At 64.7% G+C, this 47,538-nt stretch carries 42 protein-coding genes and 1 tRNA gene (1 of these 43 running past the window's edge); 20 read left to right on the top strand and 23 right to left on the bottom strand.

What is annotated here, in order from left to right:
* The 3 genes from ABFX23_RS04405 to ABFX23_RS04415 form a co-directional block, all read left to right on the top strand.
* Nucleotides 1-256 carry the end of a BCCT family transporter gene (locus ABFX23_RS04405; protein WP_346031905.1) on the top strand. It extends 1,445 nt beyond the left edge of the window, so 256 of the gene's 1,701 nt are visible here — the last part of the coding sequence; its start codon lies off the left edge, out of view; the stop codon is at nt 254-256.
* Nucleotides 257-629: 373 nt separating this feature from the next.
* Nucleotides 630-3,281 carry a TonB-dependent receptor gene (locus tag ABFX23_RS04410; protein WP_346031906.1) on the top strand — a complete coding sequence of 884 codons (2,652 nt, stop codon included), beginning with the start codon at nt 630-632 and terminating at the stop codon, nt 3,279-3,281.
* Nucleotides 3,282-3,364: 83 nt separating this feature from the next.
* Complete coding sequence (locus ABFX23_RS04415) at nt 3,365-5,317, top strand: sulfotransferase (RefSeq protein WP_346031907.1); 1,953 nt, start codon at nt 3,365-3,367, stop codon at nt 5,315-5,317.
* Here ABFX23_RS04415 and ABFX23_RS04420 read toward each other — a convergent pair.
* Entirely contained in the window at nt 5,314-5,658 is a 345-nt protein-coding gene (locus tag ABFX23_RS04420; RefSeq protein ID WP_120076988.1) for a tRNA-binding protein, read from the bottom strand. The two genes, ABFX23_RS04415 and ABFX23_RS04420, sit on opposite strands and share 4 nt — an antisense overlap.
* A gap of 99 nt (nt 5,659-5,757) precedes the next feature.
* Here ABFX23_RS04420 and ABFX23_RS04425 point away from each other — a divergent pair, with 99 nt between their 5' ends.
* Entirely contained in the window at nt 5,758-6,984 is a 1,227-nt protein-coding gene (locus ABFX23_RS04425) for an MFS transporter (RefSeq protein ID WP_346031908.1), read from the top strand.
* Between the two features lie 3 nt (nt 6,985-6,987).
* Here the strand turns inward: ABFX23_RS04425 and ABFX23_RS04430 are convergent, their stop codons facing one another.
* The gene (locus ABFX23_RS04430; protein ID WP_346031909.1) at nt 6,988-7,683 is read right to left on the bottom strand and encodes a DUF4230 domain-containing protein; all 696 of its coding nucleotides are present in this window, start codon (nt 7,681-7,683) and stop codon (nt 6,988-6,990) included.
* The gene (locus ABFX23_RS04435) at nt 7,668-8,549 is read right to left on the bottom strand and encodes an MBL fold metallo-hydrolase (protein WP_346031910.1); all 882 of its coding nucleotides are present in this window, start codon (nt 8,547-8,549) and stop codon (nt 7,668-7,670) included. The genes ABFX23_RS04430 and ABFX23_RS04435 overlap by 16 nt, the downstream gene beginning before the upstream one ends.
* Nucleotides 8,550-8,574: 25 nt before the next feature.
* On the opposite strand from ABFX23_RS04435, the gene glpK reads away from it, so the two are divergent.
* On the top strand, nt 8,575-10,050 hold the full coding sequence (glpK, locus tag ABFX23_RS04440; protein ID WP_346031911.1) for a glycerol kinase GlpK: 1,476 nt from the start codon (nt 8,575-8,577) through the stop codon (nt 10,048-10,050).
* Here the strand turns inward: glpK and ABFX23_RS04445 are convergent.
* Both ABFX23_RS04445 and ABFX23_RS04450 read right to left on the bottom strand, forming a co-directional pair.
* Complete coding sequence (locus ABFX23_RS04445) at nt 10,047-10,511, bottom strand: DUF1465 family protein (protein ID WP_346031912.1); 465 nt, start codon at nt 10,509-10,511, stop codon at nt 10,047-10,049. The genes glpK and ABFX23_RS04445 overlap by 4 nt on opposite strands.
* Before the next feature lie 109 nt (nt 10,512-10,620).
* Entirely contained in the window at nt 10,621-10,818 is a 198-nt protein-coding gene (locus tag ABFX23_RS04450) for a YdcH family protein (RefSeq protein ID WP_120077057.1), read from the bottom strand.
* Here ABFX23_RS04450 and ABFX23_RS04455 point away from each other — a divergent pair.
* The 5 genes from ABFX23_RS04455 (at nt 10,817) to tilS (ending at nt 16,829) form a co-directional block, all read left to right on the top strand.
* A complete protein-coding gene (locus tag ABFX23_RS04455; RefSeq protein WP_346031913.1) occupies nt 10,817-11,197 on the top strand; it encodes a YdcH family protein in 381 nt (126 codons plus the stop codon). The two genes, ABFX23_RS04450 and ABFX23_RS04455, sit on opposite strands and share 2 nt — an antisense overlap.
* A gap of 110 nt (nt 11,198-11,307) precedes the next feature.
* Nucleotides 11,308-13,578, top strand: a complete 2,271-nt coding sequence (ptsP, locus tag ABFX23_RS04460; RefSeq protein ID WP_346031914.1) for a phosphoenolpyruvate--protein phosphotransferase — start codon at nt 11,308-11,310, stop codon at nt 13,576-13,578.
* Between the two features lie 101 nt (nt 13,579-13,679).
* A complete protein-coding gene (locus tag ABFX23_RS04465; protein ID WP_346031915.1) occupies nt 13,680-14,795 on the top strand; it encodes a helix-turn-helix domain-containing protein in 1,116 nt (371 codons plus the stop codon).
* A 137-nt stretch (nt 14,796-14,932) separates the two neighbouring features.
* Complete coding sequence (locus ABFX23_RS04470) at nt 14,933-15,892, top strand: tetratricopeptide repeat protein (RefSeq protein ID WP_346031916.1); 960 nt, start codon at nt 14,933-14,935, stop codon at nt 15,890-15,892.
* Nucleotides 15,870-16,829, top strand: coding sequence for a tRNA lysidine(34) synthetase TilS (tilS, locus tag ABFX23_RS04475; RefSeq protein ID WP_346031917.1), 960 nt, complete (start codon nt 15,870-15,872; stop codon nt 16,827-16,829). Before ABFX23_RS04470 ends, tilS begins: the two co-directional genes overlap by 23 nt.
* Here tilS and ABFX23_RS04480 read toward each other — a convergent pair.
* The 8 genes from ABFX23_RS04480 to ABFX23_RS04515 form a co-directional block, all read right to left on the bottom strand.
* A complete protein-coding gene (locus ABFX23_RS04480) occupies nt 16,826-17,494 on the bottom strand; it encodes a L,D-transpeptidase family protein (protein ID WP_346031918.1) in 669 nt (222 codons plus the stop codon). The genes tilS and ABFX23_RS04480 overlap by 4 nt on opposite strands.
* Nucleotides 17,495-17,575: 81 nt before the next feature.
* Nucleotides 17,576-20,350: a phosphoenolpyruvate carboxylase gene (locus tag ABFX23_RS04485; RefSeq protein WP_346031919.1), complete on the bottom strand. Its 2,775-nt coding sequence runs from the start codon at nt 20,348-20,350 to the stop codon at nt 17,576-17,578.
* Nucleotides 20,347-20,967, bottom strand: a complete 621-nt coding sequence (gene eda, locus ABFX23_RS04490) for a bifunctional 4-hydroxy-2-oxoglutarate aldolase/2-dehydro-3-deoxy-phosphogluconate aldolase (protein ID WP_346031920.1) — start codon at nt 20,965-20,967, stop codon at nt 20,347-20,349. Before eda ends, ABFX23_RS04485 begins: the two co-directional genes overlap by 4 nt.
* Before the next feature lie 6 nt (nt 20,968-20,973).
* Nucleotides 20,974-21,948 carry a glucokinase gene (gene glk, locus ABFX23_RS04495; protein ID WP_346031921.1) on the bottom strand — a complete coding sequence of 325 codons (975 nt, stop codon included), beginning with the start codon at nt 21,946-21,948 and terminating at the stop codon, nt 20,974-20,976.
* Nucleotides 21,948-23,762, bottom strand: coding sequence for a phosphogluconate dehydratase (edd, locus tag ABFX23_RS04500; RefSeq protein ID WP_346031922.1), 1,815 nt, complete (start codon nt 23,760-23,762; stop codon nt 21,948-21,950). Before edd ends, glk begins: the two co-directional genes overlap by 1 nt.
* Nucleotides 23,755-25,185 (bottom strand): glucose-6-phosphate dehydrogenase, encoded by a 1,431-nt coding sequence (gene zwf / locus ABFX23_RS04505; RefSeq protein WP_346031923.1) that lies wholly within the window; start codon nt 25,183-25,185, stop codon nt 23,755-23,757. Before zwf ends, edd begins: the two co-directional genes overlap by 8 nt.
* Nucleotides 25,186-25,327: 142 nt before the next feature.
* On the bottom strand, nt 25,328-26,128 hold the full coding sequence (locus ABFX23_RS04510) for a transglutaminase-like domain-containing protein (protein ID WP_346031924.1): 801 nt from the start codon (nt 26,126-26,128) through the stop codon (nt 25,328-25,330).
* A gap of 36 nt (nt 26,129-26,164) precedes the next feature.
* Complete coding sequence (locus ABFX23_RS04515; RefSeq protein ID WP_346031925.1) at nt 26,165-26,581, bottom strand: secondary thiamine-phosphate synthase enzyme YjbQ; 417 nt, start codon at nt 26,579-26,581, stop codon at nt 26,165-26,167.
* A 20-nt stretch (nt 26,582-26,601) separates the two neighbouring features.
* Between ABFX23_RS04515 and ABFX23_RS04520 the strand changes: the two genes are divergently transcribed.
* From ABFX23_RS04520 to ABFX23_RS04540, 5 genes are all read left to right on the top strand, one after another.
* Nucleotides 26,602-27,177 (top strand): alpha-ketoglutarate-dependent dioxygenase AlkB, encoded by a 576-nt coding sequence (locus ABFX23_RS04520; protein WP_346031926.1) that lies wholly within the window; start codon nt 26,602-26,604, stop codon nt 27,175-27,177.
* Between the two features lie 64 nt (nt 27,178-27,241).
* Nucleotides 27,242-27,622 carry a DUF6152 family protein gene (locus ABFX23_RS04525; protein WP_346031927.1) on the top strand — a complete coding sequence of 127 codons (381 nt, stop codon included), beginning with the start codon at nt 27,242-27,244 and terminating at the stop codon, nt 27,620-27,622.
* Nucleotides 27,615-28,361, top strand: a complete 747-nt coding sequence (locus tag ABFX23_RS04530) for a hypothetical protein (RefSeq protein ID WP_346031928.1) — start codon at nt 27,615-27,617, stop codon at nt 28,359-28,361. Before ABFX23_RS04525 ends, ABFX23_RS04530 begins: the two co-directional genes overlap by 8 nt.
* A 56-nt stretch (nt 28,362-28,417) precedes the next feature.
* Nucleotides 28,418-29,731 carry an amidohydrolase family protein gene (locus tag ABFX23_RS04535; protein WP_346031929.1) on the top strand — a complete coding sequence of 438 codons (1,314 nt, stop codon included), beginning with the start codon at nt 28,418-28,420 and terminating at the stop codon, nt 29,729-29,731.
* Nucleotides 29,728-30,963 (top strand): amidohydrolase family protein, encoded by a 1,236-nt coding sequence (locus ABFX23_RS04540; RefSeq protein WP_346031930.1) that lies wholly within the window; start codon nt 29,728-29,730, stop codon nt 30,961-30,963. Before ABFX23_RS04535 ends, ABFX23_RS04540 begins: the two co-directional genes overlap by 4 nt.
* 19 nt (nt 30,964-30,982) lie before the next feature.
* On the opposite strand, the gene ABFX23_RS04545 is transcribed toward ABFX23_RS04540, so the two are convergent.
* The 4 genes from ABFX23_RS04545 to rimO all read right to left on the bottom strand — a co-directional run bounded on the left by ABFX23_RS04545 (nt 30,983) and on the right by rimO (nt 36,188).
* Complete coding sequence (locus tag ABFX23_RS04545) at nt 30,983-33,088, bottom strand: TonB-dependent receptor (RefSeq protein ID WP_346031931.1); 2,106 nt, start codon at nt 33,086-33,088, stop codon at nt 30,983-30,985.
* 30 nt (nt 33,089-33,118) lie between these two features.
* A complete protein-coding gene (locus tag ABFX23_RS04550) occupies nt 33,119-33,319 on the bottom strand; it encodes a hypothetical protein (RefSeq protein ID WP_346031932.1) in 201 nt (66 codons plus the stop codon).
* The gene (locus tag ABFX23_RS04555) at nt 33,316-34,473 is read right to left on the bottom strand and encodes a PepSY-associated TM helix domain-containing protein (protein WP_346031933.1); all 1,158 of its coding nucleotides are present in this window, start codon (nt 34,471-34,473) and stop codon (nt 33,316-33,318) included. The genes ABFX23_RS04550 and ABFX23_RS04555 overlap by 4 nt, the downstream gene beginning before the upstream one ends.
* 338 nt (nt 34,474-34,811) lie before the next feature.
* A complete protein-coding gene (rimO, locus tag ABFX23_RS04560) occupies nt 34,812-36,188 on the bottom strand; it encodes a 30S ribosomal protein S12 methylthiotransferase RimO (RefSeq protein ID WP_346031934.1) in 1,377 nt (458 codons plus the stop codon).
* A 73-nt stretch (nt 36,189-36,261) separates the two neighbouring features.
* Between rimO and ABFX23_RS04565 the strand changes: the two genes are divergently transcribed.
* Nucleotides 36,262-36,678 (top strand): DUF1761 domain-containing protein, encoded by a 417-nt coding sequence (locus ABFX23_RS04565; RefSeq protein ID WP_346031935.1) that lies wholly within the window; start codon nt 36,262-36,264, stop codon nt 36,676-36,678.
* An 8-nt stretch (nt 36,679-36,686) separates the two neighbouring features.
* Here the strand turns inward: ABFX23_RS04565 and ABFX23_RS04570 are convergent, their stop codons facing one another.
* From ABFX23_RS04570 to serS, 3 genes are read right to left on the bottom strand one after another with little or no spacing between them, the layout of a single operon-like run.
* A complete protein-coding gene (locus tag ABFX23_RS04570; RefSeq protein ID WP_346031936.1) occupies nt 36,687-37,772 on the bottom strand; it encodes a potassium channel family protein in 1,086 nt (361 codons plus the stop codon).
* Nucleotides 37,773-37,775: 3 nt separating this feature from the next.
* On the bottom strand, nt 37,776-38,528 hold the full coding sequence (gene surE, locus ABFX23_RS04575) for a 5'/3'-nucleotidase SurE (protein ID WP_346031937.1): 753 nt from the start codon (nt 38,526-38,528) through the stop codon (nt 37,776-37,778).
* A gap of 3 nt (nt 38,529-38,531) precedes the next feature.
* A complete protein-coding gene (gene serS / locus ABFX23_RS04580; protein WP_346031938.1) occupies nt 38,532-39,812 on the bottom strand; it encodes a serine--tRNA ligase in 1,281 nt (426 codons plus the stop codon).
* Between the two features lie 143 nt (nt 39,813-39,955).
* Between serS and ABFX23_RS04585 the strand changes: the two genes are divergently transcribed.
* Nucleotides 39,956-41,233 carry a sulfotransferase family protein gene (locus tag ABFX23_RS04585; protein ID WP_346031939.1) on the top strand — a complete coding sequence of 426 codons (1,278 nt, stop codon included), beginning with the start codon at nt 39,956-39,958 and terminating at the stop codon, nt 41,231-41,233.
* Nucleotides 41,234-41,727: 494 nt separating this feature from the next.
* On the opposite strand, the gene ABFX23_RS04590 is transcribed toward ABFX23_RS04585, so the two are convergent.
* Nucleotides 41,728-41,866, bottom strand: a tRNA-Val gene (locus ABFX23_RS04590).
* Between the two features lie 48 nt (nt 41,867-41,914).
* Between ABFX23_RS04590 and ABFX23_RS04595 the strand changes: the two genes are divergently transcribed.
* Complete coding sequence (locus ABFX23_RS04595) at nt 41,915-43,084, top strand: tyrosine-type recombinase/integrase (protein ID WP_346031940.1); 1,170 nt, start codon at nt 41,915-41,917, stop codon at nt 43,082-43,084.
* An 8-nt stretch (nt 43,085-43,092) separates the two neighbouring features.
* Here ABFX23_RS04595 and ABFX23_RS04600 read toward each other — a convergent pair whose 3' ends face one another.
* A complete protein-coding gene (locus ABFX23_RS04600; protein WP_346031941.1) occupies nt 43,093-43,290 on the bottom strand; it encodes a DUF5818 domain-containing protein in 198 nt (65 codons plus the stop codon).
* A complete protein-coding gene (locus ABFX23_RS04605; protein ID WP_346031942.1) occupies nt 43,287-43,850 on the bottom strand; it encodes a lytic transglycosylase domain-containing protein in 564 nt (187 codons plus the stop codon). Before ABFX23_RS04605 ends, ABFX23_RS04600 begins: the two co-directional genes overlap by 4 nt.
* A 134-nt stretch (nt 43,851-43,984) precedes the next feature.
* On the opposite strand from ABFX23_RS04605, the gene ABFX23_RS04610 reads away from it, so the two are divergent.
* Nucleotides 43,985-44,890, top strand: coding sequence for a DUF7146 domain-containing protein (locus ABFX23_RS04610; RefSeq protein WP_346031943.1), 906 nt, complete (start codon nt 43,985-43,987; stop codon nt 44,888-44,890).
* 76 nt (nt 44,891-44,966) lie between these two features.
* A complete protein-coding gene (locus ABFX23_RS04615; protein ID WP_346031944.1) occupies nt 44,967-47,450 on the top strand; it encodes a strawberry notch-like NTP hydrolase domain-containing protein in 2,484 nt (827 codons plus the stop codon).
* Nucleotides 47,451-47,538: the final 88 nt, after the last annotated feature.

A 47,538-nucleotide genomic window follows, 5' to 3' on the forward strand; every position in this document is an offset into this window, starting at 1 on the left:
CGATACCGAAGGACAGCGCCGCCGCCATATCCTGTTCTGGGGCGCGGCGCTGGCGTTCATGGTCGGCTCCATGCTCATCATCGGCGGGATCGACGCGATCCGTATCACCATGATCATCGGTGCCCTGCCGTTCTCCCTGGTGGTGGCCCTGATGGCCATATCCATCGTGAAAGCCGTGGTTTTCGACGTGATCCGCAAGCGTCACGGTGTACCCACTACTGCCGAGGCATGTGAGAGCTGGGAGGCATCAAAGTAGATCACTCACAATAGAGTCAATATAAATGCCGGCTCTTGGGACCTCCTTGCAATGAAAAATAAGATATATTTGCGAATCCTTTCCCGTTAAAAGGTATATCTTTAAATACAACATGGCTAGGATTCGCAGTTGAAAATAATAACCGTTCTATATTTGATTTATTAGTTTTCAGCGGTTGAATTGTTGTTATTCTGCAACAATCATTCCGCGCATCCTGAAAATCTCCCGTGCGCGGTAGAAACTTTGACTTTATCCCTCTAATTGGACCCCGCACGCGCGCACTTCTTTAATTCATGCTGCGCGGCACGCATTCTCCAATCGCGTAGCGCAATCCTGCAGCGGCGCGACCATCCGAAACAGAGGGAAATCCCATATGTCGAAATACATCAGCGGCGCGTCCATCGGCGCGCTTGCCATTGCCCTTGCGGCGCCCGCCGCGGCACAGGATGCCGAACCGGCACCGACACGCCAGGCCCGCCAGGGCGGCGTGCAGACCATCGTCGTGACTGCGACCAAGCGCAGCGAAGACCTGCAGGACGTGCCGGTTTCCGTGCAGGCCCTGGGCGAGGAAGGCCTTCAGGAACTCAACATCGACACGTTCGAGGACTATCTCGATCAGCTGCCCACCGTCACCGCAGGCGGCAGCGGCCCCGGCCAGTCGACGATCTATATCCGCGGCCTCGCCTCCACCACGCCGAACCTCACCACCGCCGGTGTTGCGGGCCTCGCGCCGAACGTCGCCATGTACCTGGACGAGCAGCCGCTGGCTCAGCCGGGCCGTAATCTCGACGTCTACGCCGCCGACCTGGAGCGTATCGAGGTACTCTCTGGCCCGCAGGGCACGCTGTTCGGTGCCAGTTCGCAGGCCGGTGTTGTCCGCCTCATCACCAACAAGCCCAGCCTTGCCGGGTTCGACGCGGGCGCCAGCGCTGGCGTCAGCTTCACCGATGGCGGCGACACCTCGTACAAGACCGAGTTCATGCTGAACGTGCCGGTGACGGACACCATCGCCGTGCGCGGCGTGGCCTATCTTGATCATCAGGGCGGCTACATCGATAACGTGCAGGGCACCCGCGATCTCAGCGAGAGCGCGCGTTTCCGCCCCGAAGGCACGGTCCGCTCCAATGGTGTTCCGGTCAACTCCCTGCGTGCAGGGTTCCAGTCCACGGCCGACCTGTCGGACGTGACCTTCCTCGAAACCAACAACTCCGGCCTCGTCGAAGAGAACTTCAACGACACGACCTATGCCGGTTTCCGCGCCACCGCGTTGTGGGAAGTGACGCCTGACTGGACGATCACCGTCGCCCACTCGCGCCAGAGCCTGGAAAGCGACGGGGTGTTCTTCGCCGATCCCGAACTCGGCGGGCTGGATGACCTGGAAATCCAGCGTTTCGAGGACGATCGCCTGGAAGACGACTTCAGCAACACCAGCTGGACCGTCGAAGGCCGCCTGGCCATGCTCGATGTCGTCTACACCGGTGCCTACACCGACCGCGAGACGCAGCAGCGCATCGACTACACCGACTATCTCTTCGTCGGCCAGTACCTGCCCTACTACATCTGCGACGGTTCGGTTTCCTATCCGGGCGACAGCGATCCCTCGGGCACTTGCCAGCCGCCCAACCTTTACGTCACGTCGGACAGCGACACGACCGTGTTCACGCAGGAACTGCGTTTCAGCACGCCGGATGACTGGCGCATCCGCGCCACCGCCGGCGGCTTCTATTCCGACCTGGAACTGAAGGAGCGCAACGACTTCAACTATCCGGGCAATGTCGCTGCCGCACCGTTCGGCGGTTTTGCGCCCAACTTCCCGCAGGCCGGTTATACCAGCGACCCGGGACCGTTTCCGCAGGACACGATTTTCCGTAACGACATTCGCCGGACCGACGAGCAGATCGGCATTTTCGGCGAAGCCAGCTTCGACATCGTGCCCGACCTGCTCACCATCACGCTAGGCGCGCGCTACTACGACATCGAGGTCGATTTCGAAGGCAGCGCCAACGGTTCGTTCTGCAACGCCGGCGCGGCCGAGGATGCCAATGCCTTCGGTACCGACCTGAACGACCTGTACGACGGCGACGGTGAGTATACCTTCATCGGCAGCTGTAACGCCGACCTGCGCCAGACGTTTACGCTGGACGACACACTGGAAGATATCCAGGCGGCCGGTCTCTCCGCCGCGCAGGCGCAGCAGGTCTTCAATGCCGTGCGCGCGCCCGACGTCGCGGCGACGGACGGGTTCATCTACAAGGGTTCGCTGCAGCTTACGCCGACGCCGGACACGCTGATCTACGCAACCTATTCGGAAGGCTTCCGTCCCGGCCTGCTCAACCGTCCGGGCGGCGCCACCAACGGCGCCGGGTTCACCGTGCCGTTCGAGCTGGAAACCGACGAGGTGCAGAACTACGAACTGGGCTGGAAACTCGACCTGATCGACGGACAGCTGCGGTTCAACGGCTCTGCCTTCTATGTCGATATCAGCCGCCTGCAGACGACGATCTTCGATCCCAGCATCGCCAACCTGTTCTTCTCGGACAACGCGGCCAATGCGGAGATCTACGGCGTCGAGGGTGATTTCACCGTCGCGCCCTATGCGCTGCCTGGCTTCACCTTCGCCGGTGCCTTCTCGATCCTCGATACCGAGATCACGGAAGTGCTGACGCCGACGGACGACGTGGTGGTCGGCGAACCGCTCGCCTTCGCCCCGGAATTCCAGGGCAACGCGCGCATCCGCTACGAATGGGACCTGTCGAACACGCTGGAAGCTTTCGTCCAGCCGCAGATCACCTATTCGGCATCGAAGTTCACCGACATCATCGAGATCAACAAGCTGAAGCTCGACAGCTACACCGTGGTTGATCTTGCTGCTGGCGTGGTGGCCGACCAGTGGCGCTTCGAGGTCTACGGCGAGAACCTGTTCGACACGCGCGCGCAGATCTCGGGCAACTATGTGAACGACCGCGCTCGGATCACCACCAACCGTCCGTTTACGGTCGGCGTACGGGTGTCCTACGACTACTGATCCGCAGTGACGGACTGAAATGAGAGCGGCGGGAGCGGACGGCGGGTTCGCTTCCGCCGCTTTGCTTTGTTAAGGGCACGCGCATGGAAAACCGCGACGAACAACTGGCGCTGGCGCAAAAGGCAATGCAGGCGGGCGACTTCGCGCAAGGTCTCGCCCTGGCCGAAGGCGTGCTGGCCGGCGAACCGGGAGATGGCGAGGCGCTGTACATGGCAGCCGTGGCGCTGCGTTATCTTGGTCGCCTTGCAGAGGCCTCCGACATGCTCGCCCGCCTGCATGCCGCCATGCCCGAATACGGCCGGGCATGGCAGGAGGCGGGGCACCTCGCCCGTGCGCAGAGCAACAGTTCCCAGGCCATTGCCGCGTTCCAGCGTGCGGTGCGCTTCAACCCGGCGCTCGATGCGAGCTGGCGCGCGCTTGGCGAATTGCAGGACGGAGCAGCGGCACGGGCCGCCCAGACCCAGGCGCAGCGTCTCGCCAGCTTGCCGCGAGAGCTGGTGGCCGTCACCCACCACCTGCACGAAGGGCGCGTGCTGCGGGCCGAGGAAATCTGCCGCCATTACCTGCGTGCCAATCCGAAAAGCGTCGAGGGGATGCGACTGCTGGCGCAGATCGGGATCAAGCTGGGCATTCTCGACGATGCGGAATTCCTGCTGGAAAGCGCCCGCGTGTTTGAGCCCGAGAACGTGCAAGTGCGGCTCGACTACATCGACGCGCTGCGCCGTCGCCAGAAGTTCGACCGGGCGCGCGAGGAGGCGCAGAGCCTCTACGAGAGCGACCCCGAAAACCCGCTGTTCCAGTCGCACCTCGCCATCGAATCCATGCAGACCGGCGATTACGACCGCGCCTTCGCCCTGTTCGACAAGGTGCTGGAAAAGGTGCCGGGCGATCCCGCCACGCTAACCAGCCGCGGTCATGCGCTGAAAACCACGGGCGAGACCGAGAAGGCCATCGAGAGCTACCGTGCCGCCTTTGCCGCCAAGCCCGACCACGGCGACGCGTGGTATGCTCTGGCCAATCTCAAGACCTATCGTTTTTCAGACGACGAAATGGCGCAAATGGAGGACCAGGCAGCACGGCCCGATCTCGCCTTTATGGACCGCGTCCACCTTTCCTTCGCGCTGGGCAAGGCGCACGAGGATCGTAAGAATTACGAGGCCAGTTTCGGCCATTACGAGCGCGGCAACGCCCTGAAGCGGGCACAGACGCGCTACGACGCCGATGCCATGAGTGCCGAACTGGCGAAGCAGCGCGAGGTCTGCACGTCGGAGCTTTTCGCGAAGCAAGCAGGGGAGGGGCACGGTGCACCCGATCCGATCTTCATTCTCGGCCTGCCGCGTGCGGGCTCTACGCTGCTGGAGCAGATCCTTGCCAGCCATCCGCAGGTCGATGGCACGATGGAACTGCCCGATATCCTCGCGCTCGCCCACCGGCTGCGCGGACGCAAGGCGGGGCAGTCCAATTATCCTGAGGTGCTCCACGACCTGACTGGCGAGCAGCTACAGAAGTTCGGCCAGCAATATATCGAGAATACGGCGATCCACCGGCAGGGCGCGCCCTTCTTCATCGACAAGATGCCGAACAATTTCAGGCACATCGGCCTCATTCACCTGATACTGCCGAACGCGAAGATCATCGATGCCCGCCGCGCGCCGATGGATTGCTGCTTTTCCGGCTTCAAGCAGCTGTTCGCAGAGGGGCAGGAGTTCACCTATGGCCTGACCGAGATCGGTCGCTACTTCGCCGACTATGTCGACCTGATGGAGCACTGGGACGCGGTCTTGCCGGGCAAGGTTCTGCGCGTGCAGCACGAGGACGTGCTCGACGATCCGGAGGGTCAGATCCGCCGGATCCTCGACTATTGCGGGCTGCCGTTCGAAGAGGCCTGCCTCAATTTCCACCAGACCAGCCGCGCCGTTCGCACGGCCAGCAGCGAACAGGTGCGACAGCCGATCAACCGCAGCGGGCAGGGGGCCTGGGTGCCCTACGATCCGTGGCTGGGAGACCTGCGCGCCGCGCTGGGATTTCCCGGCTAAGCGAGCCGCGCGCCGTCGGGAAGGTCGAAGCCCTTGTCCGGCCCTGCCAGAACGATCGCGCCGTCTGCATCGGGAAAGCCCAGCACCAGTATCTCGGACATGAAAGGCCCGATCTGGCGCGGCGGGAAGTTGACTACGGCCATCACCTTGCGCCCGATCAGCCCCTCCGGCGTGTAGTGATCGGTGATCTGGGCCGAAGACTTCTTCACCCCGATCTCTGCGCCGAAATCGACCCACAGCTTTATCGCGGGCTTGCGCGCTTCGGGAAAAGGCTGCGCATCGACAACGGTGCCGCAGCGGATGTCTACCGCCATGAATTGTTCGAAAGAGATCGTGTCCATGGCCCGTCCCTATGAGGGCGGGAGAGGCGTGTCCAGCAGCGCGCAGGCAGCGGCGAATACGGGGTGGAAACACCGCCGCAAGGGGCCTAGAGGCGGCCAATGATCGGCTCGCTCAATTCGGTGCGCACATTGTTGCTGGCGATCTTCGTCCTGATGGCGGGGAGCGGTTTTCTCAGCACGCTTATCGCCATCCGGCTCGAACAGGCGGGGCAGGGCGCGCTGCTGATCGGCCTTGTCGCCACCAGCTATTTCGGCGGACTGACGCTGGGCGCGCTGCGCGTGTCCCCGCTGATTGCGCGGGTCGGCCATATCCGCGCATTTGCCGCTTTCGTATCTTTCTACTCTGCAAGTTCGCTGACCTACGCCATCATCGATGCGCCGTTGCTGTGGGTGGTGCTGCGCTTTGCGGACGGGTTCGCCATGAGCGGGGTGTTCGTGTGCCTCGAAAGCTGGCTCAACCGTGTGGCGAAGCCTGACAATCGCAGCGCGATCCTGGCGGCCTACATGATCGCGCTCTACGCCGGGCAAGCCATCGGCCAGTTCCTGCTGAACCTCGGCGACAATTCACCCGCGCTGCCGTTCATGGCCTCTGCGGTGCTGCTGTCGCTTTCGGTGCTGCCGGTAGCGCTGACGAAGATCCAGCAACCGGTGCTGGAGGAAGTCGCGCCGTTCAGCCTGAGGCGGCTTTACGAGGCATCGCCGCTCGGCGTTGTCGGCACGCTGTCGAACGGCGTGATGCTGGGCGCGTTCTACGCCCTTGGCGCGGTGTTCGTGCAGCGCATGGGCCTGCCGCTCTCGCAGATCGCCCTGTTCACATCGTGCGTGATCACCGGCGGTGTGGTGCTGCAATATCCGCTGGGCCGCCTGTCCGACAGGTTCGACCGCCGCCGCGTCATCATCGCCTGCATGTTCGTGACCGCCGCACTGTGCGCCGCGCTTGCCTTCGTGCGCGAACCGCTGGCGATCTTCGCCGTGGGCGCGCTGTTCGGCGGCTTCTCCTTCGCGCTTTATCCGCTGTGTATCGCCCACTCGAATGACCACCTGGACGAAAGCGAGCGCGTGGGGGCGAGCAGCGGTCTGGTGCTGGTCTATTCCGTGGGCGCGGCGGGCGGGCCGATGCTGGGCTCTGTCGGCATGGCGACGTTCGGACCGCCGGGCCTGTTCAGCGTCATTGGCGTGGTGGCGCTGGGTGGCGCACTGTTCGGCCTTTGGCGCATGGCCGTCAGCCAGCCGGTGCCCGAAGCGGACCAGCAGGATTTCCAGTCCCTGCCGCGAACCACGCCCATGGCCGCCGTGCTGGAGGACGAGGGCGAAAGCCCCGCCTGACACCTATCCTTCGTCGGAAAAGCGGACGCGCACTTCAACTTCGCCGAACCCGGCGACTTGCAGCGGAATGGCGAGATTCTGCCGAACGGCCTCGCGCGCGGCGCTGCGGGCAAGGCCCATCACTTCGGGGTTGCGGGCAAAGTCGTTTGCGCGCTCGGCTGCCTGCCGCGAGTTATTACGGCTCAGGGAAACGGATGCGTCGCGGCTGACGTAGAGGCCATCGGTGAAATAGCGTGCCTCGGCCTCGTTCAAGTTGGGCTGCGAGACTTCGAGAGGCGGCAGCGTGACGGACAGGCTCTGAGCCGCTTCGTCCCAGTCGAAGTTTTCGCGATCCATTTCCGACAGATCGAGCCGGTATTCCACCGTAGCGGGCACGATCATCGCCTGCCGCGATTGCAGCGATTCCACCTCGAACGGGCCGACGCTGGGCGTGCTGACGCTTTCGGCCACCACGTCGAACCGGCTGGAGAAGACCGTGAGCGCGTTCTGCTTCTCGAACGCGATCATCGAGGTTGCAACGATATCGCCGCGCTCTTCCGGGCCCCACTTCTCCCAGGCCAGCCAGGCCAGGGCGACGACCATGAGCAAAACCACGATCCACGGCGCACCATTCGGCACCGTGCGGGCGGGCGGCGGACCAGCCGGAGGGGGCGCAGCGCCGATGCGCGTGCTTTCGTCGTGTTTCAGGTCGCCTGCCATATGTCCTCTGAACGCTGCACTTCGCCGCGGCGTTCCAGATCGAGCAGGTGGGCGAGCACGCTTTGTCCGGCGGCGGGCCAGAGCTTCTCTGAAACGCCCTTGTACATCACCGGCACCAGCGCCGCGATGGAGCGGGCTTCCTCGCCCAGCAGGCGCAGGATCTGGCGCTCGCGCTGGCGGCGATGGCCGATCATGCCGCGCACCAGTTGCTTGGGCTTCTCTATCGCGGGGCCGTGGGCGGGGTAGTAGATGCGGTCCTGCTCGCGCTCGTAGAGCAGGTGCAGGCTGGCCATGTAGTCCGCCATGTCGCCGTCGGGCGGCACGACAACGCTGGTGGACCAGCCCATCACGTGGTCGCCGGTAAACACCGCGCCGCTTTCCTCAAGCGCGAAGCACAGGTGGTTGGAAGTGTGCCCCGGCGTTGCCACGGCGGTGAGGGTCCAGCCGGGGCCGGTCATCGCTTCGCCGTGTTCCATCACGCGGTCGGGCTCGTACGACTGGTCGAACGGGGCATCGACGCGCGGCGCATCGCTGTGGATGTGCAGCGGCGCGCAGCCCACGATGGGCGCGCCGGTCGCCTCCGCCAGCGGGGCGGCGGCGGGGGAGTGATCGCGGTGGGTGTGGGTACACATGATCGCGCAGACCTTTGCCCCGCCGATGGCGCTGTGCAGGGCCTCAAGGTGTTCCGCCTCTGCCGGGCCGGGGTCGATCACCGCCAGCCCCTCGTCGCCGCCGACGAGGTAGGTCTGCGTGCCGGTGTAGGTGAAGGGCGAGGCGTTGGGAGCAAGCACGCGGCGGACCAGCGGTTCGAGCTGTTCGGCGCTGCCTGTCGGCCAGGGTTGCGGGGGCAGGGACATGCTGTGCATATGGCGACAAAGGAGAGGAATTCCAATGATCGACCAGTCCATCCTCGTTCTGGATGAAGGCACCACCAGCACGCGGGCCATGCTCTTCGCGCAGGATGGTACGCTGCGCGGTGTGGAGCAGGCGGACCTTGTGCAGCATTATCCCCGCTCCGGCTGGGTGGAGCATGACGCGGGCGAGATATGGGAAAAGACTCTGGCCTGCGCGCAGGCAATGGTGGAGCAGGCGGGCGGCGCGGCACGAATTGCCGCCATCGGCATCACCAATCAGCGCGAGACCGTGGTGGCTTGGGACAAGGCGACGGGAGAGCCGCTGAGCCGCGCAATCGTGTGGCAGGACCGGCGCACCGCCGATTTCTGCGCGAAATTGAAAGAGCAGGGCCACGAAAAGATGGTGCGCGAGCGGACTGGCCTGCTGCTCGATCCCTATTTCTCCGGCACCAAGATGCGCTGGCTGCTCGACAATGACGAAGCCGTGGCGAAGGCAGCGGAAGGCGGCAGGCTGGCGCTCGGCACCGTGGAGAGCTGGCTGGTGTGGAAGCTGACCGGCGGCAAAACGCATATCACCGATGCCAGCAACGCCAGCCGCACCCTGCTGATGGCGCTCGACGCCTCGGGCTGGGACGCGGAGTTGTGCGACCTTCTTGGCGTGCCCATGGCCGCGCTACCGCAGATCACTGATAGCGCGGGCGAACTGGCGCATACCCATGCGGATATGTTCGGCGGACGCATCCCCATCTGCGGCATGGCGGGCGACCAGCAGGCAGCGACGATCGGGCAGGGGTGCCTGTCGCCCGGCCAGACGAAGGCCACCTACGGCACCGGCGCCTTCGTGCTCGGCAACGCTGGCACGCAATTGCCCTGGTCGGATAACCGCCTGCTGGGCACGGTGCTCTACCAGATCGGGGGCGAGCGACACTACGCCGTCGAAGGCGCGGTGTTCGTGGCCGGGAGCCTCGTAAAATACCTGCGCGATACGCTGGGCCTGATCGAAAGCGCTGCCGAAACGGAGGAACTGGCGCGTTCCGTTCCCGACAATGGCGGCGTCGTGGTGGTGCCCGCTCTGTCGGGTCTCGGCGCGCCGCACTGGCGGCCCGAAGCGCGTGGCATTATTTCAGGGCTCGGCTTCGATACCGGACGCGCGCATATCGCGCGGGCAGCACTGGAGGCCATGGCGCACCAGACGTACGACCTCGCCAGCGCCTTCGCCGCCGACGGCTGCGAATGGACGGGCCTGCGTATCGACGGGGGCATGGCCGCGAACGACTGGATGGCGCAGGATATCGCCGACCTGCTCGACCTGCCTGTCACGCGGCCCGATTTCGTGGAGACCACCGCGCTGGGCGCGGCGATGCTGGCAGCGGTGGGCTGCGGGATGAAAGCTGATTTGCAGGAAGCGGCCGAAACGATGATCGGCAGCGGGCAGCTCTTCGAGCCGCAGATGGAGGATGGCACTCGTCGCCAACGGCTCGCGCGGTGGGACGAGGCTATCGCTAAGATCTAGCGGCCGAAGGCGTAGCCAAGACGTTCGCGCAGGCGGCGGACGGCCGCGGGCTGCGACTCGAAGCGCTGGCGCCAGGCCCGGTCCAGCCGCTCCACGCGTGAGTAGAACTGGATGGAGCGATCCACCAGGTCGGAGATGTAGGGCGGCAAGAGGGCCAGCTCTTCCTGCGCGGGCTGCGGCTGGGCCGGTGGCAGCCGCCCGTGCTGACGCAACTGGAACTCGCTGATTTCGCCAGCGAAAAAGGCCTTCTGATTGAGCAGCCACGCGATCGCGTGCATCATCCGCGTGGTGGTGCGCAAGGCCTCGCAGCTCATCGCCACGCGTGCGACGCTGTCCTCTTCACCGCCGCTGCCGTAGCTGTCGTCCAGGTCGAACGAGGCACGCGCCTCGTCGGCCAGCAGCAGGGCATCTTCGTAGAGGGTCTCGATGATCGAGGGGGTTATGCTGGCAGGCGTTGTCATGGAATTGCCTGCCTTAGCCAAACCGGCCTGTGCCCGCCACTCGCGGCGTGGTTAATTTTGGCAGCGAATACAGCCTGTCCCGTTGGGAAACGGTTTTCGAAGGCGCGGTTCAGGCGATGATGTCGGGTGTCAGGTGGTCCTCGATGTGGCTGATCTGGTCACGCAGGCGCAGCTTGCGCTTCTTCAGCCGCGCAACCTGCAACTGGTCCGGCCCGCCGGCGCTCACCAGCGCTTCTATCGCGATGTCGAGATCGCGGTGTTCCACCTTGAGGGCGGCAAGACGCTTGCGCATTTCGTCTTCGGTCATGCTGCCTTCTTCCTGCCTCTCTTCGTACCTGGCAAGTGCCGCCTGGCGGAACATCGGCCTTACAGGGCAATTCATCGCCGCGCCATTTGGAGAATTAGGAATGTTGTGGTTTCATGACAATTGCGCGGAGGCTGCTGTCTCGCGAGTCGAATGGCAGTCTGCCGTGCTGGGTCACCACACGGGCCGGGCTTTTACCGGCCCAGACTGTCAAGGAGACTGCCTCATGGAAACTTCGCACGTCCAAGCCCTCCAGCAAAAGCACGAAGGGCTCGACCGTCGGCTACGCGATGAAATGAACCGCCCCTCGCCCGACAGTGCGAAAATCCAGGCACTCAAGAAGCAGAAGCTCGCCATCAAGGAGGAGATCGCGCTTCATTGATGTCCTGAACCGACGGATGAATTTCCGGCCTTTGCCCCGGAAAAAGACCATTGGCGGGGCAAGGTCGGGAATTTGCGGGTTTGCATAATGTGCTATAGGCCGGTCTTCAGATGACCGCCGCCTCTTCCGCCAGACAGATTCTTACCAGCCTTCACGAGGTGATGGCATCGCGCACCCATGCGCAGGCCAAGCTGAACCAGGTGGTGGAAACGATCGGCGAGGCGCTCGATAGCGAAGTCTGCTCTATCTACCTCCTGCGCGAAGGGATGCTGGAACTGTTCGCCACGCGCGGGCTGAACCAGGCCGCCGTTCACGTCACGCGCCTTGGCGTGGGGGAGGGGTTGACCGGCACCATCGCCCAGAACATCGAGACGCTGAACCTGGCCGAAGCGGCCACCCACCCGGAATTCCAGTACCGCCCCGAAACGGGCGAGGAAAGCTTCCACTCCTTTGCCGGCGTACCCATCGTGCGGCGCGAACGCTCGATCGGCGTGCTGACCGTGCAGCATGCCGATCCGCGCAAGTACGAGGAAGTGGAGATCGAGGCGCTGCAGACCACCGCCATGGTGCTGGCAGAGCTCATCAACAATGCAGGGCTTGTCGATGCAGAAGAACTGGATCGCCTGCCCGAAGCGCATTCCGGACAGGTCATCATCGATGGCCTGAAGCTGGTGAAGGGCCTCGCCATCGGGCAGGCCGTGTTCCACCAGCCGCGCGTCACCATCGAGCAGACGGTCGCCGAAGATACCGAGGCCGAGCGCCAGCGCGTCTACCTCGCTTTCGACCGCATGCGCGAGCAGATCGACAACATGGCGAGCCAGGCCGAATTCGGCGTTGGCGGAGAGCACGAGCAGGTGCTCGAGACCTACAAGATGTTCGCCTACGACGAAGGCTGGAGCCGCCGCATCAACGAAGCGATCGATTCCGGCCTGACGGCAGAGGCCGCGATCGAGCGTGTGCAGCAGCGCACGCGCCAGCGCATGCGTGAAATCCAGGATCCGCTGTTGCAGGACAGGATGCACGACCTCGAGGATCTGGCCAATCGCCTGATCCGCATCGTTTCCGGCCAGCTAGGCACGGCGGCGCAGAAGGGCTTGGCGGCGGATTCCATCCTCGTCGCCAAGAACCTCGGCCCCGCAGAACTGCTGGAATACGACAAGCGCCGGCTGAAAGGCGTGGTGCTGGAGCAGGGATCGCTGACGGCCCACGTGGTGATCGTGGCGCGGGCCATGGGGATTCCGGTGATCGGGCGGTGCTCCAACATTCGCGGATTGGTGCGCGAAGGCGACGAAATGCTGGTGGACGGCGATGCCGGCAAGGTCACGGTGCGCCCGTCAAGCGGCGTGCTGAACGCGTTCGAGACGCGCTTTGCCCGCAGCAAGGAGAAGAAGGCGTCCTACGCCAAGCTGCGCGAGGTGGAGCCCTTCACCCGCGATGGCGAGCGTATCCAGGTGATGATGAACGCCGGGCTGCGCGACGACGTGGCCATGCTGGCCATGACCGGTGCCGACGGCATCGGCCTATATCGCACCGAATTCCAGTTCCTCGTCTCCGCCGCCCTGCCGCAGCGCGAGCGTCAGGCGCGCCTCTATCGCGACGTGCTGGACGCGGCGAAGGGCAAGCCGGTGATCTTCCGCACGGTGGATATCGGCGGCGACAAGTCACTGCCCTACATCTCCAGCGAGAACGCGAAAGAGGACGAGAACCCCGCCATGGGCTGGCGCGCCCTGCGCCTGGCGCTGGAGCGCGAGGGCCTGATGAAGGCGCAGGCACGCGCCCTGCTGGAAGGCGCTTCGGGCCGCGAACTGAACGTGATGTTCCCGATGGTATCGGAACCCTGGGAATTCGATGCGGCAAAGGACGTGTTCGAGCAGCAACTCGCCTTTCTCAGGTCCCGCAAGCACAAGCTGCCCACGGCGATCAATTACGGCGTGATGCTGGAAGTGCCCTCGCTGGCGGAAACGCTGGACCTGCTGCTGCCCAAGCTTTCCTTCATTTCCGTGGGCACCAACGACCTGACGCAGTTCCTGTTCGCGGCGGACCGGGCGAACCCGATGCTGGCGGAGCGGTACGATTGGGTCAGCCCTGCCATCTTGCGTTTCCTGCGCCGCGTCGTCCAGAACTGCGTCGGTTATCCGGTGGATCTCGGCGTCTGCGGCGAGATGGGCGGGCGGCGACTGGAAGCGCTGGCGCTGCTGGGCATCGGCATTCGCCGCCTGTCGATCACACCGGCAGGTGTCGGCCCCATCAAGGAACTGGTTCGCAAGGTGGATACCCGCGAAATCGGCCAGGCCATGAGGGAATGGCTGGCCAATCCACCCGCTGACATGCGCGCGGCCCTGCAGGCCTGGGCGCAGGAACGCGAAATCGAGGTTGAATAACCTTTTGCACCGCACAATCGCTTGACTCTGCGGGGCTGGGTCGATTGGGGTGGGTGCCAAGGGTTCGCAAACAACCCAGCATCATTCCTGCTGGAGCGGTCATGACCGATACTGAAGACGAGAGATTGCCAGATAATTCCCACGAAGCCGCGGCAACCGCCGGTGCCCGGCTGCGCGCCGCGCGTGAACGCAAGGGTCTGACGCTGGAGCAAGTCGCGTCGGAGACCCGCATTTCGCGCCGCCACCTCGAAAGCCTGGAAACCGCCGATCTGGAAGGGCTGCCCGGTCGCACCTACGTGCTCGGCTTCGCCCGCACCTATGCCAAGACCGTCGGGCTGGACCAGGAAGAAATCGTCGGCCTCATGCGCGAGGAACTGGACGAGGCCGCCATTAACGAGCGGTACGAGCAGCAAAGGCGCGGCGGTGGCTCGTTCGAGCCGGGCGACCCCTCGCGCGCACCGGGTGGCCGTTTGCTGTATTTCTCGCTGTTCGCGGTCGTGGTCCTGCTGATCGGTATCTTCTTCGCCGCCCGCGCGCTGTTCGCGCCCGCCGCCGAAATCCCCTCGCTGGTCGAGCAGGAGCAGGCCGAGGCTGCGGCAGCGCAGCAGGCGACGCAGCGACAACAGCAGCAACAGGCCGTTGCGGAGGAACCGGGTGGCCCCGTCGTGTTCACGGCAGAGGGCGAGACCTGGGTGCGCTTCTACGATGGCGAGGGGCGCGTGCTGCAGGAAGGCACCCTGCGCGAGGGTGACACCTTCACCGTTCCCGCCGATGCCGCCAATCCGCAGATCATTACCGGCAGACCGGATCGCCTCGCCATCACCATTGGCGGCAGGCCGGTGCGCAAGCTTTCGACCGAGGTCGAGACGATTCAGGACGTGCCGATTTCGGCCGATGCGCTGCTGTCTCGCGAAGGCGGCGTTGCCACCATCGGTTTCGGGCTCGGCACGCCTGCCGCTCCCGTAGCGGAGCCTGCACAATCGAGCGAACCGGCAACGCGTCCCGCGGCGACCACGGCCCCGCAACCCAGCCCCACGCCGACGCGCACTGCTGCACCGTCCCCCACCTCGACGCCGACACCGGCTCGGACCGCGCCTGCCGCGACGGCAAGTCCGACGCCGACGGCGACGCCCGAGCCTTCGCCCGCGGCCACCGCGCCGCCGCGCGCGGAGCCGGCCGATCCGGGTGAGGGCGGCGTTTCGCCCGAAATCGAGTAGGCACCGCGCTCGCATCTTCACGGGGGAAATGCGCCCGATCGCGCCTTTTACGCCCGCGTTAATCGTCTATCTTGGTGGCAACTGGCATGGCCAACCATGTCGATACGCCGAATATGGATTTGAGGAGAACCTCGGCAATGCTTTCCAGGTCGAAACCGACTTTCACCCTGACCCGAGCCGCCATCTGTGCGGGGATGGTGGCCGTCGCCGTGCCGCTGCCCGCAGCGGCGCAGAGCGATGACCGGCTGCGCCGGATCGAAAGCCAGATCAACGCGCTTCAGCGTGCGGTCTTCCCCGGCGGAGACGAGCGTTTCTTCGAGCCGGAAATCACGCCCCAGAGCAATCCGGTGCAGACCACGACGCCGCAACCCACGACGTCCGCGTTGACGGACGTGCTGGCCCGGCTCGATGCCATCGAGCAGCAGCTTGCCCGCCTCACCGCGGCGACCGAGGTGAACGAGAACGCGCTCACGGCGGTCGAAACCCGCCTCGATGCGCTGGAGACACGCGACGTCAGCGGCGGGACCAGCGCTTCTGCGGGATCGACGGGTTCCAGCTCCGGCCCCAGCGGCGTGATCCCGGTGCCCGGTGACGGCGAAGATACCGCGGAATTCGCTCCCGTCGAAGAAAGCGATACGCAGGTCGCCGAAGGTCCCACGCCGGCGCGCGTGGAAGCGGTGCAGGGCATTGCCAAGCCTGCCACCGGTGACGAAGGCGACGATGAATACGTCTACGGTTTCCGCCTGTGGGATGCGGGCTTCTACCCCGAAGCGCAGCAGCAACTGGCGATGTTCGTCGAACGCTATCCCGATCACTGGCGCACCACCTATGGCCGCAACCTGCTGGGCCGCGCTTTCCTGGACGCCGGCGAGCCGCGTGCGGCCGCGACGCACTTTTTCGACAACTACCAAGCCGATTCCAGTGCCGCTCGCGCTCCCGACAGCCTGTTGTACCTTGCCGAAAGCATGATCGCGCTGGGCGACACCCGCCGCGCCTGCATCGCGCTCGCCGAATTCGGCGATACCTATCCGGCGCTGGCGGTGGGCCGGTTGCAGACGCAGTACCAGGACCTCGGTGGCCGCGTCGACTGCAACTGATCTCGAACTGGTCGAGCGCTTCAGGCAGGCGCTCGACCTGCTGAATCCGTCAGGGGCGAAGATCGGACTGGCCGTCAGCGGCGGGCCGGACTCGATAGCCATGCTGCTGCTGGCGCACGAGGCGATTCCGGGTGGGTTCGAAGTGGCGACGGTCGATCACGGCCTGCGTCCCGAAGCGAAGGACGAATGCGCGCTCGTGCTCGCTGCCTGCGAGCAGCGCGGCGTATCATGCGAGGTGCTCGGCATAGAGGTAAGTGAGGGCAATTTGCAGGCGCAGGCGCGTGCGGCGCGGTACGATGCGCTTGGCGATTGGGCGACCCGGCGCGGGCTCGCGGCTGTCGCAACAGCCCATCATGCGGACGATCAGGCCGAGACCTTGCTGATGCGGCTCAATCGCGGCAGCGGGGTGGCCGGCCTTGCCGGCGTGCGCCGCTCGCAGCCACATGGATTTGCCGGCATTCGTATCCTGCGCCCGCTGCTGGGCTTCCGCCGGGCGGAACTGAAAAAGGTGATCGCAGGCGCGCGGCAGAAGGTCGTGCATGACCCAAGCAATGTGGACGAGCGCTTCGACCGTGTGCGCATCCGCAGCGCGCTGGCGGACTGCGACTGGCTCGATCCCGCCGCACTTGCCATTTCGGCCAGCAACGTGGCCGAAGCCTACGAGGCGCTCCAGGCTTACGCAGAGCGTCTATGGCCGGAGATGGTGACGCAAACGGCGGACGGGTTTCTCCTGAAGCCGGGCCGGTCGCGCGAAATGAACCGCCGGCTGCTGGCGCAGGTGATGGAGCGATTGGGCGGCAGGCCGCGCGGCGGCGACGTTGCAAGGTTGCTCTTGCGCCTCGAAGCGGGCGAGGGAGGGAACGTTGCGGGCGTCCTGGCGAGAATCGAGGATGGCCGCTGGGCGCTGACGCGCGAACCGCCCCGCCGGACAGGTTAGCCTGCGGTCGAAAGGCTTCCGCCCACACCCGTCATCACGCCATCGGTGATGATCACCACGTCGCCCACCTCGGCAGTATCGAACAGCCGTGAAGCGAACTCATCCGGCACGCCGATGCAGCCGTGGCTGGCGTAGCCGCGTTCCACGGTGGAGCCGCCATGCACTGCCACGCCGTCCCACGTCAGGCGCAAGGTCCAGGGCATCGGCGCGTTGCCGTATTTCTCGGAGACGTTGTGGCGCTCCTTGGTCAGTATCGGGAATGTGCCGACAGGCGTAGGATGCTCCGGCGTTCCAAGCAGAGCGGCGGCCGCGCCGATTTCGTAGCCGTTGCGAAATACGCTGATCACGCGTGCCTGAAGGTCCACCGTCATCACCAGCGGACCGTCGGGAATACCCTCGTCGTCCCAGTGCCATTCGCCGTACTTGATCGGGCCTTCGATGGGCAGCACCCGCTTGATGACGAAAGGATCGTCGGGGTCGTAAGCCGGTGTTTCCTGCACCACTTCATTGGCGACGAAAGCGATAGCGTCATCCACGGCAGCGGCGCTGCCTGCGATGATATCGCTTTCCTGTGCGTCGCTGCCGTGGGTGAAAGCCATCGCGCCACCCACCGTTGCCGTGATGGCGAGGGCAAGCGCGCCGATCCATTTGAACCTCGTTTTCATATCGCGCTCCTTGCGCCCGATTGCGCGCGGAATCCAGTTATCAGCGCCGCCGCGTCCCTGTTTGGAACGACGCGGCGCTACTTAACCGTGCGCGCCGAATACGTTGGCAACAGCCGTGGTGATACGCAGGGAGAGGCCGTAGGCGCGTTCGATCGGATCGATGAAGTCGCGGTGGATGGCCTCGTACCCCTCGTCGCTGCCGTCGGGCCAGTCGGTCGGCTCGGTCAGGTCGAAACGGTCGATACGCGGGAAATGCGTGGGGTAGGCCCGCCGCAATTGCGCCAGCGCATCATCGATGCGGAGGGTGAAGACCATTTCCAGAACGTCGTCCCGGCTCACGTCGTTGGCGCGGCTGAACACCGGCACGCTGACGGCGCGAATGAACATGGCTTGCAGCAGCGCAAGGCGCAGCGATTGCAGCACGCCGATCATGCGCCGCTTGTCCTCGCGGTTGTCGGTCGGCGCGTCATTGGGCACGTGTTCCAGCAGGCGGTGGAACTTCATCGCGTCCACGCGCAGGCGGCTGGCGAGGCGGCGGAACACGCCCACGCGGTCGTCCTTAACCAGATATTCGCTCAGCGCCTGGCAGGCGGCGGTCAGGTGGCCTTCGGTGCCGCGATAGGGTCGGCTGGCCCAGTATGCGGAGTTGAACAGTTCGCCGTGGGCAGCCACGGTCTTCACGCTGGCGAGCGCATTGGCGGCGCGCACGAGACGGACGAGTTCGCGCCCGCGCGGGCTTTCAGCGAGCAGCGCGCCGATTTCCTCGTAATTGCCGTCCGCCGCCTCGCCGATCCCGGCGATCACGTTCACCGGGTAGCCTAGCTGTTGCAGGATGGAATTGTGCGGAATGGCGCGAATCTGCCGCAGGGACATCTCGCGGTCGGCGGAAAGGTCGCTCTGACGGCGGCTTACGCGGCTGCCGGTGGAGTTGAGCAGGCCGAGGCCGAATGCGGTGATGGCGCGGGAGTAGGTACGGCTTTCCAGGTGGTCGCGCTGGTGATCCTTCACCGCACGGTAGAAATCGAGGCTCAGGTCCGTGCGCTGGTAGAAGATGTCCTTCGGCACGTCGGTATCGGCCTGCGCCGGGCGCAACACGGCGATGCGGGTGAGCATGGCGCGCGCGAGTTCGGGGGTGGAGAACCACAGGTAGCCATCACCGCCCTGGAAGCTGACTTCCGGCTCCAGCGGGATGCCTGCACGGGCGAAACGGCGCCGCGCCCACGGCGACAGCGCCCAGTCGAGCCGATCCGCCATCTTGGTGGGATGCGCGCCGCGACCCATGGATTCGCCGTGAGTGTTGAAAATGAGCGCGGCGACTTCGTTGAGACCATTATCGTCGATGGCGGCGGCAAGGCGGCCCTGAAGCCTTTCGATGGCGAGGCTGGCGGGTATCTGGCCCACGAACCGTCCGGCGTCGGAGAAGCCGGTCTGGATTGCCACGCGCCCGCGCTTCTTCGCGTATTCCTGGTAGACGGGTTCGGCCAGCAGTTCGTCGAGGAAGCGGCCGCCGTGTTCCAGCGCGGTCTCGGTTTCGAACAGGGGCGATACGTCGACCTTGTCCTCGATCCCGAACAGCTTGGCGAAATAGAGCGCGGCGAGCACCGTTGCCGGCTCCTCGCACTCGGCGATCAGCATGCGGATCGGCGCGTCCTCGTCGATATGGGCGAGGATCTGCGCCATGGCGAGGAACTGGCGGATGGCCGTGCTGGCCTCGATCGCCAGTGCACCGAAGTTGCTGCGGCGCGGCTCGATCTGCTCGATCGCGCGGTTGAGATGCACCACCGCGCCCTTGCTGGCGAGATCGAGATTGCCATCGGGGTCGATCCGGCGGCGGATGGCGTTGTGAAGCTGCTTGGCATTCACGCGGAAATGGATCCAGCCCATGCCGAGACCATCGGCGCGCATGGCGGCAGCGAGCGTCTTGAGCGCCACGGCGCGCTTCGCATCGTCGGAGGTCTTCGCCTCATCCTCCAGCGCATCGATGTAGCGCGACAGGCTCAGGAGCTTGCGCGGATCGCTGGCCGTCAGCCGGTTGGCGGCGACCGAAAGCGCGGCGGGATCGGAAAGGTCGGCCGAGAAATCCTCGGCCCGCTCTGCGGCGTAATCCGCTGCGGGGCGCAATTCGGAAAGCAGCGCGTGATCGGCGTCGATGGCTTCGAGCGAGGCGACGTAGCGCGACAGGCGCTCGGCCTTTTCCGTAAGGCGGAAGCCGATGGAATTGGACCAGGTGATGTCGGTCCGCCCGTCCATGTCGTAACCCACCCAGCTGGCGAAGCGGAAGGGCAGGGGGGCAAGCTCGTGCCACTGGTCCGGCCATTGCTTCTGTGCGTGGGAGAGAAGCTGCGCGACGATCGCGTCGCGCGCGTCCTGCGCCTGGGCGATGGCGTGCATGGCGCGGTCATGCTCGTAGGACAAGGTGACTTCGGGCCGCTCCCCGCCGATGCAATCGGACGTAATCGGGGTGCCTTGGCTGGCGGCGCTCGCCACCGCGTTCGACTGTTCGGGCGTCAGCAGGAAAGTGGGGTGGGCGGTGAAAACCGCGTGGAGCTGTGGGCGCTCCCACTGCTGGCGGAACTTGGCGAAGTCGTCCTTCTCCAGCGCTTCGGCCAGCGCTGCCTCGTTGGCATCGCTGCCGATGGGGGCGACCATGCATTCCAGCCGGTCCGCCCGCTCTTCCAGCGCCGCGACTTCCAGCTCCGCGATCAGCGCCTCGAAATCGTCGAGCGTCATCTCGCCGCCTTCGAGCTTGCGCGAAAGCTCGTGCGCCAGCTGGAAAACCGGATTGAACTGCGGGGTTTCGACGGTGCGCTGGTGGAGGTCCTGCAGGCGCTGGGTCAGGTCTGCAACGCCGCTCATTGGCCCATCCCCGCTGCTTCCTGAGCCAGCTTGCGGATTTCCTCGGTCGAAGCGCCCTTTGGCGCGACCCAGCTGCCGCCTACGCACAGCACCTGTTCCATCGCCAGCCAGTCCGGCGCGGTTTCGGGGGTGATGCCGCCGGTGGGGCAGAACTTGCACTTGCCGAAGACGGAGGCCAGCGCCTTGAGCGCCGGGATACCGCCGTTGGCCATGGCGGGAAAGAACTTGAAATGGGTGAGGCCCATGTCGAGGCCCGCCATAAGCTCGCCCGCCGTGGCAATGCCGGGCAGGAAAGGTACGCCGCTCTTGATCGCCGCGCGGCCGAGCGGCTCGGTCAGGCCGGGGGAAACGATGAACTCGGCCCCTGCGGCGAGCGCCCTGTCGAGATCGTCTCGGTTGGTGACCGTGCCTGCACCCACGATGGCGCCGGGGACGAGGTTCATGCGCTTGATCACCTCGATCGCGGCATCGGTGCGCAAGGTGACTTCCAGCACCTTGAGGCCGCCTGACACCAGCGCTTCGGCAATGGGGCGCGCTTCTGCGGGATCGTCCACCACCAGCACCGGGATGACCGGGGCCGAGAGCATGATTTCCTCGATATTGTCGGGTGCGCTCATGGGTCGTCAGTCTCCGTGGCTCTGGATGAATGCCGCTGCCGCGCCGAACAGGCCCGGTTGGGAATGGGTGATCAGCTTGACGGGAATGCCCGCCATCAGGTTCTCGAAACGGCCCTTCGCGCGGAAGCGTTCCGCGAAGCCGGAGTTGGGCAGGTGGTCGCGCAGGCGGTAGCCAAGGCCGCCCGCGATCACGACGCCGGAAAAGCCGCCTTGCGCCAGGGCGATATCGCCAGCGACCGCGCCCAGCGACAGGCAGAAGCGGTCTATGGCAGCAGCGGCGAGGCTGTCGGAGCCGTCCATGCCCGCGGTCCAGATCGCCACGTCGTCCTGTTCCTTCACCGCGCGCCCTTCCAGCGCGGCAAGGGTGGCGTAGATATCGACGATGGCGGGGCCGGAGACGACACGCTCCACCGAAACGCGGTTGTGACGCTTCCTGAGGCGGGCGAGGATTGCATCCTCGATGGGGTCGAGCGGAGCGAAGTCGATGTGCCCGCCCTCGGTGGCGGAGACGCGGTAGGTGCCGTCAGGCTCGCGGAAGAGGTGCGCCACGCCAAGCCCGGTGCCCGGTCCCATGACGGAGAGGCGTCCGGTTGGCTTCAACGGGCCTTCGGGGCCGGTCAGGTGCAGGAACTCGTCGTCGCCCGCGCGCGCCACGGCGTGGGCCACGGCTTCGAAATCGTTGACGATGGTGAAGCGCGAGACGCCCAGCTTGCTCTCCACCAGCGCAGGGCGGATGATCCACGGGTTGTTGGTGAAGCGGATCACGTCACCTCCCACCGGCCCGGCAATGGCCATGGCCACGGCATCGGGCAGGATGCCGCCCTTGCGTTCGCGGTAAGCTTCCCACGCGGTCTGGAAGCTGGCGTGATCCTCGGTATGCAGCGTGATCGGCTCGTCCATGGTCAGCGTGCCGTCCTCGCCCCTGGTGGCGATCGCGAAGCGGGCGTGGGTGCCGCCGATATCTACGGTTACGAGTTCCATTACAGACCTGCCACGGCCAGCATCGCGCTGCCGCCTTTCTCTGCTTCGTCAGCCTGCGCGCGCATCATGGCGAACAGTTCGCGGCCCGTGCCCATGTCCGGCACCGGGTCCGGCGCGGGGGTGCGGGCGGAAAGGTCTGCCGTGGTGGAGAGTTCGCCGGTCTCGGCGCAGACTTTCACCACGTCACCATCTTCCAGCAGCGAGAGCGGGCCACCGCCCAGCGCTTCGGGCGAGCAGTGGATGGCGCAGGGCACCTTGCCGCTCGCGCCGCTCATGCGGCCATCGGTGACGAGCGCCACGCGGTATCCGCGATCCTGCAACACGCCCAGCGCCGGGGTCAGCTTGTGCAGTTCGGGCATTCCGTTCGCGCGCGGCCCCTGGAAGCGGACCACCACGACCACGTCCTTGTCGAGTTCGCCCTGCTTGAAGGCTTCGTTCACCGCGCCTTGCGTCTGGAACACGCGGCACGGTGCCTCGATGGTCCAGCGTTCGCGCTCCACGGCGGAGGACTTGAAGCAGGCGCGGCCCAGGTTGCCCTGCACGAGCCGCATCCCGCCATCGGGCTGGAACGGGTCGGAAGCCGGGCGCAGCATCTCGTCGTCGCCACTGGGGCCGGTGTCGCGCCAGTCGAGCGTATCTTCATCGAGCCACGGCTCCTGCCCGTATTGTGCCATGCCGCGCTCCTCGCCAACGCCGATCACGTCGGCATGGGCAAGACGCGCGCCCAGCAGTTCGCGGATCACGAAGCCCATGCCGCCCGCGTCGTGGAAATGGTTCACGTCGCCAGAGCCGTTGGGATAGACGCGCGCCAGCAGCGGCACCGCGCTGGATAGTTCGGACAGGTCCGTCCAGTCGATCTGCACGCCTGCGGCGCGGGCAAAGGCGGGAATGTGGATGGCGTGGTTGGTGGAGCCGCCCGTTGCCAGCAGGCCCACGGCGGCGTTCACGATGGCTTTCTCGTCGACGCAGTGGCCGAGCGGGCGATAGTCGTTGCCGTTCTTCGTCATCGCGGCCACGCGGTGCACGGCGGCCCGGTCCAGCGCCTGGCGGATTTTCGTACCCGGCTGGAAGAAGGCCGCGCCGGGAATGTGCAGGCCCATCAGTTCCATCATCATCTGGTTGGAATTGGCGGTGCCATAGAAGGTGCAGGTGCCGGGCGAGTGATAGGAGCCAAGCTCGCTTTCGAGCAGTTCGGCGCGCGTCGCCTTGCCCTCTGCATAAAGCTGGCGAACGCGCTGCTTTTCCTTGTTCGATACGCCCGAGGGCATCGGGCCGCTGGGCACGAAGACTGCCGGCAGGTGTCCGAAGCGGAGCGCGCCCATCAGCAAGCCGGGCACGATCTTGTCGCAGATGCCCAGCAGCAACATGCCGTCGTACATGGCGTGGGAAAGCGCGACCCCGGTGGAAAGCGCGATCACGTCGCGGCTGAAGAGGCTGAGTTCCATGCCCGTCTCGCCCTGCGTCACCCCGTCGCACATGGCAGGCGTGCCGCCCGCGACCTGTGCGGTGGCGCCCACTTCGCGGGCGTAAATCTTCAGTCGTTCCGGGTAGCGCCCGTAGGGCTGGTGCGCGGAAAGCATGTCGTTGTAGGCGGAGACGATGCCGATGTTCGGCCCGGCGTTGGTCTTCAGCGCCTCCTGGTCCTCCAGCGCGCCCGCAAAGGCGTGGGCGAGGTTGGAGCAGGAAACGGCGGAGCGTTCTGGCTGGTTGTCGGCCTCGCGGTCGATCAGGTCGAGATAGGCGCGGCGGCTGTCCTTCGACTTCTCGATGATGCGCTGCGTCACGCGTTCGATGGTGGGGTTGAGGCTACTCATGCCAGCTTACTCCGTCGCGTTCGGCCAGGGCGATGGCTGCGCTGGGGCCCCAGCTTCCGGCGTTATAGGTCTTGGGCGTCTTGCCCTCCGCTTCCCATCCGGCGCGGATCGCGTCGATCCACTTCCACTGCGCTTCGACCTCGTCGCGGCGCACGAACAGCGTCTGGTCGCCGTTGATGAGGTCGAGCAGCAGCCGCTCGTAGGCGATGCGCTTGTGCTTGCCGGTGAAGGCATCGGGCATGCGGATATCCAGTGGCACTTCGCGCAGGGTCATGCCCTCGTGCTCGATACCGGGCACCTTGGCCATCAGGGACAGGGTGATGTTTTCCTCGGGTTGGATGCCGATTACCAGCTTGTTCGGCTTCAGCCGCGCATCGGGAAAGATCGAGTGCGGCACGGAGCGGAAGTGGACGATGATTTCCGTCACCCGCTCCGGCAGGCGCTTGCCGGTGCGCAGGTAGAAGGGCACGCCCTGCCAGCGCCAGTTGTCGATATGGGCCTTGAGCGCAACGAAGGTCTCGGTATCGCTGTCCTTGCCCAGCTCCTCGTCGTAGCCGGGCACGATCTCGCCGCCCGACGCACCGCCGCGGTACTGGCCGGTCACGCTCTCGTTATCCTCCAGTTCGCGCAGCGCGCGCAGGACTTTCACCTTCTCGTCGCGTACCGCGCCTGCATCGAAGCTGCTTGGCGGCTCCATCGCGACGAGGGCGAGCAGTTGCAGCATGTGGTTCTGCACCATGTCGCGCAGCGCGCCCGCGCCGTCGTAGAAATCCACGCGGCTCTCCAGCCCAACGGTCTCGGCCACCGTGATCTGCACGTGGTCAATATGCTGCGCGTTCCACAAGGGTTCGAACAGGATGTTGGCAAAGCGCAGCGCGATAAGGTTCTGCACCGTCTCCTTGCCCAGGTAATGGTCGATGCGGAAGATGCGCCCTTCGGGAAAGGCGCTGGCCACGGCATCGTTGATCTCGCACGAACTCTCGAGATCGGTGCCGAGCGGCTTTTCCAGGCAGATGCGCGCGTTGGCGTCTGCCAGGCCGTGGGCGGCGAGACCCTCGATCGTCGGCTTGAACAGGCTGGGTGCCGTCGAGAGGAAGATCGCGACTTCGCGGCCTTCGCCTACCTTGTCGGCAAGGTCGGCGTAGCCTTCGGGCGTGGTGACATCGAGCTGGCTGTATTTCAGCCGGTTGAGGAAATCGGCCATGCCGCCCCGGCGATGTGCGGGCAGGAACTTCTCGATCGCCTCGCGCGCGAAGCTGCGGAATTCGCTGTCGGTCAGTTCGGAACGGGCGGTGCCGATGATTTCGAGGTCGTCGGAAAGCAGGTCGTCCGCGTCGAGCGCGCAAAGGGAAGGCAACAGCATCCGGCGCGAGAGGTCTCCCGTGGCGCCGAACAATATCAGCGTTTGTGCCTTTCGGATCAATTGCGTTCCCCGCTTTGCAAAGATGTCGTGTAGCGCATTCCTAACCCCTCCCTATGTTGCAGTGCAACACCGTTATCTTTTCGTTCGTTTTCCCGGCCTGCCAATACCCGTTCTTGTGAACGTTAACAAGCTGCGCGGTTTCTCACGCGCTTTCGCTCACGTTCACTTCCGAGCTCTTGAATTTCGAAAGGCCGAACGTGGTGAGGAAGGATACGTCCGCCGCATCGCGCCCGATGCCGATCTTGGCCGTCTGGTCCGCCCTGGCCATGCCGGTGGGATCGACGATGTACCACGCGCCGCCGCCGGGCGTGGTCGGATCGTTCAGAAACACTTCCGCAACCGCATGAAAATCGGGCGGGTTCACGCCGGGCGCATAGCAGCTGACATAGCGTGCCGGGATGGTGGAGGCCCGCGCGAAGCAGATCATCACGTGGGCATAGTTGCGGCAGATCCCGCGCCGTTCCACGAAGGTATCGAGCGCCGTGGTCGTGGCGTTCGAGCTGCCAGCCTCGTAAGTGAAATTGTCCGCGATCCAGTCGCACATGGCGAGGATTTTCTTCCCGCCTTCAAGATCGCCGAACCGGTCCATGACGAAGCTGTGCATACGGTCGGCCTGGCAGTATCGCGAATCGAATACGTATTCGACCGCCTCGCCCGGCAGGTCGTGCGGGTCGAGCTGGTGCAGGCTGGCAAGGTCGGGCACCAGCCGGTTGATCTCCACCTTCGCCGTGTAATCGACATTGTAGTCGCCCTCGGCCCGCACCCAGATGCGTTCGCCCACGGCATCCTGTGCGGGCACGCGGGCCGTGTGCAGGGCCGGGGAGAGCACCGTGTTGGAAGACAGCACCTTCTGTTCGGGGATGACGGCCGCCTCGAACTGGAGCAGGAGGTCGGTCGGCTGGTCGAGGTGGAAAGCGAACTTGGCGGAAATATCGATGGGCATATGCGGTGCGAACGCGCGGGGGTGCCGCCGGTTTCGCTATTCTCCAATAATGTGGGCAATGATCTCGCGCGAGTGGGACGCGCTGCGGTGTTCGGCAAGGTAAAGGCCCTGCCATGTCCCCAGCAACATGCGCCCGCCGCCCACCGGCACGTTCAGCGATGCGCCCGTCAGCATGGTACGGATATGGGCAGGCATGTCGTCCGGCCCCTCGCTGTCGTGCTCGTAATGGTTACCCTCCGGCACCGCCTTGTCGAGCCAGCGCAGCAGGTCGCGCTGGACGGCGGAGGCGGCGTTTTCGTTGATGAGCAGGCTGGCGGAGGTATGGCGGCAGAAGAGGGTGAGCATGCCGCTCTCTATCCCCGTCCGCTCCAGCCAATCTGCCACCTCGTCGGTGAACTCGTACAGCGCCTTGCCGTGGGTATGGATGGTGAAGCGGTGCTGATCCTGTCGCATGGGCACCTATATAGGGATCGATGACGCAGCAGATAGACCTGTTTTCCGATAGTCCGACCCTGCCGCCGGTCGGTGGCCTGCAAGTGATTGCCGATGCGATCGACGCGGGGGAGGAGCAGGCGCTGTCCGCCCGGATCGATGCCGCCCCGCTGGAGCCGTTCCGGTTCGGCCAGTGGACGGGCAAGCGCATGACCGCGCACTATGGCTCTGCCTACGACTACCAGCGTTCGCGCCCCATTCCTGCGCCGCCGATGCCGCCGTGGCTGCTGGACCTTCGCGAACGACTGGGGGAGTGGTTCAGAATTGCGCCGGTCGCGCTGCAACAGGCCCTGCTGATCCGTTACGATCCCGGCGCTGGCATCGGCTGGCACCGGGATCGCCCGCAGTATGGCGAGGTGATCGGCCTCTCGCTTGGCGCGCCTGCCACCCTGCGCCTTCGCCAGCGGCTGCCGGACGGCGGCTTTGCCCGCCATGCCGTGCCGCTCGCACCGCGCGCTGCCTATCTGCTCTCAGGTGAGGTTCGGGAAAGCTGGGAGCACTCGATCGTGCCGATGGAGCAGACCCGCCGCTCGATCACCTTCCGCACCATGCGCTAGCGGCCTCTCCCGTCTGGACAGCATGCGGCGAAGACGACACTGTGCCGCCGGAAGAGGAGAGGGAATGCATACCAATACACTGATGCTGGCGCTGGCTCTGTCCGGCGCGCTGGCGGGCGGAGTGGCCGCGCACCACTCGTTCGCGGTCTATTTCGATCCCGAGGCGGACGTTACGGTGGGAGGCACGGTGAAGGCTTTCCGCTTCACCAACCCGCACGGCACCCTGGTGCTGGACGTGGACGGAACGGAATGGCGCGGGGAAACGAATGCGCCGGTGGTGCTGCAACGGCGCGGGTGGACGCGGGGGAGCGTTCGGGCGGGGGACCTTGTCACCGTGTCGGGCTGGCGCGCCCGCGACGGTCGCAACTACATGCGCATCCGCGAGGTGCGCGATGCGCAAGGCCGCATGATCGGCAACGCTCCGTTCGGGCAGAACGATGGCTAGACCGCTCGCGCTCGCTCTCGCCCTTGCATCGCTGGCCGTTCCCGCAGCCGCGCAGGACACCCCGCCCGACCTGGAAGGGTTCTGGGGGCCGGATTTCGACCTTGGCGAACCCGCGCCCGACATGCTCGCCAAGCTGCCCGATGGCACCGTGATGGTGGAGGATACGGGCGTCGTGGAATTTCCGCGCGGCGAATACGGCGGGCTGGAGCCAACGCCGCAGGCGCTGGCGCGGGCCGAGGACTGGCAGCCGGACGACGAGATGGCGCTCGATCGCGTGTGCCTGCCGCCCAGCATCGTCTACGCGCTGCAAGGGCCGTTCCCGTTCGAGATCCACCAGACCGACGAGTTGATCGTCCTGCGCTACGAATACTTCGACCAGGTGCGGCTGGTCTTCATGGATGGCCGGGAGGCGCCGGAGGGCTATCCCCATTCCAAGATGGGCTTTTCCACCGGCCGCTGGGAAGGCGAGGAACTGGTGATCGAGACGACCCACATCGCCCCCAGCACCATCACCAACAACGGGCTGGACCATTCCGCAGACATTCGCATGGTCGAACGCTACCGCCTGGCCGAGGGCGGTGAAAAGCTGGTGGCGACGCAGTGGTTCTCCGATCCGGCGATGATCGGAAGGGATGGCGCGCGCTGGATCGAATGGGAAAAGCGCGAGGGGCAGCACGTCTATCCTTACGAATGCGATCCCACCTTTGCCCTGGAATATGCGGAAACTGCGCCCGAATAGGGTTGCACGCAACAATCGCGGCGTTAGTCTCAGGCGCAACGAAAAGAGGACTTCCCATGCGAATGATCAAGCGGGCGGCGCTGGCTGCCTCCTGTGTGGCGGCGCTCGCTGCTGCTCCGGCACTGGCGCAAGAGACGCCGATTGCCTTCACCGGCGCGACCATCCACACCATGAGCGGCACCAGCGGCACCGGCACCATCGAAAACGGCACATTGGTGATCGAGGACGGTGCCATCGTGGCAGTCGGCGCAGACGTGGCCATTCCCGCAGGGGCTGAGGTGCGCGATGCCAGCGGCATGGTGATCATGCCCGGTACGGTCGACACCCATTCGCATATCGGACAGGTCTCCGGAGCCGACAGTTCCGCTGCCATCCAGCCGGACGTGCGGGCGCTCGATTCGATCAACGTGCGCGACAGTTCCATCGCCCGCGCCCGTTCGGGCGGCGTCACCACCGCCAACATCATGCCTGGCAGCGGCCACCTGATGAGCGGGCAGACGTTCTATATGCACCTCACGGAAGGCAACACCATCGAGGAACTCGCCTGGATGGACGAGGGCGGCAATGTGCTGGGCGGCATGAAGATGGCCAACGGCACCAATCCCTTGCGCGAAAGCCCGGCTTTCCCCTCAACCCGCGCCCGCAGCGCCGCGATGGTGCGCCAGCACTTCGTCGCCGCGCAGGAATATTGTGGCGGCGAGCGCAGCCCGCGCAATATCGGCATGGAAGCCATGTGCGAGGTGCTGGACGGCAGCCGCCTCGTCCACTTCCACACCCACCGCAGCGACGACATCATGACCGCGCTGCGCCTCAGCCGCGAATTCGGGTTCGATATCCTGATCCAGCACGGCGTGGAGAGCGGCCGGGTGGCGCGCGAACTCGCGGCGGCAGGCGTGCCGGTCTCGGCCATCCTGCTCGATAGCCCCGGCGGCAAGCTGGAAGCGCGCGAGGCGGATATCGTCACCGCGGCGCAGCTGGAGGATGCGGGCGTGTTCGTCTCGCTACATTCGGACGATAATATCATCGATAGCCGCCTGATGTACCGGCAGGCCGCGCTCGCAGTTCGCGGCGGGATGAGCCGCGAAGGCGCGCTGCGGGCGCTCACCATCAACGGCGCGGTGCAGCTTGGGCTGGACGAGCACGTCGGCAGCCTGGAAGCGGGCAAGATGGCCGATTTCGTCGTACTGACGGGCGATCCGCTGTCGGTCTACACCAATGTCGCGGAGACCTGGGTGATGGGCGAACTGCTGTTCGATGCCTCCGACCCGGAGGAACTGCTAATGGCAACCGGCGGCTACGGCGCGGGCAATCCCACACTCAACACCCACGTCCTCGAAGGCGAGGCCCTGATGCTGGAGGGCGGACAATGAACACTGTTGGCAAACTGATTGCGGGTGCATTCACCGCCGCGCTGCTCTCCACCTCTGCGATGGCGCAGGACATTGCCGTGCGCGGCGCGCAGGTGTGGACCATGGGCCCGCAGGGCGTGATCGAAAACGGCGTCGTCGTGATCGAGGACGGCAACATCACCGCCGTAGGCCCGGTCGCCAGCACCGCGATCCCCGAAGGGATGCGCGTGATGGAAGCCAGCGTCGTCACCCCCGGCCTGGTGGACGCGCATTCCACCGTGGGCCTCACCGGCTATCTCAATCAGCCCGACGATCAGGACCAGCTCGACAATTCCGCGCCCGTGCAGCCGCACCTGCGCGCTATCGACGCCTACAACCCGCACGACCGGCTGGTGCAGTGGCTGCGCGAACTGGGCATTACCACGGTCCACACTGGCCACGGCCCCGGCGCGCTCGTTTCCGGGCAGACCATGGTGGTGAAGACCGTGGGCAACACGGTCGACGCCGCGCTGGTGGAGGACGGCACGATGGTGGTCGCCAACCTTGGCAGCTGGGCACTGGACCGCGAGAGCGCGCCCGGCACCCGCGCCAAGCAGATCGCCATGCTTCGCCAGGCGCTGCTGCGCGCCCAGCAGGGCGGTGAAAGCGCCGAGGACGACGACGAGGATGAAGACGCCGTCGACAGCGCCAGCCGCGACCTTGTGAACGAGGCTTTCGCCTCGGTCGTGCGCGGCGAACGCCCGCTGCTCGTCACCGCCAACCGCGCTCAGGACATCATGTCCGCCCTGCGCCTTGCCGACGAGTTCGGCATCGAGGTGATCATCGACGGCGCGGCGGATGCGCACATGCTGCTCGATGAACTGCGCGAGAGCGGCGTTTCGGTGATCCTGCATCCCACCATGGCGCGCAATTCGGGCGAGATGGAGAACGCCTCCTTCACCACCGCCGCCACGCTGGCGGAAGCAGGCATCCCCTTCGCGCTGCAATCGGGATACGAGGCCTACGTGCCCAAGTCCCGCGTGGTGCTGTGGGAAGCGGGCTTCGCCGCCGGACACGGCCTTGCGCCGGAAGATGCGCTGGCCAGCGTTACCATCGATGCCGCCCGCATCATCGGCATGGACGAGCGCGTCGGCAGCCTCGAAGTGGGCAAGGACGGCGACATTGCCATGTTCAACGGCGACCCGCTGGAATACGTCACCCACGTCACCGGCGTGGTGATCGATGGCTACGTGGTGAGCGAGGCGACGCGCTAGTCGCCCCGCTCGACCACCTTCAGAACGTGATCGAGGCCGACGCCTTCACCGTGCGCGGAGTGCCTTGCAGCAGCGCCGGGTTGAACGCATCGAAGGCCGAAGCCCAGTATGCCTCGTTCGTCACGTTATCGACGGTGAGGCGCAGGGTGACGGGGCTGTCGCCCGCCGCGAACACGTAGCGCGCGCCGAGGTCCAGCACGGTCCAGCTGTCGAGCTGGAGCGTGTTGGCGGCGTTGGCTTCCTGCTCCCCGGTGTGCGTCACCCGACCGTTCAGCGTCAGGCCGCGCGCGAAGGGCACGTCCCACTCGACATTCGCATTGGCCGCGAACTCGGGCACGCCCGCTGCATCGAGGCCGCTTTCGAATTCGGAATCGGCGAAGTTGAGACCGGCGATCACGCGCAGGCCCGGCGCCAGCTCGCCGTTCACCGTGGCTTCCACGCCTTCGTTCACCTGTTCGCCGATATAGGCGAAGCGCACGCCGCCGTTGCCATCGTCCACCGCGCCGGTGCCGGGGCGCTCGATGCGGTAGACGGCCACGGTGGCAAAGATCGACGGGTCGAAATAGAACTTCGCGCCCGCCTCGTACTGCGTCGAGCGGCGCGGGGCGAGCGTGCTGCCGAAGTTCGAGAACTCCACGTCGTTCGCGCGCGGGCCTTCCTGAAGCGCCTCGATGTAGTTGGCATAGAGCGACAGGCCCTCGACCGGCTTCACCACGAGACCCGCGACCGGCGTTACCGCCTCGTCGTCGAACTCGGTATCCAGGCCGCCGCCGAAATAGCTGAAGACGCGCACGTTGATGTCCTGCCAGCGCAGGCCGCCCGTCAGCAGCACGCGGTCATCGAACAGGCCCAGCGTGTCGGAGACGAACAGGCTTGCAAACTCGCGCTTGGTGATGGGGAACGGATCATCCAGATCGCCGCCGACGAAAGCGGTATCCTGCGGCGCAACCTGCACGGTGTCGTAGAGGTTCGTCGCGAAGGGATTGAAGAAATCGTAGGCCGTGCGGTCTTCCTGCCAGATCATGTTGCCGCCCACGTTGATCGCGTGGCTGACGCTGCCGGTCGTCACCTTCGCGCGCAGCCCCGCTTCCACGGCCTGGTTGTCCTGCTCGTAGGGAATGAAGTTGTGAAAGCCCGAGGTCGCAGCGCCGGTTGCCGCATCCTCCACGGTCAGGCCGCCGTAGATGCCTTCCTCGTCGCCGCTGCGCGCGCCCAGCTTGGCGTAGGCAAGAACGTCGCGCGCGATGTCGTATTCCAGGCTCAGCGTGCCGAATATGTCGGTGAGTTCAGTGTAGGTGTAATCCTGCGCGTAGTTGGCGTCCGCTTCCGGAACGTCGGGCACGACGGCGGTGGTGAAGCCGACCTTGGGCCGCAGCGAATCCACGCGCACTTCCTGGTAGGCGAGGTCGAGCGCGGCCCGGAATGCGCCGCCATCATAGTCGAACGCGCCTCCCAGCACCTGTGTGCGGCGATCCTCGCGGTCGATGGCGACTTCGCCGTCACGATAAGCGCCGTTTACGCGCACACCGAATTGGCGGCTGTCGCCGAAACGGCGCGACACGTCGAGACTGCCGCCGATATGCCCTTCGCCCACGAACGTGGCCGTGGCGCGGGTGCGATCCTGTTCGGCGCGTTTCAGCACCAGGTTCACGCTGCCGCCAAGGCCCGATCCACCCGGAGCCGCGCCGTTCAGGAATGCGCTGGAGCCGTTGAGCACCTGCACCTGCCCGAACAGTTCGGGCGCGACGAGCTGGCGCGGAGCGATGCCGTAGAGGCCGTTCACGCCCACGTCGTCCCCGAACAGGGAGAAGCCGCGGATCACGAACTGCTCGGCCGCATTGCCGAAGCCGTAGGTGGTGCCCACCGTGGGGTCGTTTTCCAGCACGTCACCGATGGTGAGCGGCTGCTGATTGTAGATCAGCGTCTCGTCGAAGCTGCGGATGGCGAAGGGCAGGTCCTCGGCGGACTGGTTGCCCAGCGCCCCGGCATCGCCGCCATTGGTGATCTCGGTCGCGTTGTCGCGCTGGGCGGTGACGATGATGGTATCGGCATCCTGCGCCGTGGCGGGGGCCGCCAGCGCAAGGGCCAGCACGGAAACGGAAACGGCAGAAGGACGGGTTGTCATAAGAGGTCCTGTTATGGATCGGGGTAAGGTTCAGCTTCGCTTCGCCCAGGCGTGGGCGAGCGCGAGAAGAGGAAGGGCCAACAAGGCCCAGGCAAGGAAATCGGGCAGGCCGTCTCCATTGAGACCGATCACCAGGCCTGCAATCGTGGCGACCAGCAGGAGGGTCGGCACGGCGAACACGGTGGCCAGGCTGGCGCGGCGGCGCCTGCGGTGCGGGGCGAAAGGCTTCATGCGGGCTGGCCTGCCATTGCACCGTGCGCGATCTCGTCGATGCGGCGTTCCATGTGTGCGGGCGAGCGGCGCAGCCACAGCAGAATACCCGTCCACAGCACCCAGATCGTCAACAGCGTCATCACCGCCCAGATGATTTTCAGCGGCAGGCCGCCGTAGTCGCCGAAGTGCAGCGGCTTGGAAATCATCAGCGCCTGGTTGAGCGCGGGCATGGCGCGGGCATCGGTCAGTTCGCCGCTGCGCGCGTCGACCAGTGCCGGGGTAAGCAGGTTCTGCGTCAGCGGACGGTCGCCCTGGAAGAAGATGGCGTAGTGGTGCCCGGTGCTCCAGTCGCCGCCGGGAAAGCCGATGAACTGGGGCGAACGGCCGGGAAGGGCGGCCTGCGCCGAAGCCATCGCGGTGTCGAGCGAGCCGTATTCCTGCGGCGGGAGTGGAGCTTCGCCAGCATAGCGCGCGGTCATTTCGGCAAGCTCGCCGTTCTGCCAGCTATCCACCAGCGGATCGGCAAAGGCGTTGATCATGCCGGTTGCACCCACCACCAGCATCCAGCCCAGCGCGACGATGCCGATGAGGTTGTGCTGGTCCAGCCGCCGCACTCTCTTGCTGCGGCGGGTGCGAAGGGTGCCGAATTTCAGGCGGCGCATGAAGGGGGCGTAGAGGACCACGCCGGAAACGAGCGCGATCACGAACAGCGCGCCCATCACGCCCAGGAACAGCATTCCGGGCAGGCCGAGAAACATGTCGGTATGCAGCTGCAGGACGAATTCCATGAACCCGCCGCCGGGTGCGGGGCCAAGCGCTTCCCCGGTCGCGCGGTCGAGGAACAGCAGCGTCATTGCGTCACCCGGTGCATCGGGCGCGGGGCCGGTGGTGACGGTCAGCAGAGGGCTGTCCTGGCTGAAGGCCATGAACAGCGGCACTTCGCCGGGCCGCTGGTCGAGCGCGGTTTGCAGCATCTGATCGAGCGGTAGTCCGCCATCGGCAGAAGGGGTGCCGGGCAAGGTCGCGTCGTGATCCTCGCCGAAGGCCGCATCGATCTCGTCGTGGAAGATCAGCGGCAGGCCGGTGACGCAGAGCATCAGCAGGAACGCGGTCGCGATCAGGCTCGTCCATTTATGGACGAGGAACCAGCCTTTTATGGTCGATCGCTTCACGAATGAGACCCTTGTCACGACGGGCCGCGGCGAATCCGCAGCCTTTGACGCGCGGGCTAGGCTGCGCACTCGCTTTCGTCAATGATAATCATTCGCAATAGCAGCCGAATTGGCAGGTCCAACCGGCCTCGTCTGTCCTACACTTCCGGTGACGGGCAACGAGGTGGGCAGCCCTTGTCCTCGGCCAGGATATTGAAGCCGCACACCATGAAGGCACGCCGGATGCGAAAAGTTACACGTCCAACAACTGCTATCTTCGCGAAAGCCCGGTTTTCCGCCCTTCCGGCGAGGAGTCGAAATTTTTTAGAACCGCCCTGTCGGCGTCCCACAATCGGCGGTCAGCCCTCGTCGATAACCCCGAACAGGTCGTGCGCGTCGGCGTCCTCGACCTCGACGTTCACGAAGTCGCCGGCCTTCAGCGTCGCCGCGACGTTGCGCAGGTACACCGCCCCGTCGATCTCCGGCGCGTCGGCCTGGCTGCGGCCCGTTGCGCCGATGTCGCCGTCCTCGTCGGGCTCGCCCACCTCATCGATGATGACGGGAATGGTCTTGCCCACCTTGGCGGAAAGCTTGGCGGCGCTGATGCGCTCGGTCACTTCCATAACGCGGGCAAAGCGCTCTTCCTTGATCGCCTCGGGCACCGGGTCGGGCAGGGCATTGGCCGCCGCGCCTTCCACCGGCTCGAACCGGAAGGCGCCCACGCGGTCGAGCTGGGCTTCCTCCAGCCATTCGAGCAGGTACTGGAAGTCCTCCTCGGTCTCTCCGGGGAAGCCGACCACGAAGCTGCTGCGCACCGCGATCTCGGGGCAGATTTCGCGCCACGACTTCAGCCGCTCCAGCACCTTTGCCTCGTTCGCCGGTCGCTTCATGGCTTTCAGCACATTGCGGCTGGCGTGCTGGAAGGGGATGTCGAGGTATGGCGTCAGCAGCCCCTCGGCCATCAGCGGGATGACCTGGTCGACGTGGGGGTAGGGATAAACGTAATGCAGCCGCACCCACGGCACGTCGCCTTCGGGCGTGCGCATCTGGCCCAGTTCGCGGGCAAGGTCCGTCATGTGGGCGCGGACGGGATGGCCCTTCCAGTCGCGCTCCTCGTGCCGGGTGTCGACGCCGTAGGCACTGGTGTCCTGGCTGATGACGAGCAGTTCCCTGGTGCCCGCCGCCAGCAGCTTCTCCGCCTCGCGCAGCACCGCGTCGATGCGGCGGCTGGCGAGCTTCCCGCGCAGCGTCGGGATGATGCAGAAGGCGCAGGAGTGGTTACACCCCTCGCTGATCTTGAGGTAGCTGTAGTGGCGCGGTGTCAGCTTGATGTCGGGCTGGGCCTGCGGCACCAGGTCGATATACGGACCTTGCGAAGGCGGCGCGGCCTCGTGCACGGCTTCCACCACGTCCTCGTACTGATGCGCGCCGGTGATCGCGAGAACCTGGGGGAAACGCGCGCGGATCAGTTCCGCCTCGTCGCCCATGCAGCCGGTCACGATGACGCGGCCGTTCTCGCTGATTGCCTCGCCGATCGCCTCGAGACTCTCCTCCTTGGCGGAATCGAGGAAACCGCAGGTGTTGACCAGCACCACGTCGGCACCTTCGTAGTCCGGGCTCATGGCATAGCCATCGGCGCGCAGCCGGGTGAGGATGCGCTCGGAATCGACCAGCGCCTTGGGACAGCCGAGGCTGACCATGCCGACGCGCTTCTGATCTGGAATCTGGGTTGCCATGATGCGCGGCCCCCTACACCCGATTGCGGCTTTGGGCTAGTCTGCGCGCGGGACGCGGTATTGGAGGGATACGATGGGAAATGTGAACCTACTGGCGGTAGTGCTGGGCACGGTGGCTTTCTTCGTGATCGGCGCGCTGTGGTATGGCCCGCTGTTCGGGAAAAGCTGGCGCGAAATGAACGGCATGACCGACGAGATGGTGAAAGCCGGACCGCAGCCGGGGCAAAAGCCCGTCTGGCTGATCATGCTGCTGGCCTTCCTGCTGGAAATGGTAGTGGTGCTGATGCTGGGTCATAATATCGCCCGCACCAATCCCGCGCCGCATGTCGTCATGATGATGGCTGTGGGCTTCGGCGCGCTGATCATGACCCCGGCGCTGGGGATCAACTACCTGTTCCAGATGCGGCCCGGCAAGCTGTTCGCGATTGACGCGGCCCACTTCATCGTCGGCATGGCGGCGGTGGGAGGGGTGTTCATCCTGCTCGGCTGAGCTGCGCGCTAATCCTCGGGCTTGGCATCGTTGCCGTCCGGCCCTTCGATGTCGGCGGGCTGGATCTCCACGATGATATCGCCTGCCTGCAGGCATTCGGCCTCGTGCTCCCAGAACCCGCAGGCAACGCCGTTGCGATAGATGCGCAGGCCCCGGCCACCCGCACAGGCCTCGGTCAGCGACTTGCCGATCTCGTCGGGGCGAACCTCGCGCTCCACCAGTTGCACCCGGCCCGTGACGGAGGCGAGGTCACCCAGGTAATCGGCGATGTGCGCGCCGCGGGCGCTGCCTGCCAGCAGCAGGCCGGTGAAGCGCACCGGGTTGATCACGTTGTCCGCCCCCGCCTGCCGCGCCAGCAGTTCGTTGTCGGCGGCGCGCACCACGACGCTGATCGGCACCTTGGGCGCAAGGTGGCGCACGGTGAGGACGATGAGGATCGAGCTGTCGTCGCGCCCGGCGGAGACCAGCACGGTCTGCGCCTGGCTGATGCGCACGGCCTCGAGGTTCTCATCGCGCGAGGCATCGGCCTCGATCACGTTGCAGCCCAGCGCCTCGGCCTGCTCAAGCCGCTCCTCGTTCATGTCCATGACGACGATGCCTGCGGGATCGGTGCCACGCTCGATCAGTTCGCCAACGGCCTCCGCGCCGGAGACGCCGAACCCGAGGACGACGACGTGGTCGGAAAGCTGGTCCTGGATACGGGCCATGCGGAATTTCTCCCAGCTGCGCTTGATGAGGAAGTTGTAGGCGGTGCCGACAAAGATGAACAGGACGGCGAAGCGGACCGGCGTCACGATCAGTGCCTCGACGAGGCGAGCCTTGTCGCTGATCGGGGCGATGTCGCCGAAGCCGGTCGTGGTGATCGAGATCATCGTGAAGTAGATCACGTCGAGGAAGCTGACGTGACCATCGAGATTGTCGACCAGCCCCTCGCGGTCCCACCAGTGGATCATCACCACGATGAAAATCAGGAACACCGCCAGACCGAGGCGGATGAACAGGTCGCCCCAGACCGGGATGTTCACCGCTCGCCGCAGGGGTGCGTAGCGGCGCTTGCCGACCTTTCGCAGATCCCTGTTGTGCGAGCGCGACATGCCTCAGGCGAACCTGTCGGCGAGGTTGGAAATGGCGGAATGGTGAGTCAGGTCGAGCTGGAGCGGGGTGACGGCGATGAAGCCATCCTCGACAGCTTCCAGATCGGTGCCGTGATCCAGCGTGTGCTCCGCATCTTGGAGGCCGAACCAGTAGTACCGGCGCCCCCGCGGGTCAGTGCCTTCCACCAGCGAGCCGCGCTCGTAATCGTGGAAGCCCTGCCGCACGACCCGGATGCCCTTCACCTCATTCGCAGGCAGCGCCGGGAAGTTGACGTTAACGAGAGTGCGCTTGGCCATCTGCACGTCGATCAGCGGGCCTAGCACCTTGGCGCCCCATTGCGTCGCCGCATCGAAGCCATACCGCGTTTCCCGGTAGGCCTGGCTGAGGCCGATGGCGGGAATGCCCGCCAGCGCGGCTTCCATCGCGGCGGAAATGGTGCCCGAATAGGTGATGTCGTCGCCAAGGTTCTCGCCCGCGTTCACGCCCGAGAGGACGAGGTCCGGCTTGCGATCGGCGAACAGCTTGCGCAGCGCGAGATTGACCGAGTCGGTCGGCGTGCCGGTGACGCTGAAACGCTTCTCGCCGTGTTCGCGCAAGCGGACCGGATGGTGCAGGGTGAGCGAATGGCCCGCGCCCGATTGCTCCTCCGCCGGGGCGCAGACCCACACATCGTCGGAAAGCTGGCGGGCGATTTCCTCCAGCACGGTGAGGCCGGGGGCATGAATGCCGTCGTCGTTGGTGAGGAGAATCCGCATGAATCAGGCGGGTACCAGTTTTTCGAGCCCGCCCATATAGGGCTTCAGGGCATCAGGAACGGCAACCGATCCGTCTTCCTGCTGATAATTTTCCAGCACGGCCACCAGCGTGCGGCCCACGGCAAGGCCGGAGCCATTGAGCGTGTGGACGAATTCTGTCTTCTTGCCGCCGTCTTCGGGCCGGAAACGCGCGTTCATCCGCCGGGCCTGGAAATCGCCGCACCAGCTGATCGAGCTGATCTCGCGGTAGGCATCCTGCCCCGGCAGCCATACCTCCAGGTCAAAGGTCTTGCGCGCGCCGAAGCCCATGTCGCCAGTGCACAGCAGTACCTTGCGGTGCGGCAGTTCGAGGGCATGGAGAATGCTCTCGGCGCTGGCGACCATGTGCTCGTGCTCTGCGTGGGCGTCTTCCGGGCGACAGACGGAAACAAGCTCGACCTTGTCGAACTGGTGCTGCCGGATGAAGCCGCGCGTGTCCTTGCCCGCCGCGCCTGCCTCGCTGCGGAAGCAGGGCGTGAGGGCGGTGAGGCGGATCGGCGAGGACAGATCGTCGATGATCTGCTCGCGCACGGAGTTGGTGAGCGAAACCTCGGCGGTGGGGATCAGCCAGCGGCCGTCCGTGGTCTTGAACAGGTCTTCCGCAAACTTCGGCAATTGCCCGGTGCCGTATACGGCCTCGTCCCGCACCAGCAGCGGCGGGGCGCATTCGGTGTAGCCATTCTCCTCAACCTGCCTGTCGAGCATGAACTGGGCGATGGCGCGGTTGAGGCGCGCCATCTGGCCGCGCAGGAAAGTGAAGCGCGCGCCGCTCATCTTCACCGCAGTTTCGAAATCCATGCCGAGAGAGGGGCCCATGTCGGCATGTTCGCGCGGCGTGAAATGGAAGGTGCGCGGCACGGTCCAGCGGCTGACCTCAACGTTGTCGTCCTCGTCCGCGCCTTCGGGCACGCCGTCGGCGGGCAGGTTGGGAATGGCGGCCAGCGCATCGTTCAGCGCCATGCCCTTCGCGCGCTCTTCTTCCTCCACCTGCGGCATCGACTGCTTGATCTCGGCGACTTCCGCCTTCAGCGCGTCGGCCTTGTCCTTGTCGCCCTGGCCCATGGCCTGGCCGATGGCCTTTGAGGCCTCGTTGCGGCGGCTCTGCATCTCTTGAAGGCGGGTGGTGAGGGCGCGGCGTTCCTCATCCAGCTTCAGCAGGTCGGCGGCTACAGGCTCCACCCCGCGCTTTGCCAGCGCAGCGTCGAAGCCTTCCGGATTCTCTCGGATCATTCGAAGGTCATGCATGGCCGCGGGCTATGCATCGCCATGTTGCCGCTTGTCCAGCACAGACACGGGCGCCAGGGCTGCAAGCAGCACGGCTCAGGGGAACCTTTGTCACCCTGCACCGCTGAGACAGTCTTATCGCGGGCAACTGACGAGGGCCGTAATTGCTGGACAAGACGATCAAGGAACCCCCGCAGCGCACACGCTTCGTGGACATCGTGCAAAGGGTGGCCCGGCTCGCCATCACGACGGAGCTGATGCAACGCCCTACCTTCGACAAGCAGACCCTCATGGACCGCGCTGCGCAGGCCGCCGGATCGGACGATTTCGGCGATCCGTGGTTCGAAAAGCCGCTGGCGGTGCTGCTCCAGTCGATCGAGAAAGAAGCACACCTTCACGAAGCCGGGGCATGGGTCGCCATGAAGCAGTGCGAAAAAGTGTTGGTCGACAGGTTGCGTGCCCAGCAATGGTTCGCCCGTCACCCGGAGATCCTGGCCCGGCCATTGCGCCATCCCGTTTTCATCGTCGGGCCGATGCGTTCGGGCACCACGCGGCTGCATCGCCTGCTCTCGGCAGACAGCCGGTTCGATTACATGCGCAGTTTCGAAACGATCACGCCGGTGCCTTATCCCGATTTCACCCATCGCGGGCATGACCGGCGCATCACGCTTGCAAGGCGCGCGCGCAAGGTGGCGAACCTCGCCAATCCGCATACGCTGGCCATCCACCCCACCGGCCCGATGCAGCCCGAGGAAGAGCTTGGCCTGTTCGTCAATTCGTTCTGGGGCATGAAGCACGAGGCGCAGTGGCATGTGCCAGGCTACGGGCGGTGGTGCGAGGATCAGGATGCAACGCCGGCCTACGAACAGATGGCGCGCTTGTTACGGCTGATCGGGTGGTCGCAGCAGGCCAGTTCCCTGAAGCCGTGGGTGCTCAAGACGCCCCAGCACATGCTGGACCTCGATGCACTTCTCAACGTGTATCCCGATGCCCGCTTCATCTTCACCCACCGCGATCCGCTGCGCGTGGTCGCCAGTTCGGCCTCGCTAGCCTGGAACCAGACCTGCATCTATTCCGACCACGCCGATCCGCACGAGGTTGGTCGTGAATGGCTGCGCAAGACCCGTCTGCAGATCGACCGGATGCAGCAGGGCCGCAAGCGCATTGCGCAAAGCCGCATGATCGATGTCCATTACGAGGCTGTGGATGCCGATTGGCGCGCCGAGATGCGGCGAATATACGATTTTCTCGATCTGGATATCGACCGCGCGTGGCCCGCGATGGAGTCCTATCACGAAAGCGCCGACGCGCTGAAACGCCAGCCGCACAAGTACAGCCTCGCCGAATTCGGCCTGTCGGAAGATGTCGTGCTGGGGCAACTGGGTGACTACATGGATCGCTTCGATGTTGCGCAAGAGCCGCGAGCGGCGGCTCGCCTGTAATCGCGAGGAATGGCGGGCTCGGCTAGGATTGTACTTTCGAGCTGCTCATCTTGAACAGGGGAAGCGCGTAGGCCAGCCGACGCGGATTACGAAACGTACCGAGCCTTGATGTCGCCGGGTGTGTCTTGGCGGTAAAAGCTTATGCGCGCGGGCCGGTGAGCTAAATGTTCGGGAAAGTCTCGGCGATTGCGCTCGGTGTAATCGGGCTTATCGTTTCCGCGGACCTTTTGCGCCGAATGTTCCCGGCAAGGTCGCCAAAACGAAATGCCGCTTTCGCGGAAAACCAGCCGCACGACAGTCATACTGACATACGCGATGCAGGTCCCGATGCGATGCGGGATCCCGCTGCGCGCGAATGGACCGAGACCGATGAGGATGGGGACGAGAGTTTCCCTGCGAGCGACCCCCCGGGCGGCTACTGATCGGCACCCGCAATCGGCTTTCGCAGTTTTTCGTGGGAACCTGGACCATCTCTCTCCGAGTGAGCGGAAGGATGGTGGGCGCGGCAAGGATTGAACTTGCGACCCCACCCGTGTGAAGGATGGGAATACGGACTATCTGGGATTATCTGGGACTAAAAAAAGTATTGAAAAACAGGTAGATTTGTCTAAACTTGTCTCAATTGATCCACCCAAGTTTTTCATACTTGTTTCATACGTTTCATACAAAGGCTGTGCGGGAATGCCTGACCTGAGCAAGATCGGCGAACGTGATAAACTGAAGCCGCGAAGCGACAAAGAACCTCATTGGCAACGGCTCCAGGCTGGTTGGTATGTAGGATATCGACCGTCCCGAAGGGGCGGAAAGGGGTCATGGTTCGCTCGCGCCTATGATGAAGACGCGCGCAAGTACCGCCGCAAGAATCTTGGACCTTATGGGACGTTGTCCGGACATGATGTGTTCGCCACAGCCAAGAGGGATGCAGAGGCGTTCGCCGAGTTGGTAGAAGCTGGAGGGCTGCGAACAGAGAAGCTGGATACGGTTGAAGATGCGTGTCGGGCTTATCTTGGCGACAAACCGGGGCCAATTGCTGAAGGCGTGTTTCGCCGTCACGTATTCGATGACGCCATTGCCAAGGTTAAGTTAGACAAGCTCCGAAAGCATCATCTGCGTGCATGGCGAAAGCGGCTTGAGAATGCGCCTGCGCTTATCACTCGAAGCAAGGATGGGGAGCCTCGCTTCAAGACCAGAGCTGCTTCCACAGTTAATCGTGACATGGTCCCACTTCGCGCGGCACTTTGGCGTGTCCTCTCCCCTGGTGCACCAAATACTGACGCTGCCTGGCAAGAAGCTTTGAAGCCGATAAAGGGTGCGGACCGGCGTCGCGATGTCTATTTGGATCGACCAGAACGCAAGAAACTTCTGGCCGCCCTTCCTGAGGATATAGAGCCTTTTGTCCGGGGCCTTTGTCTGTTGCCGCTGAGGCCTGGAGCTCTTGCAGCACTGAAGGTGAGCAACTTTGACAAGAGGACTAGGACGCTGACGATTGGTGCCGACAAGAACGGCGTTCCTCGACAAATCAGTGTTCCTGAAACAATCGCCGGATTTTTGGCAGAACAGTGCAAGAGCAAGTTACCCACTGCATCGATGTTCATGCGCGCAGATGGGGTGCCTTGGTCCAAGGACAAATGGAAAGGTCCGATCAAGGACGCGGTGAAGGTCGTTCGTCTTCCGCAGGGTACTTCTGCTTACACTCTTCGCCACAGCGTAATAACTGACTTGGTGCGCGCTGGACTGCCGATTCTTACCGTTGCGCAACTGTCGGATACGAGTGTCGCTATGATTGAAAAGCACTATGGTCACTTGGTGAGGAACGATGCAGAGCATGCATTGGCTCAGCTAGCGCTGTGAGCTTCTGTCTAGATCTCGCCTAGCCAATCGACGCGCAAGCGATCGAGACCAACGACTTCGCCTTCCGCTGTCACCTCGTTGCCGAAATGATCATTCGCCGGCTCGACGTCTTCGAGCACCCAGTGATCGCCCGCCTCGGTTACGATGGCGAAGCCGCGTGGCAGTTGCTCGAGCCGTCCGCTGATACGTTTCCGATTCGTATTCATGAAGGCCTGTATGCCATCCATCGCTGCAAAACGCTCCTGACATATGCGGGCGTTTCCCGATTTCTCGGGATGCCACCGGCACGAGCAACTGCGCCCGGACCAGCATTGTAAGCGGCGAGTGCCAGATGGACCTCGCCAAAACGGTCCAGCATCTGTCGCAGGTAGCGCGCGCCTCCATCGATGTTCTGGCGAGGATCATGCCGGTTGCGAACGCCAAGCTCGCGGGCGGTTGCCGGCATCAACTGCGCAAGTCCGGCAGCACCAGCCGGGCTGATCGCCATCGGATTGAAGCGGGACTCGGCCCAAACCAGTGCCTGCATCAGTCCAGGCGGAAGACGATACCGAACCTCAGCTTCTCTGATCAGAGGCTCGTAAAGTGCTTCGCGGTAGGATGCAGGTAGCAGCACCCTCGATCGCGCTTCCTCGCTGGTCCAGAGATCCACACCAGGGATTTCAGGCTGCTCATAGCGATGCTCCAGAAGGGCGAACTCCTGTGCTTGTGCGCTAGGCGCTACGATACTGGCGCTCGCCACTATGCCGATCATCAAAGCCAGTCTCATCGTTCACACTCCTGTCGCTTGCAGCGAATCGGAATAGAACATAAATAGAACATGTAGGAAACCGTTTCGTCCGTCCGATCGGTGAGAGGGGAGGACTGCGGTCATGGGGGACCTGAGCCTGCGAAGGAGCCCTTATGCGCGTTGCCACGACCAACCATCCACTCGCCGAGACGGCAAGGCGCATCTGTGAAAGCCGCGGCGGCAAATGGTCCGTCACCAGGGGCATGGCTCGTTGCCCCGCACATGACGACCGTACGCCCTCGCTCGGCGTAGCGCTCGGGCGCAGTGCCATTCTCCTCCACTGCTTCGCTGGATGCGATCAGGCGTCCGTGCTTGCAGCACTAGCGCGTGAAGGCGTGCCTGCGTCCGCCTTGTTCTCGGGAGGTGCAATTGAGTCCAAGATGGACACTGGGCTTGCTGCGAAGCCTTCGGACGCTGCCTTGCGCATCTGGCGCGATGCACAGCCGTTGCGTGCCAGTCCGGCAAAGGCATATCTTGAAAGCCGCGGCATCCTCGCCGCATCTCCGGCGCTCCGTTTCCATCCACGAACGCCGCTTGGCCCGAAAGGACGCACCCGCTTCTTGCCGGCTATGATTGCGGCGGTCAGCCTCGACGAGGGGCCGATCGCGATCCACCGCACATTTTTGTCCACCGAGGCTTCAACCAAGGCCGCTTTCGACAAGCCGAAACGCGCGCTTGGCTCGCTCGGTGAAGCTGCTGTACGCCTCTTCGCTCCGGCCTCTGGCAAGCTCGGCCTTGCCGAGGGCATCGAGAGCGCGATGTCGGCTTATGCTCTCACCGGTGTCCCCGTTTGGGCGACCCTTGGGAATGAGCGCTTCGGCCTCGTCAGTGTGCCCGAGAGCGTGACCGAGATTCATCTCTTCGTCGATCACGATGCGGGCGGCGAGCTGGCTGCGTCGCGTGGCCTGGCCGCTTATGCCAGCGATGGGCGGACGAACCACATTCGCAAACCATCATCACGCGACACCGACTGGAACGATGAACTGACAGCATGGCTGCGCCGCAAAGCGGCACAGTAAGAGGAGAGAGGGCTTCTCGAATTCCTGATCCGGCAGAGGGCGCGTCCCGATGCCCTCATCAGGAGGACGAATTGCCATGTTTCAATCAGACCTGTTTCCCATCGGCGAACAACTGTCGTCAGTGCCGTTGGCTTACGCTGTCGGCGCCAGGATTGCCCAGTTTCTCGCCTCAGGACGCCACCTTTCCCGTGCCGACATCTCGGGCCTGTTTGCCGAGGAAACCGGCGTTCAGGACTGGGGAAGCGCCTGGACCATCGACGACTACAATAACGCGGTCGAGATCGGCGCACTGCTCTGGCTGCGAGTGTCCTCACGGATCGATCTGGCGACGAACGTGCACGAAGCCGAAGCGCGTTTCGACTGGCTCGAGGCCGCCTTGCCGCCCCGGCATGTTCGCAGCGAAGCACAGGTTGAGCTCCAGCAGTTCTCGACCCCGCCGATGCTGGCCTGGCTGATGGCGAAGGCCGCAGCTGTTTCTTCGCAAGACACGCTGCTCGAACCGTCCGCAGGCAATGGCGCCCTTGCGCTCTGGGGCAGCGTCCAGAACGCCTCGCTGCTCCTCAACGAGATCGATCCGGCCAGACGAGACGGGCTGGGCCATATCTTCCCCACGGCCACAATTAGTGCACATGACGGAGAACTGATGGCCGACCTGCATCGCGGCCCTGTTCCGTCGGTCGTCTTGATGAACCCGCCATTCGCCCGCAGCCAGGAACGCGGCAAGGATGGCGAGACGGCGCAGCGCCACCTACGCAGCGCGATCCGGGCCGTTGCCAATGGGGCGAGGATTGTCGCCATCATGCCTGAAGGCTTCGACGCTTCCACCTTCGCCAAGGTACAGGATGAAGCGTCGCTGTTCCTCGATGTCCGGCTGCAGCAGATGTTTCGCCGCGCAGGGACGGGGATTGCCGTTCGCCTGGTCGTGTTCGGCAAGACGCCGGTTGCGTCTTCTCCCGCAATCAACGGAGATACTGCCGACCTGATCGCGCTCCACGAGCTTGTCACTGCGCTTCCGCCCCGTGCGCAGACATCCGCCAGGACTCATCGCCTGCCAGTCGGCAAGCCAGTGCGCCTCGTGGGCAAGACGTCGACCCATCGCGCGCCGGTCCGGCCGCTGGCGCCGTTCGCCGCGACACCAGCAGCTAAAGCGAATGCGACCAATCTTGCCTATTCGGTCTTGGCCGACCCCGCGCCGGTACCCGAACAGACCGGCATCTACCTACCTTACCGGCCCAGTCGCATCACGTTCGAAGGCGCGCCGGTTCATCCCACCCCGCTCGTGGAATCGGTCGCCATGGGCTCGGTCGCGGCGCCCCAGCCGGACGTTCGCCCGCGCCTTCCCGCAGGCTGGCAGGCCAATGGCCTCTTGTCCGAAGCGCAATGCGAGACACTGGTCTACGCTACCCAGGCATTTGCGCGCGATCTTCCGGGTCAGTTCAAGGTTAGCCAGGAAGGCACCTCGCTGGAACTCTCCGAGGACGGACACTCCTACCGCCAAGGCTTCTTCCTCGGCGACGGAACCGGAGCGGGCAAGGGACGGCAGATCGCCGCGGTCATCATGGACCGCTGGCTCGCAGGCGAGCGCCGGCATGTCTGGATCACCAAGAACGAGGCGCTGCTCGAAGATGCACGCCGCGACTGGGAAGCGCTTGGCGGGCTGCCGCTCGATGTCCAGCCGCTCTCGCGCTGGAAACTCGGCCACCTTGTATCGATGTCCGAAGGCATTCTCTTCGTCACCTATCCGACGCTGCGCTCGGGACGCGTCGAGGATACGCGGCTTGACCAGATCCTTGCCTGGGCGGGTAAGCATTACGACGGCCTGATCGCCTTCGACGAAGCCCACGCCATGGCCAATGCCCTCGGGGGCTCATCGACCCGCGGCAAGGTCAAGGGCTCCGAACAGGGGATAGTGGGCCTCAGGCTGCAGAACCATCTCCCGCGCGCCCGCGTGCTCTACGCGTCTGCCACAGGTGCCTCGGAAATCGCCAACCTCGGTTACACTTCCCGGCTTGGCCTGTGGGGACCCGAGACCGCATTTCCGACCCACGAGGCATTCATGACCGAGATCCGCGCTGGCGGCGTCGCGGCGATGGAGCTCGTCGCCCGTGATCTCAAGGCCCAGGGCCTCTACCTTGCCCGTGCGCTGTCCTTCGCCGGGGTCGAGTACGAAATCCTCGAACACAGCCTGACCGAAGCGCAGGCACGGATCTACGATGCCTATGCCGATGCCTGGGCGATCATTCACCGCAACCTCGAAGCCGCGCTCGAAGCAACCCGCGTGGTCGACGAGGACAGCGGCGATACGCTCAACCGCAACGCCAAAGCGGCAGCGCTGTCGATTTTCGAGGGCACCAAGCAGCGCTTCTTTGCCCAGCTCCTGCTCTCGATGAAACTGCCGAGCCTGATCCCCGCGATGGAAACAGCGCTTGGCGAAGGTCATTCGGTTGTCGTGCAGCTGGTCTCGACCGCAGAGGCCATGCTTGACCGGCGTCTTGCCGACCTGTCCGACGAAGAACGCGAAGCGCTCGATATCGATCTCTCACCGCGTGAATACGTGTAATGTTGAGCTCAACATTAGACGTATTCTTTGCAGTCGCAGTTTATGTCGAGTGTCGCAGCCGGTGGCACGGGATTGCGTCGGTTTTCCA

It is taken from the genome of Erythrobacter westpacificensis, from assembly GCF_039542285.1.
GTDB lineage: Bacteria > Pseudomonadota > Alphaproteobacteria > Sphingomonadales > Sphingomonadaceae > Alteraurantiacibacter > Alteraurantiacibacter westpacificensis.

Bases quoted from the DNA above. Each gene is read 5' to 3' on its own strand.
- ABFX23_RS04465 (WP_346031915.1), top strand. From the start codon at position 13,680: ATGACCGATACTGAAGACGAGAGATTGCCAGATAATTCCCACGAAGCC.
- ABFX23_RS04430 (WP_346031909.1), bottom strand. From the start codon at position 7,683: ATGGCAGGCGACCTGAAACACGACGAAAGCACGCGCATCGGCGCTGCG.
- ABFX23_RS04535 (WP_346031929.1), top strand. From the start codon at position 28,418: ATGCGAATGATCAAGCGGGCGGCGCTGGCTGCCTCCTGTGTGGCGGCG.
- ABFX23_RS04425 (WP_346031908.1), top strand. From the start codon at position 5,758: ATGATCGGCTCGCTCAATTCGGTGCGCACATTGTTGCTGGCGATCTTC.
- ABFX23_RS04515 (WP_346031925.1), bottom strand. From the start codon at position 26,581: ATGCGACAGGATCAGCACCGCTTCACCATCCATACCCACGGCAAGGCG.
- ABFX23_RS04550 (WP_346031932.1), bottom strand. From the start codon at position 33,319: ATGAAGCCTTTCGCCCCGCACCGCAGGCGCCGCCGCGCCAGCCTGGCC.
- ABFX23_RS04445 (WP_346031912.1), bottom strand. From the start codon at position 10,511: ATGACAACGCCTGCCAGCATAACCCCCTCGATCATCGAGACCCTCTAC.
- ABFX23_RS04565 (WP_346031935.1), top strand. From the start codon at position 36,262: ATGGGAAATGTGAACCTACTGGCGGTAGTGCTGGGCACGGTGGCTTTC.
- serS (WP_346031938.1), bottom strand. From the start codon at position 39,812: ATGCATGACCTTCGAATGATCCGAGAGAATCCGGAAGGCTTCGACGCT.
- glpK (WP_346031911.1), top strand. From the start codon at position 8,575: ATGATCGACCAGTCCATCCTCGTTCTGGATGAAGGCACCACCAGCACG.
- rimO (WP_346031934.1), bottom strand. From the start codon at position 36,188: ATGGCAACCCAGATTCCAGATCAGAAGCGCGTCGGCATGGTCAGCCTC.
- ABFX23_RS04420 (WP_120076988.1), bottom strand. From the start codon at position 5,658: ATGGACACGATCTCTTTCGAACAATTCATGGCGGTAGACATCCGCTGC.
- ABFX23_RS04595 (WP_346031940.1), top strand. From the start codon at position 41,915: ATGCCTGACCTGAGCAAGATCGGCGAACGTGATAAACTGAAGCCGCGA.
- ABFX23_RS04525 (WP_346031927.1), top strand. From the start codon at position 27,242: ATGCATACCAATACACTGATGCTGGCGCTGGCTCTGTCCGGCGCGCTG.
- ABFX23_RS04415 (WP_346031907.1), top strand. From the start codon at position 3,365: ATGGAAAACCGCGACGAACAACTGGCGCTGGCGCAAAAGGCAATGCAG.
- ABFX23_RS04480 (WP_346031918.1), bottom strand. From the start codon at position 17,494: ATGAAAACGAGGTTCAAATGGATCGGCGCGCTTGCCCTCGCCATCACG.
- ABFX23_RS04615 (WP_346031944.1), top strand. From the start codon at position 44,967: ATGTTTCAATCAGACCTGTTTCCCATCGGCGAACAACTGTCGTCAGTG.
- ABFX23_RS04520 (WP_346031926.1), top strand. From the start codon at position 26,602: ATGACGCAGCAGATAGACCTGTTTTCCGATAGTCCGACCCTGCCGCCG.
- ABFX23_RS04450 (WP_120077057.1), bottom strand. From the start codon at position 10,818: ATGACCGAAGACGAAATGCGCAAGCGTCTTGCCGCCCTCAAGGTGGAA.
- ABFX23_RS04600 (WP_346031941.1), bottom strand. From the start codon at position 43,290: ATGAATACGAATCGGAAACGTATCAGCGGACGGCTCGAGCAACTGCCA.
- ABFX23_RS04605 (WP_346031942.1), bottom strand. From the start codon at position 43,850: ATGAGACTGGCTTTGATGATCGGCATAGTGGCGAGCGCCAGTATCGTA.
- ABFX23_RS04435 (WP_346031910.1), bottom strand. From the start codon at position 8,549: ATGCACAGCATGTCCCTGCCCCCGCAACCCTGGCCGACAGGCAGCGCC.
- ABFX23_RS04410 (WP_346031906.1), top strand. From the start codon at position 630: ATGTCGAAATACATCAGCGGCGCGTCCATCGGCGCGCTTGCCATTGCC.
- ABFX23_RS04570 (WP_346031936.1), bottom strand. From the start codon at position 37,772: ATGTCGCGCTCGCACAACAGGGATCTGCGAAAGGTCGGCAAGCGCCGC.
- ABFX23_RS04455 (WP_346031913.1), top strand. From the start codon at position 10,817: ATGCTGCCTTCTTCCTGCCTCTCTTCGTACCTGGCAAGTGCCGCCTGG.
- glk (WP_346031921.1), bottom strand. From the start codon at position 21,948: ATGGAACTCGTAACCGTAGATATCGGCGGCACCCACGCCCGCTTCGCG.
- ABFX23_RS04540 (WP_346031930.1), top strand. From the start codon at position 29,728: ATGAACACTGTTGGCAAACTGATTGCGGGTGCATTCACCGCCGCGCTG.
- eda (WP_346031920.1), bottom strand. From the start codon at position 20,967: ATGAGCGCACCCGACAATATCGAGGAAATCATGCTCTCGGCCCCGGTC.
- ABFX23_RS04530 (WP_346031928.1), top strand. From the start codon at position 27,615: ATGGCTAGACCGCTCGCGCTCGCTCTCGCCCTTGCATCGCTGGCCGTT.
- ABFX23_RS04485 (WP_346031919.1), bottom strand. From the start codon at position 20,350: ATGAGCGGCGTTGCAGACCTGACCCAGCGCCTGCAGGACCTCCACCAG.
- ABFX23_RS04470 (WP_346031916.1), top strand. From the start codon at position 14,933: ATGCTTTCCAGGTCGAAACCGACTTTCACCCTGACCCGAGCCGCCATC.
- ABFX23_RS04510 (WP_346031924.1), bottom strand. From the start codon at position 26,128: ATGCCCATCGATATTTCCGCCAAGTTCGCTTTCCACCTCGACCAGCCG.
- ABFX23_RS04610 (WP_346031943.1), top strand. From the start codon at position 43,985: ATGCGCGTTGCCACGACCAACCATCCACTCGCCGAGACGGCAAGGCGC.
- edd (WP_346031922.1), bottom strand. From the start codon at position 23,762: ATGAGTAGCCTCAACCCCACCATCGAACGCGTGACGCAGCGCATCATC.
- ptsP (WP_346031914.1), top strand. From the start codon at position 11,308: ATGACCGCCGCCTCTTCCGCCAGACAGATTCTTACCAGCCTTCACGAG.
- ABFX23_RS04545 (WP_346031931.1), bottom strand. From the start codon at position 33,088: ATGACAACCCGTCCTTCTGCCGTTTCCGTTTCCGTGCTGGCCCTTGCG.
- surE (WP_346031937.1), bottom strand. From the start codon at position 38,528: ATGCGGATTCTCCTCACCAACGACGACGGCATTCATGCCCCCGGCCTC.